Consider the following 53,391-nt stretch of genomic DNA (forward strand, 5'->3'; position numbering starts at 1 on the left):
TCGATTCTGACATAAGTTTACCGTGGTGTTTTGTCAACTTATTTCAGGACAGGACAATGCGGTACTGTTCAGCGGCCGATAATTGTCAGCCGTTCGGTTGATGATTATGAGCCAATCGGCCGATAACTATGAGCCGATCGGTTGACGGTTATCAACCGTGGATTACCCGCCGTACTAATTCAATTTAGTCGGCATGCTTTTTCAAAACAGGTCGCATCCTTTTCCCATTTTCTTTACGGAGGCTTATTTGAAACCTAACTTATCGAATAGCGTCCGTTCTTCCGCAGTTGCATTTTTTATCGTATAGGCGGTAAACTCCCGTGGGTGATTGTAATTAGACCGGAACCATTCGAATTTATCAGGTGTTTCCCGTAATGCCTTGTCTACGGCAAGCGGATCGAAACTTCTGAAGATCGCATGTTCGATACGATGCTCCGTAACATTGTCCAGGTCGATCACCGGATTGGCAGGAACGGGAGGGACGACCTCCTTCATTTTTTCTATCTTCAGTCCGAAGAAGCGTTCGATATTTTCCAGGCAGGTACGGGTCCCGTTGGCTTTACCGTCGGCAGAGAATCCGGCAATATGGGGAGTGGCTATGGTTGCCAGGCTTATTAATTCACGGTCGATTGCCGGTTCGTTTTCCCAGCAATCGATCACTGCTTCGCTTATTTTTCCTGATTTCAGGGCATTCACTAGCGCCGGAGTATCGTGTACCGCTCCTCTCGAAGCGTTTACGAACCAAGGCTTTTTCCGTGTTTGGTTGAAAAAGGCTTCGTTTGCCAGATGGCGGGTAGCAAAACGCCCTTCTTTTGTCAGTGGCGTATGGAAAGAGATAATATCCGCTTCTTCTGCAATCGTATCCAACGAAACGAATCCTGCCTCTCCTTCCTCTTCTGCCCGTGGCGGGTCATTACGTAAAACGTGCATGCCATATGATGCGCAGAGTTTTTCCAGTTCTTTGCCTACATGGCCTACGCCGACTATTCCGATCGTTTTCCCCTCTAATGGTTCGTTTCTGCGGAGACCGATGGTGATCAGCGAAGATAAAACATATTGGGCGACCGAAACGGCATTGCATCCCGGAGCATTTTTCCAGGTAATACCTGCTTCATCACAATACTTTATGTCGATATGGTCGAAACCGATGGTTGCTGTCGTGATCAGCCTGACGCGGCTTCCTTCCAACAGTTCACGGGTGCATTTGTCGATGCTTCGTACGATCAGGGCGTCGGCATCATGAATGGTTGAAGGAGTGAACTCGTTTGAGTTGAGGTATTTTACATCTGCGATCGGTTCGGCAACCCCTTTCAGGTACGGGACCGTGTTATCAGCTACTATTTTCATTTTCTTGCCTTTTACTACTGGCAAAGATAGAGATTATTTGCGGAAGTGGAGATAAAAACGTAATTTGCACGCTTTAAATATCATGAAAGACTAATGTGTATAAAAAACTGGAAAATGAAGCATCTGTTGTTGTGTGTATTATGCTTGCTGGCCATTGTTTGCATTCCTGTATACGGCCAGGGGAAGTATACGAATCCGCTGCCCGTAAAGTTCGGTGACCCTTATGTATTGTTGGCTTCCGACGGGCGTTATTATATGTATGGCACGGGCGCAGGGGCCGTGGATGGTTTCTGTGCTTATTCTTCGGATAATCTGATAGACTGGAAACCGGAAGGACAGGTCTATCGGGGTAATATGGCCGGTTCGTGGGCTACAGCCAACTTCTGGGCGCCGGAAGTGTATGAACGGAAAGGTAAGTTTTATATGTTTTTCAGTGCCGATTGGAAGGAGAATCCGACTAATGAGTTGGAGAATTTTAGGATCGGTATTGCTGTTTCGGACAAACCGACCGGTCCGTTCAGGGAGATGAGCGACCGCCCTCTTTTTGACCCCGGCTATCCTGTTATCGACGGTAATCTGCTGCAAGATTCCGACGGACGTCTTTACTTATATTATTCCCGTTGCTGTTACAAGCATCCGGTAGAGAGTGAAGTGGCTTCATGGGCACGTGAGAAAAATATGTTCAACGAAATAGAGGAAAGCTGGATTTACGGTGTCGAGCTGAAACCTGATTTAAGCGGCATCATCGGCGAACCCGTGTTGATCCTGCGCCCGCCTGTTACCAATGAAGACCCGCAGGCTGAATGGGAGAGCCGTTCTGTAACGACTGGCGAAGTGAACCGCCGATGGACGGAGGGTTCATATATATTTAAGAAAGGCGATATCTATTATATGATGTATTCTGCGAATTATTTCGGAGGAAAGAATTATGCTGTCGGCTATGCGACTTCTAAAAATCCCCTCGGTCCTTTTGTTAAATCGGCAAACAACCCGGTACTGGAGAAGAATGTTGAAAAAGGCGGGATCGTGACGGGTACGGGCCATAACAGCGTGACTTATTCGAAAGACGGAAAGCAGATGTATTGTGTGTATCACGGACGTACGCAGAATACAGGTGAAGAGCGTGTCGTTTTTATCGATAAGATGGGAGTGGACGAAAAGGGCAACTTGTATGTGGAAGGTCCGAATACCACTCTTCAGGAAATTCATTGATAGATTATCAGAAAAGATTTTCTACCTTTGTCAACAGTATTTACAGAAAGCAAAACGATTATTTATGAATTTCAGCGAACAGTGTTACCGGATATTTGAACAGGCTACGAAAGCGTATCATGTTTCTGATGATGTGGATGCAACCATGCATAATCCTTATGAGGTAAAAAGTATCGAGTTTTATCTTTATTTGAAAAACTGGATTGATGCGGTGCAATGGCATCTGGAAGATATCATCCGTAATCCGGCGATCGACCCGGTCGAGGCAATAGCGATCAAGCGCCGTATAGATAAATCAAATCAGGACCGTACCGATCTGGTGGAACTGATCGATAGTTTCTTTCTGGATAAATACAAGGATGTAAAGGTCTTGCCGGATGCAACGATCAATACGGAGAGTCCGGCATGGGCGGTAGACCGTTTGTCTATCCTGACACTCAAGATCTACCATATGAATGAAGAGGTGAACCGCCCTGATGCGACTCCCGAACACAAAGCCAAATGTGAAGAAAAACTGAAGGTACTGCTGGAACAGAAGACAGACCTTTCAACGGCATTGGATCAGTTGCTGACCGATATCAAAGAAGGCCGCAAGTACATGAAGGTGTACAAACAGATGAAAATGTATAATGATCCGGCTTTGAATCCTGTATTATACGGTAAAAAATAAAATGGCAATGAAAGTATATCATGGTAGCAATATGGTAATAGAATATCCGAAGGTACAAACTACCGGTTTCTTTAAAGATTTCGGTTTCGGATTTTACTGTACGGTGTTGGAAAAGCAAGCCCAACGGTGGGCAGCTAATAAAACTCCGGCTCATATTGTTAATGTATACGAATATAAGGAAATTGCCGGGTTACAAATTCTCCGTTTTAAAGAGTTGACGGATGAATGGCTCGATTTCATAGCCTCTTGTCGTAAAGGAGTTCCACATACTTATGACTTGGTGGAGGGACCCATGGCAGATGATTCGGTTTGGAATTATGTAGAAGATTTTCTTTCCGGATCGATCAGTCGTGAAGCATTCTGGGCATTGGCTAAATTTAAATATCCGACTCATCAGATTGTATTTTGTTCTGATAAGGCGATAGAGTCGTTAACCTATGAAAAGAGTTACGAGTTATGAAGAATGTATTTTTTCCGGATGAAGAAATAACGCAGGATGATGTGTTTTATGTTTGTAGCCTGATCGAACGTATAGCACGGCGTTTGAAGCAGCCGAATCGGTACGTCGTAAATTGTATGGGAAAACGGGGTGTTGCTGAAAAACTATCCTTGGCAAATGTTATGCATAGTGAAAATCAGCAGGCTGTCGTTGAACGGTTGATTCAGGAATATCGAATGCAGACTGGCAGTTTTGATGTGACGAATGTTAATCCTGATTTAGTCAGTCATATCCCGGGTGAACAGGACATGGGAAAAGTGTATATGCGTCTGATCCTGTCCACTCTTTATTCGTGGGAAGATTATGCTGATGCGATCTTACGCATCTATAACGATAAGATATGTCGTACGATAGACAATTATAACGGGAGTGCTTATTATGAGCCTTCCTATTATTTAACCCGCTGTTATTATAGCGGAACATTCAATTAATAGATGGCAAAAATACTTGTTATACGACTTTCAGCTATAGGCGATGTCGCTATGACGGTTCCGGTGATTTACTCTGCCGCCAAAGCGAATCCGCAGGATACGTTTACTGTTCTTACGCAGGCATTCCTGATACCGGTCTTCATGAACCGACCGGCGAATGTGGACGTGATAGGAATCAATACGAAGGCTGCGGAAAAGACATTGCGCGGACTGCTCCGGTTTGCTTCTGCCTTGGTTAAGTTTGAGTATGATATGGTACTGGATCTGCATAATGTGATCCGTACGATCATAATCCGCAGCCTGTTCCGGATGAAAGGGAAAAAGGTTTATGTTGTAGACAAGGCCAGGAAGGAGCGTAAACGCCTTACTGACCGCAACCATAAGGATTTAAAGCCTTTGCGTCCGGTGATCGAGCGTTATGCCGATGTATTCCGGGCTGCCGGACTGAATTATACGGAATCATTTACTTCCCTTTATGAATCGCATCCCGCCGACCTTTCGGCTATGGAAGCGGTGGCAGGTACGAAAAAAGGCAAATGGATCGGGATTGCCCCCTTCGCCAAACATCGTGGAAAGATTTATCCGGTGGACGATATGGAACAAGTGGTCGCCCGTCTCTCTGAAAATGAAGATTATACGATCTTTCTGCTGGGAGGACGCGGTTACGAGGAGGCCGTCCTTGAACAATGGGCGTTCCAGTATCCGCGTGTGAAAAGTCTTGTCGGACGTTATTCGCTGGATAACGAACTGGCCCTGATCAGTCAGCTGGATGTATTGCTTTGCATGGATTCCGCGAATATGCATTTCGCTTCCCTTGTCGGAACGAAGGTAATATCCGTTTGGGGAGCGACTCACCCGTATGCGGGTTTCTATGGTTATCATCAGGACCCTAAAAATGCGGTCCAGTTGGATCTTCCCTGCCGTCCCTGTTCCGTATTCGGACAGAAGCCCTGTTTTCGGGGGGATTGGGCATGCATGACACAGATAACACCGGAAATGGTAATTGCGAAGGTAGATGGTCTGCTCAAATAAGTTTTTGTCGTAATATTAGAAATATATGAAACTAGTAGAAAAATGTAAATCGTTCGTAAATGCACCTTTATGGAAAGAGGAAAAGTCACTTTGGTGGGTGTGGATATTGACCGGTGTTGTTTATGCTCTGATTAAATTTTTCATAGGTAAATATAACAATTATAAGATATTTAAATATGTTTTTCCGCACAGCATAGAAGGGTTGACTATTTATGGGGAATATCCGGCAGAATATTATGATTCCAATCAGTATGGAATTTTGTTCAGCGCCCTGATTGCTCCATTCTCGGTATTGCCGGACTGGCTGGGATTAGTGTTATGGATTACTGCTAACACGGCGTTTCTCTTTTATGCGATTAAACAACTACCTCTTTCCACTTCGCAGAAAATTTTCATATATTGGTTCTCATATATAGAATTGATGACTGCACAGGGAGTACAACAATTCAATATTTCTGTGGCAGCCTTTATTATTCTCGCTTTTGTTTTTATAGAGAAGAAAAAAGATTTTTGGGCTGCTTGTGTGATTATGCTCGGTACTTTAATTAAAATCTATCCGATTGTCGGATTGGCTTTTTTCTTTTTTTCTAAACAAAAAGGAAAACTTATTATCTCGGGGATTTTCTGGGGAGCATTATTCTTGGTTTTTCCGGCTTTATATACTCCGGGATTCGATTATGTGATTTCACAGTATTATGAGTGGGTTGCACAATTACAGCTGAAGAATGGCTTGAATTTGTTTGCTGAAGCGCAGAATATATCTTTGCTGGGAGTTGTCCGTAAATTATCAGGATCGGAGGTTTATAGCGACCTGTGGCTGATCCTTCCGGGACTGGTGCTTTTCTTTATCCCTTATCTGCGGATATCTCAATATAAATATCTATCCTTTCGCATGATGTTACTGGCTAATGTCATGTTGTTTGTTGTATTGTTCAGTACGGGTACTGAAGCGAGCGGGTATATCATTGCTATGATCGGAGTTGCCCTATGGTATATCTGTAGTCCTTCGGAACATAAAAAATATAATTACTGGTTGCTGGTGATCACGTTGGTCGTCGTGGGGTTGTCGACAACCGAATTAGTACCTCGTGTGGTTCGGGCAGGCTTTATCAGACCGTATGCGTTGAAGGCATGGCCTGTAATTGTCGTTTGGTTGACTGTTTGTTATGAAATGATATTTTTGAATTTTTCCAGAAAACCGCTAAATTAGGCAAAAATATTATTGGAAAGATTTGCTATCCCTGTTTTGGAGACTTTCCATAAAATATTAAAATCGATCTGAATTCAGATTATTTTCTGATAAACGTTCATTATGTCCTGAGCTATAGCTTGGTCCAGAAAACGTTTGGCGTACTCTTTTCCGGCTGTTCGCATGTGCTCTGCCTGCGAAGGGGTGGTGAGAATCCAGTTTATTTTTTCATTTAGATCATTTACATCTTCTGGGTTTATATACAGAGAGTCAGGCCCCCCTGCTTCTTCAAGGCATGAACCTGTAGCGGCAATAACGGGTGTGCCGGAGTTTAAGGCTTCTAAAATCGGAATTCCGAATCCTTCAAAAAATGAAGGGTATATGAAAAGCGAGGCCAGTTGATAAAATGCCGGAAGGTCATCGAATGATACATTGTTCAATATAGTGACTTGTTCCTGCATATTATTTTCTCGGATGTATTGTTCCACTGTTTCTGTATAGGGAGTTCTTCTGCCTATTGCGATTAGACGGATATCTTTCCCTGATTGTTTGAGTGCTTTTACGATAAGCAACAAGTTTTTCCGTTGTTCGATACTTCCTACATTCAGAATGAAATGTTCGGGCAGGTTATATTTGTTTTTTACTTCAGATAGTTTGTTGGACTCTGCCTGTTGTAGGAATGAAACATCGCATCCTTGGTAAACTACATCGATCTTCTCTTCCGGAACTTTGTATATCCGGATGATATCTTGTTTGGTCATTTCACTGACAGCAACAATCTTGTCGGCAAGTAGACAGGCTTTCCTGAATTTGAAATTATAAATGTTTCTGTCTATAGTTTTATAAAACTGTGGATAGCGGATAAAAATCAGATCGTGTATCGTTACAACTGAAGGGATGCCGGCTTTCGATAATCCGAATGGGAGTTCGTTACTTAAGCCGTGAAACAAGGCCGGCTTTTCTTTCTTCAGGTCGCCGATAATACCACAGGATCTCCACCAGGCTTTACCTAAGGAACCTAATATCTCATTTTCCAGATAGTGGAATATCACATTTTCTTGCTCCGGAATAAGTGCCCGCAGATGTTCTTTCCCTTTATCCGGAGAATATAGATGGTAACTGTTTTCGGGGTAACTGTTAATCAATGAATTAACAATGAAACGGCTGTAATTCCCTAACCCGGTTGCATTGTGGGTGATTCGTTTTGCATCAAATGCGAGTTTCATGCTTTGCTACTTTTGAAAATGTTAGATATTCGGATACGGGTAATGACAAAATATGTTTGAGTAGGAATCTGTGTTTTTCAAAGCCTTTGTATATTTGATTGATACCACTAAGAATAGTTTTTTCCAATGTCTTATCACTATTGTATGTCACAGTGATAATAGTGAAGTCCACAATCTCTTCCATGTGTATGTTATTATGTTACCAGTAACAATTAATAAGTGATCATCAAAGATACTAATAATCTTTTTAATAATAAATATTTTCTATGTAATTATAATAAGGATCTAATTATACAGGAAATATGTTTTTTTTGCGACCGAAGTCCAGTCAATAGTTGACATTCCTTCTTTTAAAAAGTATCCTCTTTATCCGGGTTTTCATAGAAATTGGAATGCTGGTGATTACTTTTTATTCAGACTTTTGTTCTTTGGCTTGAATATGCTGTTTAAATTCTTTGCAAGTGGCAAAAGAGTATTTTTTCTTTAGTAAAAAAGAAATCAAGTTGTCAAGTCGCCTGACCATTCCTTCTCCTGAATGGTTGGTCATAATAAACGGTAATTTCCATTCTTCTTTGTGGGCCTTCAGATTGGTAAATTCCCAAGGATGGAAATAGGTGATGGCGTATCCATCATGTTTTAATGTTCGATAAAACAGCCAGCGGTAAACTTTAGCAGGTAGATTATGATAAGTCAACCAAAACAACGGGAGGCGGAAAGCCGGAGTAACGGACGCTGGGAGCTGCAATACTTTTTCTTTATAAAAATATGTGCGTGGTTTATCCAGATGGTTGTATCTTCCAGGAATGAAAGTCGGATTCAAAGATGAATTGTATGTATAACCGGCGTTTTTAATATCCTTCTCATCGACCGGCATCATGCGTGCCATGCGGAAACCCTCTACTGGTTGTCCGGTCAGTTGTTCAAGAAATTCGCGGGAACGTTGCAGGTCGGTTTTCTCAAATGAAGAATGATAATATCCGTGTGAAGCGATCTCATGTCCACCCTGCAGTATATTCTGAATAATTTCAGGAGCATGGGTTGCAAAATTAGCTGTGCAGAAGAAGGTCGCATGTACCTGATATTTGTCCAGACAGGCTAATATTTTTCTGGTGCCTTCGATAGAAACCGCCATCTGTTGTTCGAATGGCAAATCTATTCCATGTTCTTGAGGAACATCAAATTCTTCAATATCAAAACTGAGTAAGATCATTTGTGAATAAAATTGAAAGAAAGTTTGCCATTTCACGCTTTAATACATTGAAACCCATATCAGATACGGTTAATCCGTCTCTGATACGTGATTGTACGGCTTGTATGTTTATTTTTTTCTGTTGTCCTTTATATATAAATTCGGTATCGAACAGGAAACTGTTAACTTTTGTTGATAAAAAAACCGTTTTTCCAGTCTGGTTGAATCCTTTCAATCCTCCCTGTGTATCGCGTATTTTTAAGCGGAGAAAAATAGCATTGCATAGATGGGATGATTCAGAAAGGAACCGGCGGAAGGGTGGCAGGTTTTTCTGATAGCTCCTGTCTCTTGTTGCGACAACTATATCGGCTCCTTTGAGTAGGCTATTGATTACTTCTCTAAAAGAGTCGTCGGTATAAGGAAAGTCGTAGTCTGTATATATGATATATTCAGACAGGGTCTGTTGTACCGCTTTGCGTAATGCGTATCCTTTTCCTCTGTTAGGGCGATAATCGATTATCTGAATTCCGGGGATTGCCTGTTCCAGCGCGGCAACGGTTTCCGGTTCATATCCGCGTTTTGACCCGTCACTTACAATAAACAAGTGGAAATCTATGGGACTAAATAAGGATTGTATCTCTTTGAATTTCCCTATAACCTTTTGTTCCCATCTTGGCGGTGGATTGTAACATGGTAGAATAATATCTATCTCAGTTCTGTCATTCATCATCTTCTTTGTCAACATATAGGTAAACAGCCTTGCTTGTAAATATCAGGTACAAAGATATGACAATTAATTCTTTGTATTTGTATTTAAACTAATTTGTACGCATCTTGACAGATCTTAGCAGTATTGGTTTATGTTCGCGACCCGGTATCTGGTGATCGGTTTTGATATCATACAACTCTATCGAGACTTGATTTAAAATTTTAGTTTTGGTTTAAGTGCTAACTTTATTATGAAGTCCTCTATTTCAAAGCGAGCTGCATAACGTGGCATGAGGTATGGGTTGTTGTTGTTCAACAACCGATCGTTTTCAGTGGTAAAAGCCAGTCTGTATTTGGCTTCAGCTACAGCTTTAAGAGCGTGGTCGGAAACATCTCCTTCGTGTACGATGCCATTAGGGTAGGCCATATAATGACAGGCCTTATTCGTTCTCTCTTCAATCAGTCGCTTGCTTTCTATTAATTGCCAACGAGTTTGTTCGTATGTTTGATAGTTATTACAAATAAAGTGATCCATGCAATGGGCTCCGATTGTACAGGAATATTTTGTTTGTAATATTCTTACTTCTTCCCAGTTAAGTGGCGCATCAGCTGAATGTAAATGACAAAGTTCCTGGTAAGTCTCAGGAGATACATTGTTAATTAGTTGCTGACAAATTTCATTAATTAGTTCTATATTTGAATGCTTTAATGTATGACTGATGAACCCAAACACCTTAGTTCTTTGTTGTTCGTTTAATAAGGGCGATTTGAATTTTATACATTCGATGTCAATATTGTTTAGCATTGGCGCTGTAATAATAGCTCGTGCAATGAATGTCGGGAATCTGTTTCCACTCTCTATATGACCGGCAGATACAAAAACAGTAAACGGAAGGTTAAATGATTGTAGGATTGGGGCGGCTACTGTCAGGTTATTTTTATATCCGTCATCGAAAGTTATCACTACTTCTTTATTTGAGAATTTCTTTTCTTGGAATCGTTGGTAATACTCATCTATGCAGATGACCTCATATTGTTGGGATATGAATTTAAGTTCTTGCTCAAATATATCTGGGGCAATGTGAAGCGAAGGAAATTGGTTTACATGATCTACGCCGTGGTAAAAGATAACACGGGGAGTTCGATTTATTGTACGGAGCAGTTTATCTATCCCGAATCGAATTAGATTATGTTTTAGTTTCCTATTTTTCATTCTATCCAATTTTCTTCTTTTTTTTCGTATTCGAAATTTAGAAATAACCGACTGTGGGCATAAAATGGATTTTTGCCCTTCAATAGCTTCATTTTCTTTTCCATCAGGTCTAAATTGGTAGAGGTATCTCGAATCAGGCTATGGTATGAGTTTTCCCTGTCGATTGTATTTGAAATGATTTTTTTGAAGCGGGTAAAGTATTTGAGTTTATTGCCGATAATTTCTTGAAAATGGCGAAACATGACATCTTCATATCCATAGTTGCCACAAAATTCTTCATCATATCCTAAAGTAGAGAAAAAGATGGCTTTTGAGGTATAGAATATATTGCATGGAGATTGCAGCGAATGTCCGGTAGTGTCTACCCGTTTAAATTTGTATAAGCTCTTTTGAGGTATTTTACTATCGAGTATCTGAGCTAGTAATTTTTCAGGGAAGAAATGATCGCAATCTGAAAGGATTATTTTCGGACTGATAGCACATGTTACTCCCAGGTTCCTTGCCCCTCCTTGGTTCCAACGTATGTCGCTTTTTATTCGATAGAGTTGGTAATTGACGTGGATGTGATTGGGGATTTTTACTTCAATAGGTGAACAATCATCCACAATAACAAATTGGATACGTCGTAGTATATCAGGATGTATTTTTGAATAAGCCTCCAGTAAGTCTGTTAAGACTTTTGTATCTTTTTGATTAAAAAAAACTGGCATTATATAGCTTAATTCAATTTTTGTCTGTTGTATTGGTATCATTTTTTCTTAAATTACCTCTTATCCTTGATTGGAAAGTCTGAGTTTATAGTAACAGTGTTTTACAAAACTAGATAAAGTTTTGAAACATTCCAATTAATTGAAATGATATTCCCTAAAAACAATGGAATATATTATCTTTGTTCCCTCTAGACTGCTTCTCTATAACTGGCAGTTTTTATAGGTATGGAAAAGAAATCAATTGTTTTGGTAACAGGTGGAGCCGGCTTTATCGGTTCGAACTTATGTGAGTTTTTACTGGACGAAGGTTATCAGGTTGTTTGCCTGGATAATTTCTCTACAGGGAAACCGGAAAATATTCAGCAACATTTTACAAATCCCTCTTTTCGATTGGTAGTAGGCGATATACGGAACCCGGAGGATTGCCGGAAAGCAGTGGAAGGTGTCGACTATGTGTTGCATGAAGCGGCTCTGGGATCGGTTCCTCGGTCCATTAAAGATCCGGTTACTACAAATGCTGTAAATATCAGTGGTTTCTTGAATATGCTGGTAGCAGCCCGTGATGCAGGGGTTAAACGTTTTGTTTACGCTGCAAGTTCTTCTACGTATGGTGATTCTGCATCATTGCCAAAGGTGGAAGAGGTTATAGGAAAACCGCTGTCACCCTATGCAGTGACTAAATATGTAAATGAATTATATGCGGATGTATTTTCCAAAACCTATGGAATCGAATGCATCGGACTGCGATATTTTAATGTGTTCGGACGGAGACAGGACCCGAATGGAGCTTATGCTGCCGTTATTCCTCTTTTTGTGAAACAACTGATCGATCATCAGTCGCCTGTGATCAATGGAGACGGTGAATATTCCAGGGATTTTACCTATATTGAAAATGTAATCCTGATGAATAAGCTGGCATTGACCACTCAGAACAAAGAGGCTGTAAATACGGTATATAATACGGCTTTCGGTGAGCGGACCACCTTGAATCAGTTGGTTGGTTATCTGCAGGAATATTTGAGTGAGTTTGATCCGGAAATAGCGAAAGTAGAAATTAAACATGGTCCGAATCGTTTGGGAGATATTCCACATTCGCTGGCCTCTATCGATAAAGCTAAAAGATTGTTGGGATATCAGCCTTCTTTCAGTATGAGAGACGGCTTGAAGGAAGCTGTTCGTTGGTATTGGCAAAATCTGAAGTAATCAGCAGAAAGGAAGAAATTATGGGAAATATAAAAATAGCAGTTATCGGATTGGGTTATGTCGGTTTGCCGTTGGCACGCTTGTTTGCCACCAAATATCCGGTGATCGGTTTTGATGCGAAAGAGAGCAGAGTCGTTGAGCTAATGTCCGGTCATGACTCGACATTAGAAGTGGATGATGCTATACTGCAATCAGTGCTTGTGAATGATTTGCAAAGTATGACCGGGAACGGGCTGTATTGTTCCAGTAAACTGGAAGATATTGCGTCCTGTAATTTTTATATCGTATGTGTGCCGACCCCGGTCGACCGTCATCATAGTCCCGACCTGACACCTTTGTATAGAGCCAGTGAGACTGTAGGAAAGGTGATCGGTAAAGGTGATATAGTCGTGTTTGAATCGACTGTTTATCCAGGTGTGACGGAAGACGAATGCGTGCCGGTTATAGAGAAAATATCCGGTCTGAAGTTCAACGAAGATTTCTTTGCCGGTTATTCTCCCGAACGTATCAATCCGGGTGACAAAGAACATACTGTCGAGAAAATAAAGAAGGTAACTTCCGGTTCTACTCCGGATATAGCTGTCGTGATCGATGATGTTTATCGTTCCGTTATTACGGCAGGAACTTTTTGTGCCTCCAGTATAAAGGTGGCAGAGGCAGCTAAGGTGATAGAAAATTCACAACGTGATATCAATATTGCTTTTGTGAATGAACTATCAAAAATATTCAATCTGATCGGTATCGATACCAGTGAAGTCCTGGCTGCTGCTGCGACAAAATGGAATTTTCTACCTTTTAAACCAGGTCTTGTCGGTGGTCATTGCATTGGTGTCGATCCTTATTATTTGGCGCAGAAAGCCCAGGATTACGGATATCATCCGGAGATCATATTGGCTGGCCGTCGTATGAATGACAGTATGGGAGAATATATTGCCAATCAGGTAGTCAAGGCTATGATCCGGAAGGATATACCGGTACGTAATGCCGAAGTGCTGGTATTGGGGATTACCTTTAAAGAAAACTGCCCCGATGTACGCAATACCAAAGTGTTTGATGTTGTGAAAGCGCTTCAGGATTACGATATCCGGGTTACTGTATACGATCCTTGGGCAAAACCGGAAGATGTACGACGAGAGTATGGTTTGGAAGTAATGAATACTTTACCCGGTAAAAAATTCGGTGCGGTTGTCCTGGCTGTGGCACATAAAGAGTTTATGAATCTGGATATTCATTCTTTGATACAGGAGAATGGTGTGGTTTATGATGTAAAAGGTTGCATCGACCCGAAATTGGTAGACGATCGTTTATAAGGGGAAAAATATGGAGTATCAGATTAATCCGAAGTATGCCTATTTGGAAAAAGAGATATTGTCTGTCCCTATACGCTTTGACAAGGAAGGAGAATTGATCTATAAGGGACGAAATATACTTAAGGTATTAAATATAGGAGGGATACGTATGTGTATTAAATCCTTTAAATATCCCCATATCATCAATAAAGTGGTTTACGCCTATTTCCGGAAGTCGAAGGCTGAACGTTCCTATCTGTATGCTAATCGGTTTGTTGAACTTGGTATTGGGACGCCTGAACCGGTCGCTTATATTCTTTTCCGGGACAAGGTGGGATTGACATATAGTTATTACATCTCTCTGCAATTGGATGATGTATCTACTCTGCGCGGACTATTTTTGCTACCGAAAGAAGAGCAGATAGAGGCTTTCCGGGCTTTTACTCGCTTTACTTATGATTTTCAACAGAAAGGGGTCTATTTTATTGATCATTCTTTAGGTAATACATTAGTTAAAAAAGATGATGATGGAGTATACCATTTCTGGTTGGTTGACCTCAATCGTACGCAGTTTGAAGTTGTTTCTTCCTGGAAAGGATTAAAAAATCTCTCAATGCTGGAACTACCGGAGTTTTTATTGCGGACTATCGGTGAAGAATATGCATTGCTCAACCATGAGGATAAGGAGGAAATGGTGAAAAGATTGATCCTCCTTACAAAAGCTCATAACGAGCATGTAAAGAGGAAAGGTTTTATTCGGAATACACGTCGGATGATCAAACGTCGTTTGTTTTCATAAGGTACTCCTGTATCCGTAAAGCCAGCTGATGCCAGTCAAATTTCTGTACATGTTTATAAGCATTTTGTCCGAGGCGAGTACGTAATGCTTCATCTTCAATCAGTTTCTTTATTTTTCGACGGAACAGGAATACATATCGTTTGGTAAGTAGACCGGTTTCATTATCGATCAGTAAATCCTTTGTGCCAGCTTGGGTTGCAATTACCGGTAGCCCACAAGCCATAGCTTCGCAGACTGTGTTTGACCAGCCGGCGTGACGTTCTGCTGCTACGAACAAATCCCCCCGGTTGAATAATTCACTGTTCTTTTCAAAAGGATGATTTTGTATGAATTCAAAAGGGACAGTAGTTGAAAAGTTATCTATCAACTGTTGGGCTTTTTCATTGACTGCCGTATCAAATAGCAGCAAACGAATGTTATATCCTTTCTTGTAGAGTTTCTCGCATGCTTTGATAATATATTTGGTACCTTTCACTCGTTCAACCAAACGTCCATATGCGACAATACAGAAAGGACGGCCTTTTACTGTGTAGCTTGTTTTCGAACTATAATTAGCAGTGTTTACCCCTCCCAAAGCCTTGAATGCTTCAATACTGTATTTCTTTTTATCGTGTAGATAAATATTAGTAGAGCAAGCAAATATCTCAATGTTCTTCTGTTTTAAGATTGGACGGAGATTTTCAGTGATCCGGACATGGTAGAATATTCTGCGTTTTGTGTTCGCATTGATCAGCTCATTTAAAAACTTCGTTTCAGTAGTGAACAGGGCATCGATTTCATCTTTTTGTAAATCGGCAAAGGTTTTCGTATCTCCTTTGAAATCATACCAATCGGGTGACTTCCCTTCGATGGTATAAACAGTAAAGCTATGTCCGAGTTCAATGAAAATATTTCCTAATTCCAGAAAACGTTTTACACCTCCGTATAATTTTGTATGGGGTAAAATAACTCCTAGATTCATGTTTGTATAGTTAATTATATTTTATTTCCACAGTTTTTTAGCATGCCCGTTGTCTTTAAAAGCGGAAAGTGCTTTTTTCAGGCGACTACGGAAAATATCTTTTTGAAGTGATATTATATGGGGCTTCCCTACTAATTTCGGTTCAAAAGGTTCACCTCGGCGTAAAATATTCCGTATGAAAGATGCGGAAGTAATACCCCATTTAGAAAGGAATTGCTGACTTCCATTGTTTTTCTTTACCCGACCGGTTGAAACCGATTCGAAATGATAGACACGACTTGCGGACAATCCTTTGAATAACCGGATACCAGCCATCCATAATTTAGCTGAAAAATCAGGGTCACTGTACATACCCGGTGAAAATTCAATGCTGTAACCGCCAACCAGGTCCCAGATATCTTTGTGTACAACATTGGGTGGCCAGGTAGAGCCAAACCAATCAGAGTGTGGTAAAAGTTGATATTTATCCAGCAATTCCTGTTCCTTAAATGTCTCTACGTTTTCTCCGAAATTGGCAGGAGCTATCACGCTTTTACAAAAGAAAGGACGAGGTTGGATCAAAGTAGCCGAAAGAAAGAATTTGTTATCTGGAAGTTGCTGTATTTCTTCCCATAGAAACTTGTCCCAATCGGGACACACGTACATATCATCATTCATATAAAGAATGTAGTCGGTTTTGACTTTGGTTCGTAATGAGTTTAGTGCCCAACAAACTCCGACATTTTCTTTATTATGTATATATTCGTAATTTTGTGTCTCTAACCAATCGGTAGTGCCGTCGGACCCTTCGTTGACATAAATCAGTATTTGATGCCTGTAAGTTGAGTTCTTTTCAATACTTTTCAAGCATAGTTTCAGATAGGCAAGATTGTTCCAGGTTGGAATAAGGATTGAAAAGAGTTGATCGTTTGGAGCCATAGATTCATGTACATAAGTTATTTCCTTCATTTCTGTTCACAAAGATAGGACATTTATCTTGAATCATATTTGAAAATATATTGTACTTTTGTTCATTTGATAAAAAGATATGATAATTTGAGGAAAATATATAGATGAGAACAAACGTATTTTTCTGGTTCCTTTTTTTTAGTTTATGTGTATGTATACCTGGTCATGCCGATGATTGGCGGGATAAAACACCTTTGTTGAAATATGCTCCCCGATATTTTGGACCGAATGCATTCCCATTTCCTGAGTTGATGGGGGGAAAACTTCCTTCACGGTGGGAGGTGGAATTGAGAGGTGAATATCATAAAATGACGGGTGATAAAACGAAAGATGTTTTTGCCCGTTTGTATATTCCAATAGCCAAAGGACGTGCAGGTGTATCGCTTTACGGAGTGATACAGGAATGGTATGAAACATCGCCGGAGGTTCGGGATGAGCGTAATGCGGTGGATGTGAAATCTCCGATTCCCTGTCATGGCGATTTTATACTAACCTGCCATTATCAGGTACTGAGCAGCGAGAAATGGGTGGATATTGTAGCAAATGCAACATTGAGAACAGCCAGTGGTGGCCGTCTGTGCGATGCCCGTTACACTGATGCAGCAGCTTACTGGTTCGACTGTAATATCGGACGTACGTTATGGCAGGATCCGGAAACAGCAGCTTCGATCCGTGTGCAGGGGATGGCAGGTTTTTACTGTTGGATGACGAATGACCTGGTGCATCGTCAAAATGATGCTTTCACATATGCGATCGGGGCACAGGCAACTTTTCGTGGCTTTACTCTGAATTGCGACTATACTGGTATAAAGGGTTATAGAGGTGACGGGGATAAGCCGATGATTCTTCGTACAAAGTTGAATTATGAGATCAAGAAAAATATAATCTCTTTCGGTTATAAACATGGCATACAAGATTATCTGTACGACAGTTTTTCGTTGGCTTATATTCGCTGTTTCTGATGGAATAATAAAAATAAAGAACTAATAGCGAATATTTTATCTCATAGGAATATTTTTTTATTTAACTTTGTTACGACTGTAACTGTTACGGCCGTAACAAAGTTGTAGAAAGATGAAGTTTTATATATGTAGGGGCAAGAATAACCCCTATATTATTTTCTCCCGAAATCGGCCGGAATTTCACCCCATTCGGCTGTTTCCCATTTTAATATGGTAGTTGTATATGTGTTTGTATTCAGCCATTTCTCAGCTCGTTCGATCAGGTCGAAGATCTGTTCATTGACTGGTTCGCGTTCCAGCAATGTTTTGCATTTTTTCTTTTTTACCCAACTGATCGCATTACGGCTGTCAGAATAAATAGGAAGGTTACTTCCTTTCTGCTTTAACAGGGCCAGACCGTGTACGAGCGCAAGGAATTCGCCGACATTATTTGTTCCTTTCTTGAGAGGACCGATATGAAAGATTTCCTGCCCGGTTGCTGTATAGACACCCCGGTATTCCATATCCCCCGGGTTACCGCTGCAGGCAGCATCGACGGCGAGACTCTCGTTGATCGGTTTCCCGACAGGAGCTTTCGGTGCCAGATTGGCGGCAGCTTTGGCTGACGAAGCGGCTTTCAGGTAATGAGTATATCCCTTCTCGAAAGCTTCGACGGCTTCTTCGCGAGTCTCGAACGATTTGTATTTTGCGCCTTCCTGCCCTTCTACCTGCATTTTGCACTCCGCCCAGTTGTCGTAAACACCCGGGTTTAGTCCTTTCCACACTACGTAATATTTATTCTTCGCCATCTCTGTTTTCTTCGGATATGAATTGCAAAGGTAATATTTTGTTACTTTTCTATTGAAAGAAAAGTAATGAAGAAAAAAAACTTTACATTTGCGGTAAACAATCATATACGAAATGAAGCGTATTTTTTTGATAGGTTATATGGGAGCCGGAAAAACGACGGTCGGTAAAGACCTCGCCAAACGAATGGGGCTCTCTTTTATAGACCTGGACTGTTATATCGAAGCCCGTTACCATAAAATAGTCGGGCAGATATTTGCTGAAAAAGGGGAGGAGGCTTTCCGTGATATCGAACGGCGGATGCTCCATGAAGTGGCCATGTTTGAAGATGTATTGATCTCTACAGGCGGCGGCGCTCCCTGTTTTTTTGATAATATGGAGTTTATGAACGAGACAGGGACCACTGTTTATTTGAAGGTCTCGGTGGAAGAACTGGCAAAGCGGCTTGAAGTTTGTAAATCGACCCGGCCCGTGCTGAAAGGACGTTCCGGCGATGAACTGATTGCATTTATAGCCGAAAGCCTGGAGAAAAGAACTCCTTATTATATGAAAGCTTCAGTTGTATTTGATGCCGAAGTGATGTTGACGGAGACGGATGTACATGAAATTTCGGAAGCATTGGAAAAAATATTATAACCTAATAACGTAAGTCAGTTGTCGGACTTGCCAACCGTAAAATCGTATTATGGAAGCAACAGGAGGCAAGCAGCCCCAGGGTGCGTATATTACCCAGGAGTTGTTGAAAGAATTAAATAAGATAAGTAACCGGTTACTGATTGGTATCCCTTGTGAACGGAAAGAAGGAGAAAAACGCCTGGCGCTTACTCCCGAGGCTGTTGACATGCTGACCGATCGCGGACATCGCGTATTGGTAGAGTCAGGTGCCGGTCTGGGAATCAATTACTCCGACAATCATTATTCCGAAGCTGGTGCCGAGATCGTTGCTACTCCGGCGGAGGTTTTCCAGGCGGATATAATTCTGAAGATACTCCCTCCGTTGCCGCAGGAGATCCTGTTGATGAAACCCCGTTCAACTGTCTTTTCTATGGTTCAGCTGAACCTCTTTGCTCCGGAGGCCTTTGAATTGATGATGGCTAAGCGGATCACGGCTATTGCTTATGAACTGATGTCTGACGATCAGAAAAGGTGCCCTGTCCTGAATGTGATCTCAGAGATAGAAGGGACCGCTTCCATTACCATTGCTTCCGAATTACTCAGTAATACCCAGGGAGGAAAAGGGATTCTATTGGGAGGTATTCCCGGTGTATCACCTACTGAAATCGTGATCGTCGGGGCCGGAAATGCCGGAACTGTTGCTGCCCGGGCGGCATTGGCACTGGGGGCATCCGTCAAGGTGTTCGATGACGATATCAACAAGTTGCGTACTATACAACAGGTGTTGGGGCAGGGATTGTTTACTTCCAATTTCCATCCGAACGTATTACATAATGCTTTTCGTACCGCCGATGTTGTGATCGGGGCAATGCGTTATATCAATACACGTTACCGTTATGTGATCGCGGAAGAACTGGTTCGGACCATGAAACGGGGATCGCTGGTGATCGATCTGCGTATCAGCCAGGGAGGTTGTTTTGAAACGACCTGCTGCCTCGCAAAATCCGATCCGACCGTGTTCGAGCAATACGGGGTATTGCATTATTGTATGCCTAATATCAGCAATCGGGTGGCACGTACCACTTCGATGGCTTTCAGTAATATATTTATACCCGTCTTCCTCGCTTTGGGAGATGCCGGAACAGTCCAGAATATGATAAAGGCAGATGATGGCTTTCGTTCAGGGGTTTACATGTATTGTGGAAAACCTGTAAACAATTACGTGTCTAATCATTTTAATTTATCATCAAATAACCTGGATCTATATCTTTCTGCTTTTTAAGTCTCAAAAGTTTTGAACTAGCCAAGTTTATTCTTTACTTTGCGGAAATCTAACTACAAACAAGCGATTAAGCTAATATAAGTAATTATGGCAGAACAAACAAAAGTAACAACGTTGGAAAAGGTTGTAATCCGTTTTTCGGGGGATTCCGGGGATGGTATGCAGTTAACCGGAACGATCTTTTCTAATCTGTCGGCTATTTTCGGAAATGAGATCTCTACATTTCCCGACTATCCGGCGGAAGTACGTGCTCCTCAGGGAACACTGAGTGGTGTATCAGGATTCCAGGTGCATCTGGGATCACGGAAGATCTTTACACCTGGTGATAAGGCGGACGTCTTGGTTGCCATGAACCCCGCCGCTTTGAAAGTGAACGTGAAGCACATCAAACCAAATGCAATTGTCATTATCGATACCGATTCATTCAAAAAGAGTGATCTGGACAAGGCTTTGTTTACAACAGACGATCCGTTCAAGGAATTAGGACTGAACAGTGTACAGGTTGTTGCTGCTCCGATCTCCACGATGGTGAAAGACGGATTGGCAGAATTTGGTCTGGATAACAAATCGGCTCTCCGCTCAAAGAATATGTTTGCTCTGGGACTTGTTTGCTGGTTGTTCGACCGTCCTCTGGAAGAAGCCATGCACATGCTCCAGAATAAATTCGCCAAAAAGCCGGTGATTGCACAAGCCAACATCAAAGCGTTGACAGACGGTTATAATTATGGTCATAATATCCATGCGTCGGTTTCTACTTACCGCATTGAAAGTATGAAGGCCGAACCGGGATTCTATACAGACGTAAACGGAAACAAGGCTACATCCTACGGGTTGATCGCTGCCGCTGAAAAAGCAGGTTTGCAACTTTTCCTGGGTAGTTATCCTATTACTCCGGCTACTGATATTTTACATGAATTATCCAAACGGAAAGATCTGGGTGTGATCACGGTACAGGCGGAAGACGAGATTGCCGGCATCTGTACGGCTATTGGCGGAAGCTTCGCCGGTTGTCTGGCTGCTACGTCAACTTCCGGTCCCGGTTTGGCACTGAAGAGTGAAGCGATCGGTCTGGCTGTAATAGCTGAGTTGCCGTTGGTTATCATCGACGTACAGCGCGGCGGTCCTTCAACAGGTATGCCGACCAAGAGTGAACAGACCGACCTGATGCAGGCTCTTTACGGACGTAACGGTGAAAGCCCGCTGGTGGTTGTCGCCGCATCTACTCCGACAGATTGTTTCGATGCCGCTTACTGGGCAGGTAAACTGGCTGTCGAACATATGACTCCGGTGATCCTAATGACAGATGCCTTTATCGCAAACGGTTCGTCTGCATGGAAATTACCTGATCTGGAAAATTATCCGGAGATCAAACCGAATTACGTTTCCAACTACCATGAAGAAAAACCGTGGAAGGCCTATCGTCGTGATAAAGAAAGCCTGGTTCGTTATTGGGCTATTCCGGGAATGGAAGGTTTCGCACACCGTTTGGGTGGTCTGGAAAAAGACTACGAAACGAGTGCTATCTCGACCGATCCGATCAACCACCAGAAGATGGTTACCACCCGTCAAGCTAAGATCGATAAGATTGCCGACTTTATCCCTGAACAGGAAGTGATCGGAGATGCCGATGCAGATCTGTTGCTGGTAGGATGGGGTGGCACATACGGTCACTTGTATGAAGCGATGGAAACGATGCAGGAACAAGGAAAGAAGGTGGCATTAGCTCACTTCAAATTCATCAGTCCGCTCCCGAAGAATACGGCAGAAATACTTTCCAGATATAAGAAGGTGGTTGTTGCCGAACAGAATAACGGACAGTTTGCCAACTATCTGCGTGGTAAGGTTCCCGGATTTAATCCGTACAGATTTAATCGCGTGAAAGGTCAGCCTTTCGTTGTTGCGAGATTAGTTGAGGAATTCACTAAAATATTGGAGGCTTAAAAAATGACAGATATAAAATTCGAACCGAAAGATTATAAAAGCGACCAGTATGTTCGTTGGTGTCCGGGCTGCGGAGACCATGCCGTATTGAACTGCTTACACAAAGCGATGGCGGAAGTAGGAGTGGCTCCTCATAATATGGCCGTTATCTCGGGTATCGGGTGTTCTTCCCGTTTACCTTATTATATGAATACATACGGTTTCCATACTATTCACGGACGTGGTGCTGCGATCGCAACTGGTGTGAAAACAGCCCGTCCCGACCTGAGTGTCTGGTTGATCACCGGTGACGGTGACTGTCTGGCTATCGGCGGTAACCATTTCATCCATGCCGTACGCCGTAATGTCGACCTGAACATAGTCCTGTTCAATAATAAGATCTATGGTCTGACTAAAGGACAGTATTCACCGACGTCCGACCGTGGTTTCGTCTCCAAGAGTTCTCCTTACGGAACGGTGGAAGATCCTTTTGTTCCTGCTGAGCTGGCTTTGGGTGCGCGCGGAAACTTCTTTGCCCGTGTGATCGATGTCGACCTGAAGAATACGACTGAAGTGCTGGCTGCCTCTGCCCGCCATAAAGGTGCTTCTGTTACGGAAGTATTGGTGAACTGTGTAATTTTTAACGACGGTATACACAAAAGTATTGTCGATAAGGAATTCCGTGCCGACCGTACGATCTTCCTGCGCCACGGCGAAAAGATGATCTTCGGTAAGGAAGGTAATAAAGGTCTTGTCCTGGACGGACTGAAACTGAAAGCTGTCACGATCGGTGAAGATGGTTATACGATGGATGATATTCTGGTTCATGATGCCCATGAAAAGGATAGTACGCTTCATCTGATGTTGGCTATGATGTCGGATGATATGCCGATCGCCCTGGGGGTTATCCGCGATGTGGATGCTCCGGTGTACGATGAGGCCGTTCATCAGCAGATTGAAGAAGTGCAGGCAAAGAATCCTACCCGTACACTGAAAGACTTCCTGATGAAAGGGGAAGTTTGGGAAGTAAAATAAGAATTTACTGTTATACTGAAACAGGAGGGATGATCGTACGATCATCCCTTTTTTGTTTTATCCATCTTCGTTCATTGGAAAATGAAAAAGTTGATTTTTATCGGGAAAAAGTGAGTATAAATGATCGAAACCTGTGTTTTGAAAGAAAAACGTTATTGGAACAATGAATAAAGATTATACGAAATATACCACGGAAAAGCTGTTGGAAGATGATTTCTTTATCGAATCAAACACTTCTCCGACGCTGGATACGATCAATTTCTGGAAAGGACAGATCGCCGACGGACTGGATGAGCAGGAATACCAGTTAGCAGTATTCTTTTTACGTTCCATCCGTGTAAAGAAAGAGCAAATGAGTAATGAACGACAGGATTTATTATGGACAAGGATCAAGGATTCGAACAAGATCCTGCAAATGCAACGTAATCGTCGCTTTCGTTCTTTTATATGGATGGTTGCTGCCAGTGTCACTGTTTTGATTATATTCTCTATTTCATATATATATACCAATGTAAACAAAACTCCGGATGTAGAAGCCATTGCCCGGGAAATGGCTGTTACTCCGGAAGCGGATGATATACAATTGGTTTTACCCGATAAGCAGATTCCGATCAGCGGACAGGAATCTCAGATCGAATATGATGCAAAAGGGACGGTGGTCGTTAATTCGGAAAAAATCGCAGATGCGTTTCAAAGCTCTGCTAACTCCTCCAAGCGATCATTGGAGTTTAATCAATTGATTGTTCCGAACGGAAAACGTTCTACCTTGATTTTAGAGGATGGAACCAAAGTCTGGGTGAATGCCGGTAGCCGGATCGTGTACCCGGTGGCATTCGCAGATAAAAAAAGAGAAATCTATGTAAATGGCGAGGTTTTCCTGGAGGTAGCACCGGATAAGAACAGACCTTTTGTCGTAAAAACGAAGGAGATGGATGTACAGGTTCTGGGTACTTCTTTTAATGTAATGGCATACGAAACGGACGAATCGGCATCGGTAGTCCTGGTGACGGGGAGCGTGCAGGTAGATACCAGGGATGATGAAGATTTCCGCCTGGAGCCTAACAGGATGTTCTCTTATCATAAGGGAGAATGTGATATAAAGGATGTCAATGTAAATGATTATATCTTATGGAAAGATGGGTTATATACATACAGAAGTGAACATTTGTCGGTAATCCTGGATCGTTTATCCCGTTATTATGGGAAAAAGATCAGTTACAAGTCTGATGTGGCAGATTTAAGATGTTCAGGAAAGCTTGATATGCAAGAAGACCTGGAGGTTGTTCTGGATGGGTTGAGTCAAACAGCTCCGATCCTCTACAAGAAAATAGGTGAGGAGTATATATTAGTCAAAGTAGGTAAATAAATGATTGTGTATTAGGTTATTGTTTTTTGAAGCATATATGTTAACAACTTAAATTTGAAAGCCTATGGAAAAAGTTCGAATGGAATAATAATAGATCTGTAAATGTTTACAAAACCGGATAACACTGCCATGTTATCCGGTTGGATCTTTAAATTAACTAGTTGAAAATAACCATTTAAAAATCAATACAAAGATATGGTAAATAAACGATTCTCCAATTACTGGAGTGTTAAATATCGCATTATGAAAATCGCCGCTATATTCCTGATCTTGGGAATAAATGCAAGTTTGGCTAATGATACTTATTCGCAATCGACGACATTGTCTTTGAAAGCGAACAATAAGACTGTACAGGAAATCTTCTCTGAAATAGAAAAACAAAGTGAATATGTATTTTTCTATTATGATGGTGTGTTGGATATTAACCGGAAGGTGAAATTGGATATCACTGATCAGACTGTGGAAGTTATATTGAAACAGTTGTTCGAGGGAACGGATAATACCTATGTTATAAAAGACCGTCAGATATTTATCTCTAAGAAAAAGGATAACGGTTTGATCGGTCCGTTGCCACTGAAAGCCCAGAACAAAAGTACTTTTCGGGGGAAGGTGCTGGATGACTTTGGTGAACCGTTGCCGGGAGCTGCTATCCTGGTTGCGGGAAGTACCCGTGGTGTGACGACTGACCTGGACGGCTCTTTCGAACTGGAAGTGAACAAATCGGATAAGTTAGTCATTTCTTATCTGGGAATGGAAGATCAGGAAGTAGTTATCGGTAACCAAAATGATGTTGTGATCAGAATGAAACCTAAAGTAGATGAATTGGAAGAGGTTACCGTTGTTGCTTACGGTAAGCAAAAGAAGGCTAGTGTGATAGGTGCTATATCTACCATTACTTCTGAACAGCTTCAGGTACCTGTGGCGAAGCTGAGTACAAGTCTGGCCGGGCAGATGGCTGGTATTGTAGCCATACAACGTACGGGGGAACCCGGTGCCGGAGCCGACTTCTGGATACGGGGTATCAGCTCTTTCGGGGCAAACAATACACCGCTTATCCTGGTGGACGGGATAGAACGTTCGATGGATTTGGTCGATCCGGAAGATATTGCGACTTTTTCTATCTTGAAGGATGCGACAGCTACGGCATTGTATGGAGTGCGTGGTGCAAACGGGATTGTCCTGATCACGACAAAACGGGGAAGAGAGGCAAAACCGGCTATCAATGCCCGGGTGGAATATGGGATTTCCAATCCGACCGTAACACCTAAAATGGCGAATGCCTCCCAATGGATGGACTATTATAATGACATCACATTACAGGGAAATGGTCAATTGGCTTATCAACCGATGAAATATGATAAATATGTCAATCATACGGATCCGGATTTGTATCCGAATGTGGACTGGTGGGATACGACGTTCCGCAATATATCGAATAATATCCGTGCGAATGTCAATGTTTCGGGAGGAGGTAAAAGTGTCCGCTATTATGTTGCCGGTTCGTTTTATAGTGAGAATGGTATTTTTAAACCGGTGAAGAACCCTCAGTATGATCCCCAGGTCGGATACAAAAAAATCAATTTCCGGGCTAATGTCGATATTAATGTGACCCGGTTGACGGAACTGAGTCTTTCGTTGTCGAACCAATATGAAATTAAGAACCGTTTAGGGGTTGCAATGGAAAGTGTTTATGAGAATACATTGGCCGTACCTTCCGTTGCTGTTGTTCCCGTATTTTCAGATGGCAGCTTGTCCCGCCCTATTGTAGGGACTAATCCTTATCTGGATCTGAACTATACAGGTTATTCTGCTGATTTCTGGAACAATGCTCAATCTTTGATCAGCCTGACACAGGATTTTTCATTTATTACTCCCGGTTTAAAAGGGAATGCAAAATTCTCATGGGATGCCCGTAATGAATCGACTCTGGATAAGCGTAAGTCGCCGGTTACATACGATGCCCTGGGAAGAGATAAGGAAGGAAATCTGATTTTACATCAGAACCGCGACGGTAATGATTTCCTTTCTCTGGCTCGCTCTAACAGAGGGGCACAGACCTGGAACTTTGAAACATCGCTTACATACGATCAGTTATTTAATGATGACCATCGGGTGAATGGCCTGTTTTTATTCAATATCCGGGAATATACCAACAACTTGTCCGACACAAACCTTCGGTCCGGTACGTCCGGGAGATATCAAATACCGGGATATAGACGGGAACGGGATTATCGACTCAAACGACCGGGTTCCGATGGGATATACGACAATCCCTGAGATCAACTATGGTTTCGGTGTGAGCCTGCGATGGAGACGTTTTGATTTATCCGTATTCTTTCAGGGAGCTACCCATGTAGGACGTATGATCGGAGGAAGCCAGGTGTACGGTAGTGACGGCAGTATTCTGTCTCTTGGAAACTTCTATGAAGAGGTAGCAGAGAACCGTTGGACTGAATGGAATCCGGATCCGAATGCGAAATATCCCCGTATGTGGATGTCGGCCTTTGACAATAATAAGCAACAGTCTTCCTTTTGGTGGCGCGATATGAGCTATATCCGTTTGAAAAATGCGGAGATAGGATATTCATTACCTAAAGAACTGATACAAAAGATAGGTCTTTCGACGATACGTTTTTATATACAGGGTGTCAATCTGCTGACGTTTAGCGGCTTCAAATTATGGGATCCGGAACTGAATACCGGAACCGGAGGACTATATCCCCAAATGCGTACGGCTGCCATAGGAATGAATGTTAACTTTTAATTATTAAGCATATGAAAAAATATAAGCATAGATATACAGTAATCAGTCTGTTATGCATGATCGGCATGTTGTTTACCGGTTGTGATGGTTTTCTGGATGTAGAGTTGGATAATCAGATTAAACTGGAGGAAGTATTCAATAAACGTTCCACAACCGAACAATATCTGGCACAAGTGTATGGCTTTGTTCCCCAGACATATAATTGGCATGAAAATGCTGTCGGTGCTAATATCCCCATGAGTGATGAAGCTCTGTTTTCCTGGATGTCCGGATTGGGGTACCATAGTTTTTTGAATGGGACATGGAGTGTCACGACTACCTCCTATGCGATCTGGAAAAATATGTATCAGGCCATTAATCAGGCTACCGTATTTATGAACCACGTAGATGAGTGTGTGGAATTGACCCAGAAAGAAAAAGATATAATGAAGGCGGAGGCTCGTTTTTTGAGAGCTTATTTCTATACACTCTTAATAGATCGGTACGGACCGGTTTATGTTTGGGGAGACCAGGATTCTGATTCCAGTATTCATGCGGAAGATGTTGATCGCCATCCGCTGGAAGCAAATGTGCAGTTTGTGCTGGAAGAATATGATAAGGCCGCAGAGATTTTACCTTTACAGATTACGGATCTCAGTTGGTACGGGCGTGTAACGAAAGGAGTTGTGTTGGCTGCTAAGGCCCGTTTCCTGTTGTATATGGCAAGTCCGCTGTTCAATGGCTGTTCTCTGTATAAGGGAATGCAGAATAAAGACGGAGAATTATTATTCCCGCAGTCACCGGACCTAGAAAAGTGGCAAAAGGCGGCTGATGCAGCTAAGGCTGTCATCGATCTGGGAATTTATGATCTGGTACGGAACACGACAGAAACAGATCCGTTCAAACGGGCAATCCGTTCGTATATGGCGATAACATTGGAAAAATGGAATAAAGAACTTATTTGGGGACAATGGCAAACTGATGGAATGTTCATTGTTGTTCGTTGTAATCCTCCCCAGTTCTGTAAGACCGGTTATGGTGGATATTGCCCTTCTATCCGTTTGGTCGATACTTATCCTATGGCTGCTTCAGGGCGCTTCCCTGTCACGGGATATAATGCGGATGGTTCTCCGGTTATAGACTCGAAATCCGGTTATGTGGAAGATGGTTTTAAGGATAGTTATAAACATCCGTTGGATACTTTCCTGCTTGTAAAAGCACATAACAGTTGTGTCGGGCGTGACGCTCGTTTTTATGCTTCTGTTTTAGCGAATGGGTTCCCGTGGCTGAATCCGGCGATGAGAAAAGAGGCTGTTACATTTTTTGATGGAGGTACTTCTTCCTATTCAGGTAGTGGCGATTGCGTGAAGGTCGGATATTCCTGGCGCAGAATGACCGACCCGACTTTGAATACGGACCAGGGGAACTGGGGGCAATTGGTCGCTCCGATCTTTCGTTTAGGTGAAATTTATCTGAACTATGCGGAAGCCTGTAACGAAAAACCGAACCGGGATGAGGCCGAAGCTTTGAAGTATATCAACCTGGTTCGTGAACGTTCCGGTTTGAATAAACTGGAGGATGCTTATCCGGAAGTCAAAGGAAATAAAAACTTACTTCGTGAGCTTATACAGAAAGAACGTATGGTCGAATTGGCATTCGAGACACTCCGGCTACCGGACCTTCGCCGGTGGATGACCGCTAAAGATGTTCTGAACGGAAAAGTATGGACAAGGAATGTCGCTGCGAAAAATTATGAAGACTCATGGCACAGGACAACGTCTATCTGGGCTTCAGGAGACAGGGTATTCACAGACAAAAATTATCTGTTCCCTATTCCTCAGGAGCAATTGAATGAAATGCAGAATTTGACACAAAATTATGGTTGGTAATAAAAAATGAAGAATATGAAATTCAAATATAATATATTTCTGATGGCCTTATCGGTATTCTCGTTGTGGTTTGTTTCATGTGACGAATACAGGGATGCGGATGAATTGGATGATCAGCTTTATCTGCAAAAATCAGGGTTGCTGGAAGCTAAGGTCTTTAATTGGGGTACTTTTACCTATGAACTGCCTGTGATAAAGAGTGGTAAAGGAAATCATTCCGCAACCGTCCGCCTGTCGGTGGATGAATCCATTTTGGCTGCTTATAACGAAACGAACGGTACCGATTATAAACTGATGCCGGATAATTGTTATTCGCTGAAAGAGGGGAGTTTATCTTTTACGGAAGATGATTACAGAAAGTTCTTTCTGATTGATTTTGATCCCGCCTCCCTGACTGATCTGGGCAACGATGGTTTGCAATATGTACTGCCCTGTTTGTTGGTGACCGATAACGCGGATATTCGGATCGCAGAGGAGGATAAGGCGCAGATTCTGATCAAGCCTTCTGTTTATCAGCCTTATATCGGTTTCGAAACTCCGGGTATATACAGGACGGGATCTGAGTTCAGTATAAAAACGGATGATGATGATGTTTTGGTCATTTATCCTAAGGTACAGGTCAATTATTATAATGACTGGGATATTTCTTATGATGTCGAGGTGAATTCAGCTGCACTGGATGAATATAACGGTTCCCTGAGTGCAGGTGCCCGAAAATATAAATTACTGCCGGAAGGTGCGTATACGATAGATCGTTCGACTTGTATCCTGAAAAAGAACCGGGATTATGAATATCTAAAGATCACATTGGAGGAGAAAGCATTTAAAGTAGATGAAAATAATTATGCTTTCGGGTACTATGCCCTTCCTCTCAAAATAGCTTCTGTCTCAAAGTACGGAATCGATCCGGAGGCGGATGTTACAATCTATCCGATCTCTATCCAGCCCCCGGTTATGGAGAAAACCGACTGGACGATAGAAGAGTGTAATTCTATTATTACGGATGAAGTCGAGAACGCTTCGTCGATGGATATACCGGATAATCTACTGGATAATAATAATAACACTTATTGGTGTACAAGGGCTATCAAGCCGATAGAATTTCCTTATTTTGTCACTATAAACTTGCAGGAGAGTTGTAGTTTATATCGTTTGGGATTCCAGTTGCCGGAAGATGAATCACTGGGAAATATCAAATCAGGCTATTTTGAAGTTAGCACAGATGGTGAGACTTGGACAAAAATTGTAGATTGGAGCCGCAAAAGCAATCTGGAGAATCGTTCAATGGAACTGGATTTCTCAATGCAACAAGCCAATTATATCCGTTTTGTTATTACGGATGCATTTGAATATGCAGATCCGGCATTGGGCAAAGCAAGTGGTGCGGTTTGCCAGGTAGCAGAGATTAATGGTTGGGGTATTTAATAACAGATGTTATGTCAAATAGAAGAACTTTTATTAAACAAATGATGGCTGGAGGTATATTATTACCTTCAGCTCCCCAACTCCTGGCGGAGGGAAACTCTTCCGGAGTGGTTGGAAATGGGGAATCTGTCGGTTCCCGCGAGATACGCATTGCTTTAATCGGTAAAGGCGGAATGGGGACTGCTGATGCGAATTGTGCTTTACGGGTACCAGGGGTAAAGATCACGGCCGTATGTGATGTTTATGAAACGCGTTTGGAGGATGCTAAAAAACAGTGGGGAGATCATATTTTCACAACAAAAGATTATAATGATATTCTGAAACGTAGCGATGTCGATGCCGTACTGATCGGAACTCCCGACCATTGGCATCAACCCATTGCCATTGCTGCCATGAAAGCTGGTAAGCATGTATATTGTGAAAAGCCGGTTATCCATAAAATCAGTGAGGCAGAAAAACTGATCGATGCGCAACGGGTAAGCGGTATGTATTTTCAGGCCGGGAGTCAGGGTATGGCTTCTTTAGGGAATAGAAAAGCCCGGCAACTGTTGCGATCCGGGGCTATCGGCAAAGTCAATTTTATAGACGGGCAGTTTACGGGTGCTCCGGGAACATTGGGATATTATCCGGTAGCTGATAATGCTTCTGAAAAAACAATCTGGTGGAAACGGTTCTTAGGAAATGCACCTAAGCATAAATTTGATCCCCAACGTTTCTTTTATTGGAGGAACTGGAAAGATTACGGAACCGGCATTGCCGGAGATCTGTTCGTGCATGTGCTGGCAAGCCTTCACTATATAACTGATGCTATTGGTCCGGAAAAAGTTTATACGACAGGTGGTATCCGGCATTATACAGACGGATACCGGGATACTCCTGATGTGATGCTTGCTTATCTGGATTATCCGGACAGAGAGGATCTGGGAGCATTCACCGTACAGTTGGGTGCAAACTATGTCGACGGTGTTTCCCGTAAATGGGGAAGTATGGACTTTCGTATTGTCGGTTCGGAAGGAACTCTCGATGTGGCATGGGATAAGGTTACTTTAAAAACGTTGCATAAGGCTGATATGGCCTTCTTGCAAGCATTGGAGCCGATAGGACAGGGGATTGATACGCCGGTTATCAAATCGGAAAAGGAGATAGAATTCATTGCTTCATCGGACTATAAGGGTGGGCATTATGATCATTTTGAAAACTTTTTTACGGGTATCCGTAATAAAACCCCGCTTGTTTGTGATGTCATGTTTTCTGTAAGATCCGCTGCTCCGGCCTTGTTGAGTTATGAAAGTTATGAACGGGGAGAGGCTGTTTATTGGGATGCTGAGAATCTGAAAGAAAGAAAAAAATAAACTTTAAAAGGAGATTTGTCTATGAAAATTATAGGATATGCAGTCTTATTGTTGCTAATAAGCTGTCCTTTGTTCGCATCGAATCCGGTTCTTCCATCGACAGCGGAAACAGTTGTTCCATACCGGTTATCGGAGCAGGAGAAGAAGGATGGTTACCGGTTGTTGTTTGACGGAACTACTCTGGATGGATGGATTAACAACTCTGATGAGTATATATTGGAAAACGGTTGTATTGCTAAAAAAGCCTCGGGATTCGGTAATCTTTATTCGGAGGATAGTTACTGTAACTTCGTATTGAAATTTGAATTTCAACTGACACCCGGAGCAAATAACGGATTGGGGCTTCGGCATATCATAGTTCCGGAAGGTTATTTGGGTATGGAACTTCAGATACTGGATAATGACGATCCTCAATATAAGGACCTGAAGCCCTACCAGTATCACGGAGGTTTATATAATTATGCTCCGGCCAAGCGCGGGTATTTAAAACCGGTGGGCGAATGGAATCAACAGGAAGTGATAGCCCGGGGAGCCAATATTAAGATCATATTGAATGGGACGGTCATTCTCGATACGAATATCAAGAAAGTGATTAAGGATATTCCGTATGATAAGGTACAGTCCGGATTGCGTAATTCATGTGGTCACATCGCTTTCCTGGGACACGACTCGGTAGTCAGGTTCAGATATATCCGTATAAAAGTTCTCGATTGAGAACCACGCAATTGCTTATAAAACAAACGACAGATTACTGATGAATTGTTTTATAGGCAATTGTAAGTTATATACTGATAAGAAGGAACAGAACAAATTGCATTTCTGCCCGTGAGAAAGTGGTACGCAGCTTTTTTAAAGACCTTTGTATCAGATTCTGGGTAGATTGGTAATTCATATCCATGATCTGGCAAATCTCTTCATAAGATAATCCTTCTACAAAACGATAATAGATGATTTCCTTCTGGCGTGGCGATAAAACCTCGAGCATCCGGATCATTTTCTCATTCAGGAATTGTTCTTTTTCATTTTCGATAATCTCATCCTCAATCGTATATTCTGCTGCAAAAACAGGTTCCAGCGAATCGATCTGACTGTATTTTATATCTTTTCTGAATATGTTAAATAGCTTGTTTTTCAAGGATATGAAAAGATATAGTTTGATATTGTCCGTAGACTGGAGATGTTTGCGGTTCTGAAATATCTTTACGAACACATCCTGTATACAATCTTCTACCAGCCCTTTATCAGAGGTAAAATGCATGCCATAAGCATATAATGCCTGCGAGTACTCTCTATAAATATATGTATAAGCTTCATCATCTCCACAAAGAAAATTCTCCCAGATTATCTGATCTGAGTATCTCTCTTTTGCAGTCACGGGGGTTGACTCAGTGTTTTTTCTCATAAGAATGCTACGTGGTTAGACCTTGTTCAGAATCAGAACACAAAGATTGGGAAAAACTACTCATCTTTTTCTGTAAATATATTCACTTTTTTCCAAGTGACTACTTTGGTTGACACTTCTGTCGCAGATTGTAAAGTGTAGTTGACAAATAGACTACCCTGATTGTTAATTGCATGGAAAAGAGCAATTATTACTGAAAAATTTCCTTAATAGAGTATCAGCTATAAAAAAAAATATTACTTTTGTACCGGTCTTAACAAGGCGGGGTAACAGCAGGTTACAAACAGGTATTAGTTCTATTATTTTTTAATTTCGAGAGAGAGAAAAGTTATATAAAGTCAATCATTTAAATTATTATCAAGAATGGCTAATTTAGATTTAAGCAAGTACGGAATCACAGGTGTGACAGAAATTGTACACAATCCGTCTTATGAAGTTCTGTTCGCAGAAGAAACAAAACCAGGTCTGGAAGGTTTCGAAAAAGGTCAGGTAACTGATATGGGTGCTGTAAACGTTATGACTGGCGTTTATACAGGACGTTCTCCTAAAGATAAATTCTTTGTAAAGGATGCTACCAGCGAAAACACTGTATGGTGGACATCTGAAGAATATAAAAATGATAACAAACCAGTAGACGAAAAATGCTGGAAGGCTTGTAAAGAATTAGCAACAAAAGAACTTTCTAACAAGAGATTGTTCGTTGTTGACGCATTCTGCGGTGCTAACGAAAACAGCCGTCTGAAACTGCGTTTCATCATGGAAGTAGCATGGCAGGCTCATTTCGTAACAAATATGTTCATCCGTCCTTCTGCTGAAGAATTGGCTAACTTCGGTGAACCTGATTTCGTTATCATGAATGCTTCTAAAGCTAAAGTTGAAAACTATAAAGAACTTGGCTTGAACTCTGAAACTGCTGTTGTATTCAACCTGACTGAAAAGATCCAGGTTATCCTGAATACTTGGTACGGTGGTGAAATGAAGAAAGGTATGTTCTCTTACATGAACTATCTGTTGCCTCTGCAGGGTATGGCTTCTATGCACTGTTCTGCTAACACAGACAAAGAAGGCAAGAGCTCGGCTATCTTCTTCGGTTTGTCAGGTACAGGTAAAACTACATTGTCAACTGACCCGAAACGTCTGTTAATCGGTGATGACGAACACGGATGGGATAACGACGGTGTATTCAACTTCGAAGGTGGTTGCTATGCTAAGACTATCAACTTGAGCCAGGAAAACGAACCGGATATCTGGAACGCTATCAAACGTGACGCTCTGTTGGAAAACTGTACAGTAGACGCTAACGGCGCTATCGACTTCTCTGACAAGTCTGTTACAGAAAACACACGTGTTTCTTATCCTATCTATCATATCGAAAACATCGTTAAGCCGGTTTCTAAAGGCCCGCACGCAAAACAGGTTATCTTCCTGTCTGCTGATGCATTCGGTGTATTGCCTCCGGTATCTATCCTGACTCCGGAACAGACTCAGTACTACTTCCTTTCTGGTTTCACAGCTAAATTGGCTGGTACAGAACGTGGTATCACTGAACCGACTCCTACATTCTCAGCTTGTTTCGGTGCAGCATTCTTGTCATTGCACCCGACTAAATACGGTCAGGAACTGGTTAAGAAAATGGAAATGACTGGTGCTAAGGCTTATTTGGTTAACACAGGTTGGAACGGTAGCGGAAAACGTATCTCTATCAAAGATACAAGAGGTATTATCGATGCTATCCTGGATGGTTCTATCGACAAAGCTCCGACAAAGACTATTCCTTATTTCGATTTTACTGTTCCTACAGAATTGCCGGGTGTTGATCCGAAGATCCTTGATCCTCGTGACACTTACGCTGATCCTGCACAGTGGGATGAAAAAGCGAAAGATTTGGCTGCACGTTTCCAGAAGAACTTCGCTAAGTTCACTGGTAACGAAGCTGGTAAGGCTTTGGTTGCTGCTGGTCCGAAATTGTAATTTATTTGCCCGAGGTATTTCCTACCGAAGGTTAAGTGTAAAAAATCAAAAAGCGCAGAACATTTTGTTCTGTGCTTTTTTTATATATCTATATTAATTTTATCATAAATGTTAGTTTGTTTTAAAATCTATTATTATCTTTACCCCAAATTATCCGTTATTGTGGGGTTTAAAGGTATAATGATAAAGCATTTATTATTGATTTTCGGAGTCGCATTGTTTTTGTCGTCGTGCGGCAAGGACGTTTCTTACCGAATAGAAGGCAAATTGTCTAATTTGGAAGATGAGACGTTGTATGCCGTTTTTGAAAATGACAATAACAAAGTCGTCGATACCGTCACGTGTGAAAAACCCGGACAATTTTCTCTGAAACGGAACGAAGGCGACTTCAATACAGTTACGATCTTCTTCGATCATAAAAAAAGCTGGACTACCGCTTACCTGATAAAAGGGGAGAAAGTGACAATAACCGGTGATGCTCTTTATCCGGCCCTGTTACAGGTAAAAGGCGGACGGATCAACGATCAGTTGAACTCTTACAGGAAGAGTGTCAGTCCCTTACTGAAGGAACAGGCTGATTTGATCAAGATACTGACCAATAAGGGAAGTTATACAAATACGACAGAAGAGACAGATATACCGTCACGCCTGACAAATGTAAATCATACCTTGAGTGAGCGGGCGATGGAGTATATTCAGGAGCATCCGGATGAGGAAGCTTCAGCTGTTTTGCTGCAATATTATTTCATGAATCCGGATGATACCCGTAAAATGGATGAATTGCTGGCCGTGTTGAGTCCGAAACTGAAAGATTTCTATCTGATACGTAAACTGCAGGAGTATAGTGCCAAGGCACAGCGTACTTCACTGGGTGCCGAAGCTCCCGGATTTAATGTAAAGAATGTATACGGACATACTGTGAGCCTGGATTCATTCCCTCAGCGATATCTGTTACTTGCTTTCACGGCTCCCTGGTGTGATATGTGCCAGACGGAAGATCTGTTCCTGGATAAAGTTGCTATGAAATATCCGAAGGAAAAGGTGGATATGTTGCTGATCAGTTTGGATGACGACCCGCAGGAAGTTCGTAAACTGCTGTCAAAAGATAGTATCGACTGGAACCTGGTGACCGACTCTGCCGGACAGGCGACGATGCTGGTCGATTTATATAATGTAAATACACTTCCCCGCTGTTTCCTGATTGATGAAGACGGAAAGATCATCATGAAAACGGACAATGGTGTGGAGATTCAACAAACACTGGAAAAACTGATAGAGAAATGAGATAACAAATTATAAACATCCAACCAAAATCATTAATTATGTTAGTAAAATCTTATGCAGCCGCGGTGCAGGGCATCTCTGCAACTATTGTCACCATTGAAGTAAATTGTACGAAGGGGATTCAGTTTTTTCTGGTAGGTCTTCCTGACATAGCCGTCCGTGAAAGTCACGAACGTATAATTTCTGCGCTTCAGGTAAGTGGATACAAATTCCCTCGTAATCGTATTGTGATAAACATGGCACCTGCCGATATCCGGAAGGAAGGTTCTGCCTATGACTTGCCGCTGGCAGTCGGTATATTGGCCGCTGCTGAAGAGTTGGATGCTTCCCGGTTGGATAAATTTATTTTGATGGGAGAACTTTCGCTCGATGGGAGCCTGCAGCCGGTGAAAGGTGTGTTACCTATTGCTATCAAGGCGCGGGAAGAGGGATTCAGAGGATTTATTCTTCCTAAACAAAATGCGCGTGAGGCAGCGGTGGTCAATAACCTGGAAGTATATGGAGCTTCAACTATCAAAGAAGTAATCGAGTTCATGAGTGGAAAACGTGAACTGCAGCCGACTATTGTTAATACGAGGGAGGAATTTTATGCTCGTCAGGAACAATTTGAGTTTGATTTTTCAGATGTACGTGGGCAGGAAAATGTGAAACGTGCTTTGGAGGTGGCAGCTGCCGGCGGTCATAACCTGATCATGATCGGCCCTCCGGGAAGTGGTAAGTCAATGCTGGCGAAACGGTTATCGACGATCCTTCCTCCATTCACTCTGCACGAATCACTGGAAACGACCAAGATCCATTCTGTAGCCGGAAAGATAGGGGTAGAAACTTCCCTGATGATACAACGGCCGTTTCGCTCTCCGCATCATACTATTTCGAATGTGGCGATGGTGGGAGGGGGAGCTTATCCGCAGCCGGGAGAAGTAAGTCTGGCGCATAACGGGGTATTGTTCCTCGACGAATTGCCGGAATTTAACCGGAGTGTACTGGAAGTAATGCGGCAACCATTGGAGGATCGGAAGATCACGGTTTCGCGTGCTCGTTTTTCTGTCGATTATCCTGCCAGCTTTATGCTGGTTGCTTCGATGAATCCTTGTCCGTGCGGCTACTATAATCATCCGGATCGGCCTTGTCTTTGTCCGCCGGGAGCAGTGCAGAAGTATATGAATCGTGTTTCCGGGCCGTTACTCGACCGTATCGACATACAGGTGGAGATCATTCCTGTTCCTTTTGAAAAGATATCCGAACAACATCCTTCCGAACCCAGCATTGCCGTTCGTGAACGGGTCGTTAATGCCCGTGCTATTCAGGAAAAGCGTTTTGCAGAATACGAAGGTGTTTATTGTAATGCTCAGATGACCACACCACTTCTGCATAAATATGCGGTACCTGATGCTTCCTGTCTCTCTCTTCTTAAAGCGGCTATGCAACGCCTGAGTCTTTCTGCCCGTGCTTACGATCGGATTCTGAAGGTCTCCCGTACCATTGCCGACCTCGATGCTTCCGAAAACATAGAGACCCGCCATCTCGCCGAAGCTATCAATTACCGGAATCTGGATAGGGAGAGTTGGGGATTATAGGGATGTCGTTGGTTTTATTAGCAGGAACTAATGGAGGGATAATCGGGTGAACTTGCTATTTATTTCTACCTGGATGTTACCTATGTACTGTTTTATTACCGGGTGGGCTGAAAATTTCCTTGCTAAATGCTACAACGAATGTATTTCCGGCAAGAATGTTCTTTCGTCGCGAGTTCTCACAGAACTTTAGTTATTTCGATATTCCTGCGGGCTGATACCGACATGTCGTTTAAAATATTTACCGAAAAAAGACATATTAGTAAAATTCAGCGAATAGGCAATGCTCTGTACGGAGGCTTCGGTTGATTTCAATTGCGCTTTGGCATCCATAATCACCATCGATGCGATAATTTCGAGGCAGGTTTTTCCTGTGACTTGTCGGATGGTGGTACTTAGATGTGCCTGTGTAATGCCTAGTTTTTCAGCATAAAAGGCTACGTTTCGTTCCTGGCTGTAATGTCGCATGACCAGTTGGGTGAAATCGTGTGTTATCTGTTCGCTTTTCCCCAGCACTGTTTTTTTTGTTCGGATATCTTTATATAAATCTCCCAGACCATAAACTAATGTAAGTAACATATGTTTGGTGACCTCTTTACTGATCTTTCCGTAAAAGGTAAGATATGTTTTGGCAAGTAAATCCAGGTGTTCCCGGATGATTTGAGCGACTTCGTCTTTTAGTGGGATAACAGGCGAGGTCTTTATTGTATAAAATATATCGACCGTTGCTTTAATGACGTTTGTCTCTATAATAAACTGGGAGGAATAACCTAAGAAATAGATATTTAACTCACCTGTCACTTTGAGGATCTGAAGGATGCTTCCCGGTAAAATCGTTACAAAATCGTTAGCTTTCACCCGATAGTTTGTCGTATCGATCAAAGCCTCAATTTCTCCCCCCATGCAAAGGACAAAAATTCCGGCTTTTAGCCGGCAAGGAAAATTGGTATACATATTCAGTATTTCACGACTGATATCTTTCCCGACAATCCAGTCTTCAGGAATATCGAGCTTCGGTAGCTCCTTGGGTATATTTGTATCCATTTGCCTGTTGTTTATATCGATGCAAATGTATTCATTATTTTTCAAAGGCTGATTCGTTTTCTTAAAAATAGAACACTAGAATAATATCTTTTTCTCCAATAATGTATATAATAAAGCGTGTTAGTTAATATGTTTTAAGACATATCTAAAAAAAAGAACAGTAAATCGCATAAATAGACCTTGTAGGGTTTTGTAATTCAAGGTTACTTTGCACCCGATAAAAAATGCATATAACACTAGTATTATATAAGGTTGTAAAAACAACCATAAAATTAGGTAGATGAGGGAAATAGAAATGAAGAGAAGGCTTAGTTCTGTGAGAACTATGGCGTTATTGTTTGGTATTTCCATATTATCTGCATGTACAGCAGATGATATGGGTACTTTGGGCAAGAAAGAAGGGAGTGGATGTGTTTTGTTAGACTTAAATGCCGATGCTACTTACAGTAAAACGAAAACTGCATCCGATCCGGAGAATGTCAATGACTATATTGTAAACATTCTTCAGGATTCAGAAATTGTTACCTCTTTCCTTTTTGGAGAGAAACCTGAAAAATTGGCATTGGATGCAGGTGATTATGTGGCTCAGGCAACATGGGGGACGCTGGTCCCGGCCGCTTTCGATTCTTTGTATGTGGAAGGAATAACAAACTTTTCAATTGAAAATGGTGAGACTACTCAGGTTAAACTGGATTGTCGTCCGGCTAATGCCAAAGTAACAGTCGATTATGCAGACGATTTGAAGAAAGCATATAGCGATTATACCGTATCGATGAGTACCAGCCACACCGGTGAATCTCCTCTGGTATATAAAAAGGATGAAACTCGTGCCGGATATTTCCAGGTGGACAAAGAAGGGGAGAAACTGAATCTGAAAATGCTGTTTTCTACTTCCAGTAAGGAGTATACCTTTACTAATTCGGTCGATATTTTACCTCGCGACCTGGTTCGTCTGCATTTTAAACTGGGAAGTAATGAAGGAGGAGGAAACACGCCAGATATACCGGATACACCGGATGTCCCGGATACTCCCGATGTTCCTGCGCCACCCTCTACGCCAGACCCTACACTTACAGTCGATGTCGCAGGTTTGTTATTCGAAGCGAGCGATAACCTGACGCAAAGTGTTACTGTCACTTCCAATTCAGAGTGGACCATCGCAAAGACAGCCGATTGGCTTACTGTGGAAAAGCAGAACGGAAAAGCTGTTTTTACAGCCAAAGAAAATAATACAGAAGAGGTTCGTAAGACAACTGTAACGGTGGTGGCTACCAGTGGGAACAAGTCGTTATCAGCTGATATAGAGGTATCACAACAGGGGAAAGTTATCGACAATATGCCGGATCTTGCCGTAGATCTTGTCGACCTGATCGTTTCAAACGATGCATTCGAGCAGACAATCACTGTAAGAAGCACGAAAGACTGGAGTTATACAAACAATGCTGAGGAGTGGTTGAAAGTGACTCGTACTGATGGAGATGCAACAACATTGACTTTGTCGGCCGAAGCAAACGCAACCTCTCTGGCCCGTAAAGCAGAGGTTGCTATTACTGCCGGTGAGGGAGATAAAATAACGACTGTAACCATTCGTATTGAGCAAAAGGCCAAAGAGGAGGATCCTTATATCCATGTCGACTTCTCGGATCTGAAGTTACCTGCAGCCGGTGTTACAGCTAAGGCTTATAAAGTGGAAACAAACCAGAAAGACTGGACTATTTCTTCGTCTGCCGACTGGCTGAAGGCTGAGAAACGAGAAGGAAGTATGTTACTGACAGTTGCCCCGAATGATAAGAATGAAGTGCGTAGTGCGGACCTTCTCTTAACAGCGAGCCAGGATGTCCGCAATATAATGGTGAAGATAACGGTCACGCAGGAAGCGAAACCTTTGGATGTTCCGCCTTTGAAGATTGAGATAACGATCAATCACGATTTGGTTGAAAAACCGATAATATATGAGATTGAGAATAAATTCTCGACGGATAAAAGGTTTACCCTGTCTTTCTCTACGGAGAATGGTAGTTTCCCCGGTATAAAGAAAGGGACGGCTCCTGATGATTTTTATCTGAATATATTGGGACTGAACGGTGCGAAGATACAGAAATGCGAATGGGCAGAAGTGACGGGATTTGAAGAGAATAAGATTGATCTTGTTCAAACGAAACGTAAAGAGACATCGGAGTTTGACGGTTTGATTTGGGACGATGACCTGGCTGGTAGGTCTTTGGCAACGATCTATCTGGAGAATTTTGTGAAGAAACTCGCAGTCGGTTACCATGAGTATAAGATAAAAGTAACAGGAGACGATGAGGGCGGCATGTCTTATTCTTCGGAAACTCAATTGAAAATTCAAATAACGGAATAAATCATGAGATATACATTATATATTATATTGGCTTTAGCGGGAATAGTGAATCTGTTTACTGCTTGCTCGAAGGCAGAGGAGACTGTTCAGCCGGAAAGTGAGTACGGTTATTTCTCACTGGATCTGGAAGTGACTCAACCTAACCTGTCAGTTATAACAAAGGCTATGGGAGTTGACGTGAATCAGTTTTTCGTAGTCATAACAGGAAAGGATAATGGCTATAAAAAGGAATTTGTTACTTTTCAGGAGCTGAAAGAGGGTGGAACGTTGCGATTGGAAAAAGGAAATTATACAGTTGCTGTATCTTCGGAAAAGACTCAAATGCCGGAAGTCGCAACGACTCCTTTCTATGCCGGAGACAAAGATCTGACGATTCAGGCAAATTTCTTTTCAAAATGTGAGGTGACTTGTCTGATGCAACAGGTTCGTGTAAAGGTGAAGCTGGAAAAAGAGTTGATGGATGCTTTAACCGGAGTGGGTGTTTGTCTTACAAATGGAAATGCCGGAGGAAGTCATAATTTTACCTTATCGCCAACTGGAGAAAGTGATGAGATTTATATAAAACCAACAGACGCTCTCCGGTTGTCTTTTACTGCAATAGAGAAGGAATATCAGGAACCTATCAGTTACAATGAACTATTAAAATACAAGGATGAGAGATTTCCGGTTGCAAACGATTATGTAACTGTTACTATCGGATTAGCAACGGATGGCACAAAAGCTCTTTCTACCCGTTCTGCAGATAGGGCGTTCACTATTAAAATGACTGTTCAATGAAAAAAAATAGAATGTTTATAAGTAGGCTGTTTTTGGGTATTTGTCTTCTGGGAACAGTTTCTTGCGAAATGCGGGATGAATTACGGAACCGCATGCCGGGTAAGACGGACGTAGAAGCTGTAGGCGGTTTTTCTTTGGATCTGTTGTCGAAAGAGACAGCGACCCGTGCTGAAAATGTGGTCGACCAATATACTGTTCAGATCGTGAATACAAATGGAGAAGTTGTTCGCGAATACGATTCTTATACTCAGCTTCAGGAAGCAGGTAGTGTTATTGAATTGCCGGTGGGTACTTATAAGGTACGTTCCGCTTCTTATGCCGGGGATGAGGAAGAGGCCTCTATAAATAAACCGTATTATTTCAGTGAAAAAGAGTTTTCGGTGAATGCCGGAGAGGTAACAAACTTGAAAGATACCTGCAAGCTGAATAGTGTTGTTGTGAATGTCAACTATGATGAGAGTTTCCTGAGTGAGGTAGAGGATAATTATGCCGTTACCTTCACGAATGGTACGGGTGTATTGACAATGAACAAGGATGTGAATGGAGTGGCTTACTTTCGTACGGCTCCATCGATGTTGATTGCTGTCCGTGCCACCACAAAGAATGGAACTGAAGTTTACAAAGCTCAGAGCATGGCGAGTAAGGATGGAAGTTCGTTGAAACCGGAAGATAAATTCGAGATCAATCTGGGTATTAAAGATACAATTCCTGCTAATCCCGGAACTCCGGATAATCCGAATACCCCCGATAATCCGGACAATCCTGACGATCCGAATAACCCTGATAATCCGGATACTCCCGATGTTGGAGGAGATAGTCATTTCGATATAACGATCGATGTGACCCTGAATGGTAAGGATGTCGACATAACAATCCCTTCACCCGATCAACCGACCCCTAATCCTGATCCAACACCAAATCCTGATCCCGATCCGACTCCTGACCCGGGACCGTCTTATGCGGCTCCTACTATCGTTGGAAGAGGATTTAATTTAGGAAGTACATTGACCGATCCTACAACCGTGCAAGTCGATATTACGGCAGAAGCTGGTATTGCAAATTTGATCGTGACGATTGATTCACCAATCCTTTCGGATGAGCTTCTAGGTGCAGTAGGATTGGAAAAAACGTTCGATTTGGCTAATCCGGGCAAGAATGAGGAAGGCTTAAAAAGTTTAGGTTTATTAGGAAATGAACCTGTTGCAGGAAAAACATCCCAGTTGTTTGATGTGAGTCTGTTTATGGGTGTTCTTTCTGAATTAGGTGATCCCGGACCTCATAAATTCCATTTGAAAGTGGTAGATAAAAAAGGTCGGGAAGTGTCTAAGACGCTATCTATACAGTTTTCATTATAATGTAATAAGCAATGAAAAAAAATAGTTTATTTTTAATAGTAGCATTGTTAACCACTTTGTTCTCTTGCAATTCGGATGAAAAAGTGAACAGTAATGGTTTCATACGGATTGATGTTGTTACCAATACTTCCGTTATAACAAAAGCTGAAGAGAATGTGGAGATCAAGAACATTCGTTTGGTTATCTCCAATATAACGGAGAATTCATCTGACAAAGATTGGTCAAAAGAGTATAATTTTGCTCCGAATGAATCTATTGGAGATATTGAACTGGCACCTGGAAAATATAAGTTGGTCGCTATAGCAAGTAACGGAAACGAAACGTTAAATGGTTTTAATCCTGTTTATAGGGGAGAAACTACTGCAGAGGTTATAGCCGGTGAAACAAGATCTGCTCAGCTAGAATGTAAACTGACGACTGTCAAGGTGTCGGTTGAATATGATCAGAATCTGAAGGATACTTATCAAACTGAATATAAAACAGTCGTAGGAGGTGTCACTTTTTCAAGTGATGAAGAAGGGCGTGCCGGATATATTACTCCCGGTGACCTTTCTGTTGATTTTATGTTCAAAAACAATGCGGGAAGCTGGCAGACTATCTCTTTAAAGAAAATAGCAGAAGCGAAGGCGTGTGAATATTATAAGATCAAAATCTCTATGAAGTCAACGGAGGGTGGAGAAGGAGAGTCTTCTGAAGGTGCAGCGAATGTTACGATTCAGTTTGGTGAGGAGAACCCACAAGATATAAATATTGGGATTGTATTGCCAGAAATTATTGTTCAAACGCGAACTGCTGAATTTGAATTTTTTACAGCAACCTTAAGAGGTTTTTATTCAACTCCATCTGGGAAAGACGCGCCAATAGATAAATTATTCTTTTATTATAGAAAAAGGACAGAGCCAGCTTCTCAATGGATATCAACTCCTGCTATAAGAGTAAACAATGATGAATATAATTATCAAGCTTCATTACAAAATTTAGAAGCTGGTACTGATTATGAATATATGTTTATGGAGAAAGGAAATGTTATGACTTTTACAACAAAAGAAGATCTAGTCGAAACTCTTCCTGCTAATGCTTGGAGTAGATTTGTTTATCTATATGGAACGTGGGCTAGTAACCCTGATGTATCGGAAGTCTATTTTGAATGGCGAGAGAAAAATAGTTCGACATGGCAAAAAATAACAGAAAATATAACTGTTAACAATGGAGTTTATCAGGCTGTACTGAAGAATCTCGTACCAGAAAAAGATTATGAATATAGATTTGCGAATTCAATTGTTCAGGACTTCACAACGGCGCAGATTGCTCAATTGCCTTATAGTGATTTTGAAACTTGGTCGATTTATACAGGCAAATATATAGGGAAAAAATTTGAAACTTATTATCTTGGAACTCAGTCTGAAGCTAATAATCATGATGCATTTTGGGATTCAGGTAATTATGGAACATCTTCAGGATTAGCGGCTTTTGCTTATAAAAATCCTACACAATCAGCAGATGGTAAACGTACAGATGGACTTGGTAATAAAGTGGCTTATTTAAAGTCTCAGTTTGTAGGAATTGGTAGTGCTGGACAATTTGCTGCGGGCAATCTATATATAGGTAAATATGGTGAAACCATAGGAACAAGCGGCGCTAAAATCAATTTTGGTCGTAAATGGACAGTGCGACCAACTTCTTTACACGGTTGGTATAAATACAAAGCAGGTACGATTGATTATCAGGGGAAAAATGGACCTCAAGTTAAAGATAGTCCGGATCAGTGCGCCATTTATATAGCCTTAGTAAAAACGACAAATCCAGTATCTGAGGAATTATACCATTTGCTTAATAATACGGATATTAGCACATTTATAGATTTTTCTGAAAACAATAAGGATATAATAGCATATGGTGAGATATCGGAGAGCCAGAGTAAAGGATCAATAAATAATGATTGGGAAGAATTTGATGTACCATTAATTTATCGAGATAAAGAAGCTATTCCTACTCATATTCTGGTGGTAACCTCAGCTAGTAAATATGGAGACTATTTTACTGGTAGTACAAGTAGTGAAATGTGGCTTGATGATTTTGAATTAAAGTATGATTATATACCATCACTTGATCCAATAAATTAGAAATACGAAGCCAAGTCCTTGCACTTGGCTTTCAAACTCAAACATGAAAAATAAAATAACAATCTTATTAGCAATAAGCCTTCTCTTCCCTCTCTTCCTGCAAGCCAAGAAGAAACGTGAGCAAGTAGACCGGGGCATTCAATCATCTACCTTTATCCCGAAAGGGCAGTGGATGGTGGGAGGTAGTTTTTCCTATACAGAAAGCAGTTCTGACGATTACAAGTTCTTGATCCTGAAGAATGTTGAAGGAAAGAACTATTCATTCAGTGTCAGTCCTAGTTTCGGATATTTCATTCGGGATAATGTTGCTGTGGGTGGCCGTTTTTCCTATACCCGCGATTATATTGATATAGGGAACCTGGATATCGATCTGAATGAGGACCTCTCGTTTAAGATCAATAACGCCTCCCTTTTACAACATATGATTTACGGAACAGGTTTCGTGCGTACATATATTAATCTGGGAAACAGCAAACGTTTCGGTCTGTTCAATGAAGCTCGCGTAACTTTCGGTGCCGGACAGGGAAAGACCTATTCCGGCGAAGGTGAGACACTCGATGGCGTCTACGAAAAGATCAAACACTTGCAAGTCGGTATCGCTCCCGGTATGACCGCTTTCATTACCAATAATGCGGCGGTGGAAGTTTCGGTTGGTGTGATGGGTTTCGACTCCAAATGGATCGAACAGGATCATAATAAAGTAATCGAGGGGTCACGGCGGGAAACTTCTGCTAAGTTTAAGATCGATCTTTTTTCTATTAACCTGGGTATGACCTATTATTTTTAATCGCCATGAAAAGAAATATACTTTTAAAAATGACCGGTTGTTGCCGTTTGTCTTTGTTGATGGCGGCTTGTTGCCTGTTAAACAGTTGTATAGAGAATGATGTGCCCTATCCTTATCTGGTGGGACAGATCACCGGCATTACCGTGGATGGAATGAGCGGGAACCCGCAGATACAGAACAACAACCGGACAGTCAGCATCGAAGTGAACGACCAGGTAGATATACAGGCACTTCGCATTACCCGTTTGCAGGTAACGAACGATGCTTCGGTCTTTCCCGATACCCTGAAATGTCTCAATGTGGAAGCTTTTCCGGAAAAAGGGTTTCCTTCTTTGGATAGCGTGCCGTCGTCAGCAGATACCCGGATAGACTTTTCTGCTCCGGTACACATTATGTTGAAAACTTACCAGGATTATCTTTGGACTGTTTCGGTAACACAGGTGTTCAACCGTAGTATAAAACTGTCTAAGCAGGTAGGAGATGCCGTTTTCGATGTGAAAAACAAGCAGGCTGTTGTGTATGTGACCGAAGATCAGTCGTTGAAAAATATTACAGTGGAGTCAATGCAGCTAGGGAGTTCGGTTGCCGTTACTACCCCCGAACCCACGGAAGTGAAAGACTTTTCCCGTCCGGTCATATTTGAAGTGAAAGCGTTTGGTCGGACAGAAAAATGGACAGTCAATGTACTTTACACGGATAACACATCTTCGGATATCTCTGTCTTTCCGCGGACGAAGCAAGCTATTGTAAGCGGTGGTATCCAGAGTGGTGCTTCCGTTGCTGTGGAGTATAAAGAAAAAAATGCAGCGCAATGGACTGAACTTGCTACTGCAAACGTCAAGGTTGACGGTACTAATTTTACAGCCGATATAACCGGCCTGACTCCTGCAACAGCTTACCAATGCCGTGCCAATATCAATGGGGCTGCCGGAGCTACGCTTGATTTTACAACGGCATCGGCTGAAATGATAACCAACGGCAGCTTCGATGAATGGAGCCAGGATGCGGCAAAGCCGAAATTATGGTATCCGTGGGCCGATGGCGGTACTTCTTTCTGGGATACCGGAAATAAAGGAGCTACCCTGGTAGGAGGCGACAGTAACTCAATGCCTACCGAAGAAACCAGTAACGGAAAAGGACGTGCAGCCAAGCTCGAATCCAAATATGTATTGGTGAAGTTTGCTGCCGGCAACATTTTCAGCGGAAGTTATCTCAGAACCGATGTCACTGATGGTGTGCTTAGTTTCGGCCGTCCGTTTAGCTCTTTTCCGACAAAGCTGAAAATACATTATAAATACAATCCGAAACCGATCGATAAGACAAGTGCATCCTATGGAGATTACGCCCATTTGCTGGGACGTCCGGATTCCTGTTTTATCTATTTGGCATTAACGGATTGGGATGCTCCGCTGGAGATACGGACTCGTCCGGCTAACCGTCAGTTGTTCGATAAGAATGACAAAAACGTGATAGCATATACAGAACTGATAAACGGTACGGAATCTTCTTCTTATCAGGAAGTGGAGCTTCCCATTACTTATCGCTACACCAATCGTACTCCGAAATATATGGTCCTGGTGGCTACTTCCAGTAAATACGGAGATTATTTTACCGGAGGTGAAGGCAGTACCCTCTGGATAGATGATTTCGAATTAATATACGAATAAACCAAATAATTCCGTACCTTTGCCCCTCAAAAAGAGAACACAAGGTATGGAAAAACATTTTAAGAGAACGCTGATAACTACGGCGTTGCCGTATGCGAATGGTCCGGTACATATTGGTCATCTGGCAGGTGTGTATGTGCCTGCCGATATATATGCCCGCTACCTTCGTCTGAAAGGAGAAGATGTATTGATGATCGGAGGATCGGATGAGCACGGTGTGCCTATTACGCTCCGGGCTAAGAAAGAAGGAGTAACGCCGCAGGATGTGGTGGATCGTTTTCATGGTATCATCAAGAAGTCTTTTGAGGAATTCGGCATCACGTTCGATATCTATTCCCGTACTACTTCGCCTACACATCGTCAGGTAGCGTCGGATTTCTTCCGGACACTGTATGAAAAAGGCGAATTCATCGAGAAGACCAGCGAACAATATTACGACGAGGAAGCCAAACAGTTCCTTGCCGACCGCTATATTACCGGAACATGCCCGCATTGCGGTAACGAAAAAGCTTATGGCGACCAATGTGAAGCCTGCGGTACTTCGTTGAGCCCGACAGACCTGATCAATCCGAAGTCTGCTATCAGTGGCAGTGAGCCGGTTATGAAGGAAACCAAACACTGGTATCTGCCGCTGGATAAACATGAACCGTTCCTACGTAAGTGGATACTGGAGGATCATAAGGAATGGAAGCCGAACGTATACGGACAGTGTAAGAGCTGGTTGGATATGGGATTGCAGCCACGTGCCGTAAGCCGTGACCTGGACTGGGGTATTCCTGTCCCGGTGGAAGGAGCAGAAGGCAAGGTGCTTTATGTGTGGTTCGATGCCCCGATCGGTTATATCTCCAATACGAAAGAGCTGTTGCCGGATAGCTGGGAAACCTGGTGGAAAGATCCTGAAACAAAGATGGTACATTTCATCGGAAAGGATAACATCGTATTCCATTGTATCGTATTCCCGTCGATGTTGAAGGCTGAAGGTTCTTTCAACCTGCCGGAGAATGTTCCTGCCAATGAGTTCCTGAATCTGGAAGGCGATAAGATCTCTACTTCCCGTAACTGGGCGGTGTGGTTGAATGAGTACCTGGTGGATATGCCGGGCAAACAGGATGTATTGCGTTATGTATTGACAGCCAATGCTCCGGAAACAAAAGACAATGACTTTACCTGGAAAGATTTCCAGGCACGCAATAATAACGAACTGGTCGCTATTCTGGGTAACTTTGTGAACCGTGCTTTGGTTCTTACGGAGAAATATTTCGACGGAAAAGTACCGGCTGTAGGCGAACTGACAGATTATGACCGTCAGACATTGAAGGATTTCGAGGACGTGAAAGCAAATGTGGAACGTCTGCTGGATATCTATCATTTCCGTGATGCCCAGAAAGAAGCCATGAATCTGGCCCGTATCGGTAATAAATACCTGGCGGATACAGAACCCTGGAAGCTGGCAAAGACGGATATGCCGCGTGTGGCTACGATCATGAACATAGCTTTACAAATCACTGCTAACCTGGCTATCGCTTTCGAACCGTTCCTGCCGTTCAGTATGGAGAAACTGAATAAGATGCTGAATGTGGAACCGTTGGGTTGGAACCGTCTGGGAGCGACCGACTTGCTCGAAGCCGGTCATCAGCTAGGTAAATCGGAATTGTTGTTTGAGAAGATTGAAGACAGTGTGATCGAAGCCCAGGTTCAGAAATTGCTGGATACGAAGAAGGCGAACGAAGAGGCGAATTATAAGGCGAAACCGGTCCGTGAGAATATAGAGTTTGATGATTTTACAAAACTGGATATCCGTGTAGGTACTATCCTGGAATGTACGAAAGTGCCGAAGGCTGATAAGTTGTTGCAGTTCCGCATCGACGACGGTCTGGAAAAACGTACGATCGTTTCAGGTATTGCCCAGCATTATGCTCCGGAAGACCTGATAGGTAAACAAGTTTGTTTTATTGCAAACCTGGCTCCACGTAAACTGAAAGGTATCGTATCGGAAGGTATGATCCTGTCTGCTGAAGACTTCGACGGTAAGCTGGCTGTTATCACCCCGGAGAAAGAAGTGAAACCGGGTAGCGAAGTAAAGTAATATGATTTTTCCGGTATTATGATGTATAAGAGTACCGGGAATATGAACGATAAGAAAGCCGGTATTCTTACCTGTAAGAGTCCCGGCTTTTTCATAGATGAGAGTCCCTAAGCTCTTATCTCTCATAGGAAAAATGTTAACAACCTTTCGTACAATAAAAGAATGACCGGAACGTTTTAATCTTCAAAAGATAAAAGCGGAATATAACAGAAAAGATGATTGAGAAACAGATACAAATGGTCGATTTGCAAGGACAGTACCATCGCCTGAAAGAGGAGATAGACGCTGCTATGCAGACAGTTATTGAAAGTAGTGTTTTCATCAACGGACCTCAGGTGAAAGCGTTTAGCGACCACTTGGCCAAATATCTGGATATTCCTTATGTAGTTCCTTGTGGGAACGGGACGGATGCACTTCAGATTGCCCTGATGGCTTTAAAGTTGCAGCCGGGAGATGAGGTGATCGTCCCTGCGTTCACTTATGTGGCCGCTGCCGAGGTGATCGCATTGCTGGGCCTGACTCCTGTCCTGGTGGATGTCGATCCGCATACTTATAATATCGATCCCCGTAAAATAGAAGAATCCATCTCCCGTAACACCAAGGCGATCATTGCCGTTCATCTATTCGGTCAGTCCTGTGATATGGAACCGATCCTGAAGATCGCGGGAATGTATCATCTTTATGTGGTGGAGGATAATGCCCAGTCGATCGGTGCGGAGTACACTTTCCCGGATGGACGTGTGAAAAAAACAGGAACGATGGGGATCATTGGTACGACTTCGTTTTTCCCGTCCAAGCCGTTAGCTTGTTATGGCGATGGAGGAGCATTGATGACTTCGGATGAAGAGCTGGCAAAGCGTATCCGTATGATTGCTAATCATGGGCAGGAACGTAAATACCATCATAAACTGATCGGGTGTAATTCAAGGCTGGACACATTGCATGCGGCCGTTCTCGATGTTAAGTTGAAACACATAGATGAGTTTACCGCTGCCCGGCAGGCTGTTGCTGCAAAATATGATGAAGCTCTAGCTTCATGCGGACAGTTGATTCTTCCGCGAAAAAGTACTTTTTCCACCCATGTGTACCATCAGTATACTGTCCGGTTGAAACCGTCTGGCGATGTTACGGATACGGCAAAATACCGGGAGTCTTTACAGGCATCGTTAAAGGAAAAAGGTATTCCGACCATGGTCTATTACCCATTACCATTACAAGCACAGGAAGCTTATAAATGGATGGCGCGTACGCCGGGAAATATGGATGAAGCCGCCCGTTTAAGTCAATGTGTTTTATCTTTGCCTATCCATACGGAGATGACAGGCAAAGAGTTGGAATATATAATAGATACATTATTAAAGGAATTACAAGATAGAAAAATGTGAAACATTTTTCAGTTGACAGTTGACAGTTGACAGTTGACAGTTGACAGTTGACAGTTAGGCTTCACTATCGAATATAGAAAAATAAAAAAAAGGAGTCTATCCGTCTATCGGCTATCTGTCATCAATAAGGTATGCTTGGTTACAGGTTCATTTGCCGTCAGTTTTAACTGACGGATTAGTAAATGATCTATCTTTTGGACTTTAGTCCCATTTTGAAACAGTCTCTCTATTTGAGGGAAATGTGGCTAAAGCCCAAAAAGAAAAACAACTTGTAAACCGTCGGTTAAAACCGACGGCAAATGAACCGGTAATAGCGAAGTCACTTTGATAAAAGGATAGCTCAATTCTGATAATTATTGAGACATTCAAAGCGGATAAAAATATGAAAGAGAATAAAATAAAGTTTGCGGTAGTCGGCTGTGGTCATATCGGGAAACGCCATGCGGAGATGGTAACCCGTGATCCGGGAGCTGAACTGGTAGCCTTGTGTGATATCCGTCCTCGTGAAGAACTAGGAATAGATACTTATGCTGTGCCTTTCTTTGCAGATTTGACGGAACTGTTACAGAGTGGCATTCATATAGATGTCGTTAACATCTGTACGCCGAACGGTTTGCATGCTTCTATGGCCGTGCAGGCAATAGAGGCAGGTTGCAATGTGGTCGTCGAGAAACCGATGGCATTGACATTGGCTGATGCAGAAAAGGTTGTGTATGCTTCCCTGAAATATCGTAAGCAGGTATTCTGTGTGATGCAAAACCGTTATTCTCCTCCTTCGGTATGGATCAAGGATATGATCGATTCCGGTAAACTGGGAAAAATATATATGGTCCAACTCAATTGTTACTGGAACCGTGACGAGCGTTATTATAAACCCGGTGGCTGGCATGGTGATGCTGCACTGGATGGCGGAACACTTTTTACCCAGTTCTCTCATTTTATTGATATCATGTACTGGTTGTTTGGCGATATCTGTAATATCCAGGCTCGTTTTGCTGATTTCAATCATGAGAAGCTGACCGATTTTGAGGATTCAGGTTTTGTGAACTTCAATTTTGTAAACGGAGGAATGGGCAGCCTGAGCTATTCGACTTCCGTTTGGGACAAAAATATGGAAAGCAGTATGTTGATCGTTGCCGAGAACGGTAGCGTCAGGATTGGCGGGCAATATATGAACGAAGTGGAATATTGCCATGTGAAGGATTACGAGATGCCCGAGCTGGCTCCAACCAATCCGGGTAATGATTACGGCCCTTACAAAGGATCGGCTCAGAATCATAACTTCGTGATCCGTAATGTGGTCCGTGTCCTTTCCGGTTCCGGTTCGGAATGTATCACAACGAACGTATTGGAAGGTATGAAAGTTGTGGACATTATACAACGTATCTATGCCCAAAAGTAACAATACAAATATCCGTTTGATATATATTGAATGAAAGGTCTACAATTATCAAAAGAAAAGAACATATATGTGTTTTATTCGTTTGATATATATCAAACGAATAAACGTTTGTGATGTCCTGTCCTGAAATAAGTTGACAAAACACCACGGTAAACTTATGTCAGAATCGAA

At 42.3% G+C, this 53,391-nt stretch carries 44 protein-coding genes; 33 read left to right on the top strand and 11 right to left on the bottom strand.

The features are described 5' to 3' along the window. Positions 1-243: 243 nt before the first annotated feature. Positions 244-1,347, bottom strand: coding sequence for a 4-phosphoerythronate dehydrogenase PdxB (gene pdxB / locus DWX23_RS23990; protein ID WP_122376366.1), 1,104 nt, complete (start codon positions 1,345-1,347; stop codon positions 244-246). A 114-nt stretch (positions 1,348-1,461) separates the two neighbouring features. Between pdxB and DWX23_RS23995 the strand changes: the two genes are divergently transcribed. The 6 genes from DWX23_RS23995 to DWX23_RS24020 all read left to right on the top strand — a co-directional run bounded on the left by DWX23_RS23995 (position 1,462) and on the right by DWX23_RS24020 (position 6,401). Further along, positions 1,462-2,559: a glycoside hydrolase family 43 protein gene (locus DWX23_RS23995; protein WP_122376367.1), complete on the top strand. Its 1,098-nt coding sequence runs from the start codon at positions 1,462-1,464 to the stop codon at positions 2,557-2,559. A gap of 64 nt (positions 2,560-2,623) precedes the next feature. Continuing rightward, the gene (locus tag DWX23_RS24000; RefSeq protein WP_122353473.1) at positions 2,624-3,229 is read left to right on the top strand and encodes a DUF4254 domain-containing protein; all 606 of its coding nucleotides are present in this window, start codon (positions 2,624-2,626) and stop codon (positions 3,227-3,229) included. A 7-nt stretch (positions 3,230-3,236) separates the two neighbouring features. Beyond that, positions 3,237-3,689, top strand: coding sequence for a DUF3990 domain-containing protein (locus tag DWX23_RS24005; RefSeq protein WP_233564319.1), 453 nt, complete (start codon positions 3,237-3,239; stop codon positions 3,687-3,689). Continuing rightward, positions 3,686-4,159: a hypothetical protein gene (locus tag DWX23_RS24010; RefSeq protein ID WP_122376368.1), complete on the top strand. Its 474-nt coding sequence runs from the start codon at positions 3,686-3,688 to the stop codon at positions 4,157-4,159. The genes DWX23_RS24005 and DWX23_RS24010 overlap by 4 nt, the downstream gene beginning before the upstream one ends. A 3-nt stretch (positions 4,160-4,162) precedes the next feature. Further along, entirely contained in the window at positions 4,163-5,191 is a 1,029-nt protein-coding gene (locus DWX23_RS24015; protein WP_122376369.1) for a glycosyltransferase family 9 protein, read from the top strand. Between the two features lie 25 nt (positions 5,192-5,216). Beyond that, positions 5,217-6,401: a glycosyltransferase family 87 protein gene (locus DWX23_RS24020; protein WP_122376370.1), complete on the top strand. Its 1,185-nt coding sequence runs from the start codon at positions 5,217-5,219 to the stop codon at positions 6,399-6,401. Between the two features lie 74 nt (positions 6,402-6,475). On the opposite strand, the gene DWX23_RS24025 is transcribed toward DWX23_RS24020, so the two are convergent. The 5 genes from DWX23_RS24025 to DWX23_RS24050 form a co-directional block, all read right to left on the bottom strand. Next, on the bottom strand, positions 6,476-7,606 hold the full coding sequence (locus tag DWX23_RS24025; protein WP_122376371.1) for a glycosyltransferase family 1 protein: 1,131 nt from the start codon (positions 7,604-7,606) through the stop codon (positions 6,476-6,478). A gap of 409 nt (positions 7,607-8,015) precedes the next feature. Then, positions 8,016-8,816 (bottom strand): polysaccharide deacetylase family protein, encoded by an 801-nt coding sequence (locus DWX23_RS24035; RefSeq protein ID WP_122376373.1) that lies wholly within the window; start codon positions 8,814-8,816, stop codon positions 8,016-8,018. Further along, positions 8,797-9,525, bottom strand: a complete 729-nt coding sequence (locus tag DWX23_RS24040; protein ID WP_229801144.1) for a glycosyltransferase — start codon at positions 9,523-9,525, stop codon at positions 8,797-8,799. The genes DWX23_RS24035 and DWX23_RS24040 overlap by 20 nt, the downstream gene beginning before the upstream one ends. Positions 9,526-9,717: 192 nt before the next feature. Continuing rightward, positions 9,718-10,716, bottom strand: coding sequence for a polysaccharide deacetylase family protein (locus DWX23_RS24045; protein ID WP_122376374.1), 999 nt, complete (start codon positions 10,714-10,716; stop codon positions 9,718-9,720). After that, complete coding sequence (locus DWX23_RS24050; RefSeq protein WP_122376375.1) at positions 10,713-11,468, bottom strand: glycosyltransferase; 756 nt, start codon at positions 11,466-11,468, stop codon at positions 10,713-10,715. The genes DWX23_RS24045 and DWX23_RS24050 overlap by 4 nt, the downstream gene beginning before the upstream one ends. Positions 11,469-11,651: 183 nt before the next feature. Between DWX23_RS24050 and DWX23_RS24055 the strand changes: the two genes are divergently transcribed. The 3 genes from DWX23_RS24055 to DWX23_RS24065 are packed head-to-tail and all read left to right on the top strand — an operon-like array spanning position 11,652 to position 14,717. Further along, complete coding sequence (locus DWX23_RS24055; protein ID WP_122376376.1) at positions 11,652-12,629, top strand: SDR family oxidoreductase; 978 nt, start codon at positions 11,652-11,654, stop codon at positions 12,627-12,629. Positions 12,630-12,649: 20 nt separating this feature from the next. Then, positions 12,650-13,939, top strand: coding sequence for a nucleotide sugar dehydrogenase (locus DWX23_RS24060; RefSeq protein ID WP_122376377.1), 1,290 nt, complete (start codon positions 12,650-12,652; stop codon positions 13,937-13,939). Between the two features lie 10 nt (positions 13,940-13,949). After that, positions 13,950-14,717, top strand: coding sequence for a lipopolysaccharide kinase InaA family protein (locus DWX23_RS24065; RefSeq protein WP_122376378.1), 768 nt, complete (start codon positions 13,950-13,952; stop codon positions 14,715-14,717). Here DWX23_RS24065 and DWX23_RS24070 read toward each other — a convergent pair. After that, the gene (locus DWX23_RS24070) at positions 14,695-15,678 is read right to left on the bottom strand and encodes a glycosyltransferase family 4 protein (protein WP_122376379.1); all 984 of its coding nucleotides are present in this window, start codon (positions 15,676-15,678) and stop codon (positions 14,695-14,697) included. The genes DWX23_RS24065 and DWX23_RS24070 overlap by 23 nt on opposite strands. 21 nt (positions 15,679-15,699) lie before the next feature. Next, positions 15,700-16,626 carry a glycosyltransferase family 2 protein gene (locus tag DWX23_RS24075; protein WP_122376380.1) on the bottom strand — a complete coding sequence of 309 codons (927 nt, stop codon included), beginning with the start codon at positions 16,624-16,626 and terminating at the stop codon, positions 15,700-15,702. Between the two features lie 104 nt (positions 16,627-16,730). Between DWX23_RS24075 and DWX23_RS24080 the strand changes: the two genes are divergently transcribed. Continuing rightward, complete coding sequence (locus DWX23_RS24080; RefSeq protein ID WP_122376381.1) at positions 16,731-17,588, top strand: hypothetical protein; 858 nt, start codon at positions 16,731-16,733, stop codon at positions 17,586-17,588. 152 nt (positions 17,589-17,740) lie between these two features. On the opposite strand, the gene DWX23_RS24085 is transcribed toward DWX23_RS24080, so the two are convergent. Continuing rightward, entirely contained in the window at positions 17,741-18,376 is a 636-nt protein-coding gene (locus DWX23_RS24085; RefSeq protein ID WP_122376398.1) for a viroplasmin family protein, read from the bottom strand. Positions 18,377-18,488: 112 nt separating this feature from the next. On the opposite strand from DWX23_RS24085, the gene DWX23_RS24090 reads away from it, so the two are divergent. The 11 genes from DWX23_RS24090 to DWX23_RS24135 all read left to right on the top strand — a co-directional run bounded on the left by DWX23_RS24090 (position 18,489) and on the right by DWX23_RS24135 (position 32,715). Beyond that, positions 18,489-19,010, top strand: a complete 522-nt coding sequence (locus tag DWX23_RS24090; protein WP_122376382.1) for a shikimate kinase — start codon at positions 18,489-18,491, stop codon at positions 19,008-19,010. Positions 19,011-19,059: 49 nt separating this feature from the next. Further along, on the top strand, positions 19,060-20,271 hold the full coding sequence (locus DWX23_RS24095; protein WP_122353456.1) for an alanine dehydrogenase: 1,212 nt from the start codon (positions 19,060-19,062) through the stop codon (positions 20,269-20,271). A gap of 87 nt (positions 20,272-20,358) precedes the next feature. Further along, positions 20,359-22,212 carry a 2-oxoacid:acceptor oxidoreductase subunit alpha gene (locus DWX23_RS24100; protein ID WP_122376383.1) on the top strand — a complete coding sequence of 618 codons (1,854 nt, stop codon included), beginning with the start codon at positions 20,359-20,361 and terminating at the stop codon, positions 22,210-22,212. 3 nt (positions 22,213-22,215) lie between these two features. Beyond that, the gene (locus DWX23_RS24105; protein ID WP_122376384.1) at positions 22,216-23,226 is read left to right on the top strand and encodes a 2-oxoacid:ferredoxin oxidoreductase subunit beta; all 1,011 of its coding nucleotides are present in this window, start codon (positions 22,216-22,218) and stop codon (positions 23,224-23,226) included. 163 nt (positions 23,227-23,389) lie between these two features. Then, the gene (locus DWX23_RS24110) at positions 23,390-24,592 is read left to right on the top strand and encodes a FecR family protein (RefSeq protein ID WP_122376385.1); all 1,203 of its coding nucleotides are present in this window, start codon (positions 23,390-23,392) and stop codon (positions 24,590-24,592) included. Between the two features lie 195 nt (positions 24,593-24,787). After that, positions 24,788-26,869 (top strand): SusC/RagA family TonB-linked outer membrane protein, encoded by a 2,082-nt coding sequence (locus DWX23_RS24115; protein ID WP_233587766.1) that lies wholly within the window; start codon positions 24,788-24,790, stop codon positions 26,867-26,869. Beyond that, positions 26,847-27,356 carry a hypothetical protein gene (locus DWX23_RS25235; RefSeq protein ID WP_233587768.1) on the top strand — a complete coding sequence of 170 codons (510 nt, stop codon included), beginning with the start codon at positions 26,847-26,849 and terminating at the stop codon, positions 27,354-27,356. Before DWX23_RS24115 ends, DWX23_RS25235 begins: the two co-directional genes overlap by 23 nt. Before the next feature lie 11 nt (positions 27,357-27,367). Beyond that, positions 27,368-29,224 (top strand): RagB/SusD family nutrient uptake outer membrane protein, encoded by a 1,857-nt coding sequence (locus DWX23_RS24120; RefSeq protein WP_122353451.1) that lies wholly within the window; start codon positions 27,368-27,370, stop codon positions 29,222-29,224. Positions 29,225-29,239: 15 nt separating this feature from the next. Further along, positions 29,240-30,649 (top strand): BT_3987 domain-containing protein, encoded by a 1,410-nt coding sequence (locus tag DWX23_RS24125; protein ID WP_122376386.1) that lies wholly within the window; start codon positions 29,240-29,242, stop codon positions 30,647-30,649. 11 nt (positions 30,650-30,660) lie between these two features. Continuing rightward, entirely contained in the window at positions 30,661-32,001 is a 1,341-nt protein-coding gene (locus DWX23_RS24130; protein ID WP_122376387.1) for a Gfo/Idh/MocA family protein, read from the top strand. A gap of 21 nt (positions 32,002-32,022) precedes the next feature. Next, entirely contained in the window at positions 32,023-32,715 is a 693-nt protein-coding gene (locus DWX23_RS24135) for a DUF1080 domain-containing protein (protein ID WP_122353448.1), read from the top strand. Between the two features lie 67 nt (positions 32,716-32,782). Here the strand turns inward: DWX23_RS24135 and DWX23_RS24140 are convergent, their stop codons facing one another. Continuing rightward, positions 32,783-33,403, bottom strand: a complete 621-nt coding sequence (locus DWX23_RS24140; RefSeq protein ID WP_122376388.1) for an RNA polymerase sigma factor — start codon at positions 33,401-33,403, stop codon at positions 32,783-32,785. Between the two features lie 363 nt (positions 33,404-33,766). Here DWX23_RS24140 and pckA point away from each other — a divergent pair, with 363 nt between their 5' ends. The 3 genes from pckA to DWX23_RS24155 all read left to right on the top strand — a co-directional run bounded on the left by pckA (position 33,767) and on the right by DWX23_RS24155 (position 38,235). Next, on the top strand, positions 33,767-35,374 hold the full coding sequence (gene pckA / locus DWX23_RS24145) for a phosphoenolpyruvate carboxykinase (ATP) (RefSeq protein WP_122353446.1): 1,608 nt from the start codon (positions 33,767-33,769) through the stop codon (positions 35,372-35,374). Positions 35,375-35,554: 180 nt separating this feature from the next. Further along, positions 35,555-36,658: a TlpA disulfide reductase family protein gene (locus DWX23_RS24150; RefSeq protein ID WP_122376399.1), complete on the top strand. Its 1,104-nt coding sequence runs from the start codon at positions 35,555-35,557 to the stop codon at positions 36,656-36,658. 38 nt (positions 36,659-36,696) lie between these two features. After that, complete coding sequence (locus DWX23_RS24155; protein ID WP_122376389.1) at positions 36,697-38,235, top strand: YifB family Mg chelatase-like AAA ATPase; 1,539 nt, start codon at positions 36,697-36,699, stop codon at positions 38,233-38,235. Positions 38,236-38,421: 186 nt separating this feature from the next. On the opposite strand, the gene DWX23_RS24160 is transcribed toward DWX23_RS24155, so the two are convergent. Continuing rightward, positions 38,422-39,264 carry an AraC family transcriptional regulator gene (locus DWX23_RS24160; RefSeq protein WP_122376400.1) on the bottom strand — a complete coding sequence of 281 codons (843 nt, stop codon included), beginning with the start codon at positions 39,262-39,264 and terminating at the stop codon, positions 38,422-38,424. Between the two features lie 307 nt (positions 39,265-39,571). Here DWX23_RS24160 and DWX23_RS24165 point away from each other — a divergent pair, with 307 nt between their 5' ends. The 9 genes from DWX23_RS24165 to DWX23_RS24205 all read left to right on the top strand — a co-directional run bounded on the left by DWX23_RS24165 (position 39,572) and on the right by DWX23_RS24205 (position 53,220). Continuing rightward, positions 39,572-41,638 (top strand): DUF4493 domain-containing protein, encoded by a 2,067-nt coding sequence (locus tag DWX23_RS24165; RefSeq protein WP_158607120.1) that lies wholly within the window; start codon positions 39,572-39,574, stop codon positions 41,636-41,638. Positions 41,639-41,641: 3 nt separating this feature from the next. After that, positions 41,642-42,415 carry a DUF4493 domain-containing protein gene (locus DWX23_RS24170; RefSeq protein ID WP_122376391.1) on the top strand — a complete coding sequence of 258 codons (774 nt, stop codon included), beginning with the start codon at positions 41,642-41,644 and terminating at the stop codon, positions 42,413-42,415. A gap of 11 nt (positions 42,416-42,426) precedes the next feature. Continuing rightward, positions 42,427-43,770 carry a DUF4493 domain-containing protein gene (locus tag DWX23_RS24175; RefSeq protein WP_199673381.1) on the top strand — a complete coding sequence of 448 codons (1,344 nt, stop codon included), beginning with the start codon at positions 42,427-42,429 and terminating at the stop codon, positions 43,768-43,770. An 11-nt stretch (positions 43,771-43,781) separates the two neighbouring features. Continuing rightward, positions 43,782-45,893 carry a PCMD domain-containing protein gene (locus DWX23_RS24180; protein ID WP_122376393.1) on the top strand — a complete coding sequence of 704 codons (2,112 nt, stop codon included), beginning with the start codon at positions 43,782-43,784 and terminating at the stop codon, positions 45,891-45,893. 43 nt (positions 45,894-45,936) lie between these two features. Beyond that, entirely contained in the window at positions 45,937-46,680 is a 744-nt protein-coding gene (locus DWX23_RS24185; protein ID WP_122376394.1) for an outer membrane beta-barrel protein, read from the top strand. 5 nt (positions 46,681-46,685) lie between these two features. Then, positions 46,686-48,347, top strand: a complete 1,662-nt coding sequence (locus tag DWX23_RS24190; protein ID WP_233587770.1) for a PCMD domain-containing protein — start codon at positions 46,686-46,688, stop codon at positions 48,345-48,347. Between the two features lie 46 nt (positions 48,348-48,393). Continuing rightward, complete coding sequence (gene metG, locus DWX23_RS24195; RefSeq protein ID WP_122376395.1) at positions 48,394-50,433, top strand: methionine--tRNA ligase; 2,040 nt, start codon at positions 48,394-48,396, stop codon at positions 50,431-50,433. A 215-nt stretch (positions 50,434-50,648) separates the two neighbouring features. Beyond that, the gene (locus DWX23_RS24200; RefSeq protein WP_199673383.1) at positions 50,649-51,818 is read left to right on the top strand and encodes a DegT/DnrJ/EryC1/StrS aminotransferase family protein; all 1,170 of its coding nucleotides are present in this window, start codon (positions 50,649-50,651) and stop codon (positions 51,816-51,818) included. Positions 51,819-52,200: 382 nt separating this feature from the next. Then, positions 52,201-53,220 carry a Gfo/Idh/MocA family protein gene (locus DWX23_RS24205; protein ID WP_122376396.1) on the top strand — a complete coding sequence of 340 codons (1,020 nt, stop codon included), beginning with the start codon at positions 52,201-52,203 and terminating at the stop codon, positions 53,218-53,220. Positions 53,221-53,391: the final 171 nt, after the last annotated feature.

Origin of the sequence: Parabacteroides sp. AF18-52, from assembly GCF_003479145.1 — a bacterium.
Classification (GTDB): domain Bacteria; phylum Bacteroidota; class Bacteroidia; order Bacteroidales; family Tannerellaceae; genus Parabacteroides; species Parabacteroides faecis.

Excerpts from the sequence above, each read along its gene's own strand:
- pdxB (WP_122376366.1), bottom strand. The coding sequence starts at position 1,347 with ATGAAAATAGTAGCTGATAACACGGTCCCGTACCTGAAAGGGGTTGCC.
- DWX23_RS23995 (WP_122376367.1), top strand. The coding sequence starts at position 1,462 with ATGAAGCATCTGTTGTTGTGTGTATTATGCTTGCTGGCCATTGTTTGC.
- DWX23_RS24000 (WP_122353473.1), top strand. The coding sequence starts at position 2,624 with ATGAATTTCAGCGAACAGTGTTACCGGATATTTGAACAGGCTACGAAA.
- DWX23_RS24005 (WP_233564319.1), top strand. The coding sequence starts at position 3,237 with ATGAAAGTATATCATGGTAGCAATATGGTAATAGAATATCCGAAGGTA.
- DWX23_RS24010 (WP_122376368.1), top strand. The coding sequence starts at position 3,686 with ATGAAGAATGTATTTTTTCCGGATGAAGAAATAACGCAGGATGATGTG.
- DWX23_RS24015 (WP_122376369.1), top strand. The coding sequence starts at position 4,163 with ATGGCAAAAATACTTGTTATACGACTTTCAGCTATAGGCGATGTCGCT.
- DWX23_RS24020 (WP_122376370.1), top strand. The coding sequence starts at position 5,217 with ATGAAACTAGTAGAAAAATGTAAATCGTTCGTAAATGCACCTTTATGG.
- DWX23_RS24025 (WP_122376371.1), bottom strand. The coding sequence starts at position 7,606 with ATGAAACTCGCATTTGATGCAAAACGAATCACCCACAATGCAACCGGG.
- DWX23_RS24035 (WP_122376373.1), bottom strand. The coding sequence starts at position 8,816 with ATGATCTTACTCAGTTTTGATATTGAAGAATTTGATGTTCCTCAAGAA.
- DWX23_RS24040 (WP_229801144.1), bottom strand. The coding sequence starts at position 9,525 with ATGATGAATGACAGAACTGAGATAGATATTATTCTACCATGTTACAAT.
- DWX23_RS24045 (WP_122376374.1), bottom strand. The coding sequence starts at position 10,716 with ATGAAAAATAGGAAACTAAAACATAATCTAATTCGATTCGGGATAGAT.
- DWX23_RS24050 (WP_122376375.1), bottom strand. The coding sequence starts at position 11,468 with ATGATACCAATACAACAGACAAAAATTGAATTAAGCTATATAATGCCA.
- DWX23_RS24055 (WP_122376376.1), top strand. The coding sequence starts at position 11,652 with ATGGAAAAGAAATCAATTGTTTTGGTAACAGGTGGAGCCGGCTTTATC.
- DWX23_RS24060 (WP_122376377.1), top strand. The coding sequence starts at position 12,650 with ATGGGAAATATAAAAATAGCAGTTATCGGATTGGGTTATGTCGGTTTG.
- DWX23_RS24065 (WP_122376378.1), top strand. The coding sequence starts at position 13,950 with ATGGAGTATCAGATTAATCCGAAGTATGCCTATTTGGAAAAAGAGATA.
- DWX23_RS24070 (WP_122376379.1), bottom strand. The coding sequence starts at position 15,678 with ATGAATCTAGGAGTTATTTTACCCCATACAAAATTATACGGAGGTGTA.
- DWX23_RS24075 (WP_122376380.1), bottom strand. The coding sequence starts at position 16,626 with ATGAAGGAAATAACTTATGTACATGAATCTATGGCTCCAAACGATCAA.
- DWX23_RS24080 (WP_122376381.1), top strand. The coding sequence starts at position 16,731 with ATGAGAACAAACGTATTTTTCTGGTTCCTTTTTTTTAGTTTATGTGTA.
- DWX23_RS24085 (WP_122376398.1), bottom strand. The coding sequence starts at position 18,376 with ATGGCGAAGAATAAATATTACGTAGTGTGGAAAGGACTAAACCCGGGT.
- DWX23_RS24090 (WP_122376382.1), top strand. The coding sequence starts at position 18,489 with ATGAAGCGTATTTTTTTGATAGGTTATATGGGAGCCGGAAAAACGACG.
- DWX23_RS24095 (WP_122353456.1), top strand. The coding sequence starts at position 19,060 with ATGGAAGCAACAGGAGGCAAGCAGCCCCAGGGTGCGTATATTACCCAG.
- DWX23_RS24100 (WP_122376383.1), top strand. The coding sequence starts at position 20,359 with ATGGCAGAACAAACAAAAGTAACAACGTTGGAAAAGGTTGTAATCCGT.
- DWX23_RS24105 (WP_122376384.1), top strand. The coding sequence starts at position 22,216 with ATGACAGATATAAAATTCGAACCGAAAGATTATAAAAGCGACCAGTAT.
- DWX23_RS24110 (WP_122376385.1), top strand. The coding sequence starts at position 23,390 with ATGAATAAAGATTATACGAAATATACCACGGAAAAGCTGTTGGAAGAT.
- DWX23_RS24115 (WP_233587766.1), top strand. The coding sequence starts at position 24,788 with ATGGTAAATAAACGATTCTCCAATTACTGGAGTGTTAAATATCGCATT.
- DWX23_RS25235 (WP_233587768.1), top strand. The coding sequence starts at position 26,847 with ATGGGATATACGACAATCCCTGAGATCAACTATGGTTTCGGTGTGAGC.
- DWX23_RS24120 (WP_122353451.1), top strand. The coding sequence starts at position 27,368 with ATGAAAAAATATAAGCATAGATATACAGTAATCAGTCTGTTATGCATG.
- DWX23_RS24125 (WP_122376386.1), top strand. The coding sequence starts at position 29,240 with ATGAAATTCAAATATAATATATTTCTGATGGCCTTATCGGTATTCTCG.
- DWX23_RS24130 (WP_122376387.1), top strand. The coding sequence starts at position 30,661 with ATGTCAAATAGAAGAACTTTTATTAAACAAATGATGGCTGGAGGTATA.
- DWX23_RS24135 (WP_122353448.1), top strand. The coding sequence starts at position 32,023 with ATGAAAATTATAGGATATGCAGTCTTATTGTTGCTAATAAGCTGTCCT.
- DWX23_RS24140 (WP_122376388.1), bottom strand. The coding sequence starts at position 33,403 with ATGAGAAAAAACACTGAGTCAACCCCCGTGACTGCAAAAGAGAGATAC.
- pckA (WP_122353446.1), top strand. The coding sequence starts at position 33,767 with ATGGCTAATTTAGATTTAAGCAAGTACGGAATCACAGGTGTGACAGAA.
- DWX23_RS24150 (WP_122376399.1), top strand. The coding sequence starts at position 35,555 with ATGATAAAGCATTTATTATTGATTTTCGGAGTCGCATTGTTTTTGTCG.
- DWX23_RS24155 (WP_122376389.1), top strand. The coding sequence starts at position 36,697 with ATGTTAGTAAAATCTTATGCAGCCGCGGTGCAGGGCATCTCTGCAACT.
- DWX23_RS24165 (WP_158607120.1), top strand. The coding sequence starts at position 39,572 with ATGAAGAGAAGGCTTAGTTCTGTGAGAACTATGGCGTTATTGTTTGGT.
- DWX23_RS24170 (WP_122376391.1), top strand. The coding sequence starts at position 41,642 with ATGAGATATACATTATATATTATATTGGCTTTAGCGGGAATAGTGAAT.
- DWX23_RS24175 (WP_199673381.1), top strand. The coding sequence starts at position 42,427 with ATGTTTATAAGTAGGCTGTTTTTGGGTATTTGTCTTCTGGGAACAGTT.
- DWX23_RS24180 (WP_122376393.1), top strand. The coding sequence starts at position 43,782 with ATGAAAAAAAATAGTTTATTTTTAATAGTAGCATTGTTAACCACTTTG.
- DWX23_RS24185 (WP_122376394.1), top strand. The coding sequence starts at position 45,937 with ATGAAAAATAAAATAACAATCTTATTAGCAATAAGCCTTCTCTTCCCT.
- DWX23_RS24190 (WP_233587770.1), top strand. The coding sequence starts at position 46,686 with ATGAAAAGAAATATACTTTTAAAAATGACCGGTTGTTGCCGTTTGTCT.
- metG (WP_122376395.1), top strand. The coding sequence starts at position 48,394 with ATGGAAAAACATTTTAAGAGAACGCTGATAACTACGGCGTTGCCGTAT.
- DWX23_RS24200 (WP_199673383.1), top strand. The coding sequence starts at position 50,649 with ATGATTGAGAAACAGATACAAATGGTCGATTTGCAAGGACAGTACCAT.
- DWX23_RS24205 (WP_122376396.1), top strand. The coding sequence starts at position 52,201 with ATGAAAGAGAATAAAATAAAGTTTGCGGTAGTCGGCTGTGGTCATATC.